This window comes from Blattabacterium cuenoti (assembly GCF_014252335.1).
Classification (GTDB): Bacteria; Bacteroidota; Bacteroidia; order Flavobacteriales; family Blattabacteriaceae; genus Blattabacterium; species Blattabacterium cuenoti_AL.
The window spans coordinates 227,507-285,177 of record NZ_CP059218.1; the positions used below are offsets into that span (position 1 = coordinate 227,507).

Here is a 57,671-nt window from a genome sequence, read left to right on the forward strand (position 1 = left end):
CACCTGGTGTAATAGCAGATGAAAAAATTAAAATAATTAAAAAAGCATGTTTTTTATATTTTGTTAAAAAAATATTAGAAAGTAATTTGAATTTCGTTAACAGATATATAAATAATGGAAAAAGAAACGTTATTCCCATAGATAACATTGTATTTATTACTAATGATATATAATCTGATAAATCAAATATATTTTTAGGGATAGAACTAATTTGAAAATTAGTTCCAAAAAAAATGATAAAAGGAAATAATATAAAATAACCAAAACATATACCACATAAAAATAATAATGATGCAATTATTAAAATATTTTTAGTATATTTTATTTCTTTTTTAGAAAGTGCAGGACATATAAATATCCAAAATTCATAAAATATGTAAGGAAATGATAATATAACTCCACCCCATAAACAAGCCCATATATAAATATTAAATTGTCCAAAAATTGATCTGTTTTGTATGTCTAAATGTTTATATGAAAATATTGAATAAATTGGAGTATGAAAAAAAAAATGATAATTTATAAATTATTCGATAAGTAAAAAAATTTTTTTTAACAGGACCAAAAAGTATATAATCAAATATAAATTCTTTATTCTTCATAAGAATAATTGTGGCAATAATAATTGCTATAATACTACGTATAAGATGTTTTCTTAATTCTTCAATATGTCTCCACACAGGAAGTATTTTTTCTTTCATATTAATAAAAAATAATAAATATGTTTTGTGTTGTATGTAGAAAGTTATATAAATTAAATAAACAAATACAAAATAAATTATATAATGAAATGTGGAATTGTTGGATTACCTAATGTAGGAAAATCAACTTTTTTTAATTTTATTTCTAATTCTAAAGCTAGATCAGACAATTTTCCTTTTTCCACAATTGAACCAAATTATGGATATACAATCGTTCCAGATAACAGATTAATAAAATTAAAAATGCTTATTAATTCTATTAAAATAATTCCATCTGAAATTAAAATAGTAGATATTGCAGGATTAATACAAGGATCACATGAAGGAAATGGATTAGGAAATAAATTTTTATCTAATATTAGAGAAACTAATGTGATTATTCATATAATTCGATGTTTTAAAGATATAAAAATTATTCATGTAGAAAATAATATTAATCCAATAAGAGATAAAGAAATTATAGACCTAGAATTACAATTAAAAGATTTAGAAACAATAGAAAATAAAATTAATAAATTAAAAAAACATCAAAAATTATATGTAAATAGACAAGATCTATTATATACTTTAAATAAAATTCATCTGTTTTTACAACAGGGAAAAAATATAAGAATGTTTCCATTTAAACAAAATGAAATTGATGACATTCAAGATTTGCATTTATTAACACTTAAACCTGTTATTTATGTAGCAAATGCAAATCAACATGAAGATGATGATCTTAAATATTTACAAAAAGTAACGGAAAAAGAACAAGCTCCATTTATTAGTTTATCTTTGCATGAAAAAAAACAATATTTATACCAATCAAAAATAAATGATCTTATTAAGATGGTATATAAATTATTTAACTTACAATGCTTTTTTACAATAGGTAAAAAAGAAATACGTTCTTGGTCAATTCCAAATAATTGGACTACTTATCAAGCTTCTTCTAAAATTCATACAGATTTAAAAAAAGGATTTATTTGTGCTGAAGTTATTCACTATAATGATTTTATTAAATATAAATCAGAAAATAAAGTAAAACAAGTTGGAAAAAAATTATTAGTTGGAAAAAATTATATCATTCAAGATGGAGATATTATTAAATTTATATTTAATAAATAAAAAAATTTTTTTCATTATGATTAATTTCTTTAATAGTTTCAAATATTAATTGTACTGTTTTTTCTACATCATTTTTATGTACCATTTCAACAGTAGTATGCATATATTTAAGGGGAATAGAAATTAAAGCTGATAAAACACCTTTATTAGAATATGCAAATGCATCTGTATCTGTTCCAGTATTTATAGATGTTACTAAATGTTGAAAAGATAATTTATTTTTATTAGCTGTATTTATTAATAATTCTCTCAAGTTTCTATGTATAGATGTAGAATAAACAATAACTGGACCACATCCACATTTAATATCACCATGAATTTTTTTATCAATCATAGGAGTTGAGGTATCATGAGTTACATCAGTAACAATTACAATATTGGGATTTAATATATTAGAAATGATTTTTGCTCCTTTTAATCCTACTTCTTCTTGAACAGAATTTACTACGTATAATCCAAATTTTAAATTTATTTTATCTTGTACTATTTTTTTCAATACTTGTGAAATTATAAAACCTCCTATTTTATTATCTAATGATCTACAAACAAAATAATTTTTATTAATAATAAAAAACTGATCAGGATAAGTAATTAAGCATCCAACATGGATACCCATCTTTTCTACTTCTTTTTTATTATGAGCTCCAACATCAATAAAAATATTATCTATATTTGGAGATTTTTCTTCTGATGAAGCTTTTCTAGTATGAATTGCAGGCCATCCAAAAACTCCATATATTAATCCTTGTTTGGTATGAATAACAATTTTTTTAGATGTAGCAATTTGATGATCTATTCCACCATTTCTAGACACATATATCATGCCATTATGAGAAATATAATTAACATACCAAGAAATTTCATCCACATGTGCTTCAATAATTAACTTATATGGAGAATTATTAGGATTTAGTATCCCAACAACAGTTCCATATAAATCTGTTGTTATTTTATTAACATAATTTTTTATATAATTTTTCCATATATTTTGACTTTCACTTTCATATCCAGATGGAGAAACACTATTTAAATATTTTTGTAAAAATTTAATATCTTCTGCGTTAATGTAATAATAAGTTTTATCCATATCCAAAATGTTTTAAATTTCAATGTAACCTTTAAAAATGAATGTAGTTGATCCTGTTAAAGAAATGTCTTTATATGTATTGTTAATTATCATAAATGATACCCACAATTTACCTCCATTAGTATAAGTTAAAATGTTTTTTGTAATATTTATTTTATTAGTTTGATATGAAGCAATAACAGATGCAACAACACCTGTGCCACATGAAAGAGTTTCATGCTCAATTCCTCGTTCATAAGTTCTTATTGCAAGTTCATTATTTTTTAATATTTTTACAAAATTAACATTTACTCCTTTTTCTAAATATTGAAATTGTATTTTTTTTCCACATTGATTAACATTTATGTTATTTATATCTTGTACAAAAATAATATGATGAGGTGAACCTGTATTTAAAAATATATATTTGGTATTTATTTTTATGGTATGTGAATCAATATTAAGCATTTGTATAGAGACTAAATTGTTAGTTAAAATTTTTCCATAATGTTGACCATCTATAGCTCTAAAACTTATCATATTATTTTTTGATATTTGCATTGTTTTTGCAAATAATATAGCACAACGACCTCCATTACCACACATAGTACTTTCTTTACCATCAGAATTATAATACTTCATATAAAAGTCATTATTTGCATTCTTTTTATCTTTTGTGATTAATATAATTCCATCTGCTCCAATACCAAAATGTCTATTACATAATTTTTTTAACAAATTTATATTATCGTATGGAATTATTTGATATCTACAATCTATAATAATAAAATCATTTCCAGTACCTTGATATTTCAAAAAAGTTATTTTCATCAAAATTTTTTATAAAAAAAATGCATATTTGCATGCATTACATTATAAATATATGAAGAAAATAATTTTTTATGTTATTATTAGTAGTATAATTAGTTCAATAATAACTATGACTACATATACAAAATATACACAACAACAAAATGAATCTAATTTTCTTTATAATACTACATATCCATTGAGATTTAAATGGACTAATCCAATGTTAATTAGCAGTAGTAATGATCATGGATTTCCAGATTTTACTAAAGCAGTAAGTAAAACTATTAATGCAGTAGTAAATATTCAAAATTTTTCTAAATCTTATAGTAATGAAAATGAAAAAATTGATTTTGATCCATTTGATTTATTTTTTGGATTTCCAGATAGTTATAGAAGAAATAGTATAGGATTAAAATTCAAAAATAAAGGAAAAGGAAAAGGAATAAAAAATCATTATAATAATAATATTGATGAAGATGAAGAAGAAATACAAGGGATTCATGGATCCGGTGTTATAATATCTTCTGATGGATACATAGTAACAAATTATCATGTAATTGAAAATGCTAATAAAATAGAAGTAACATTAAATAATCAAAGATCTTATAACGCTAAGTTAATAGGTAAAGATTCTAGTACAGATATTGCTTTGTTGAAAATAAATGAAAAAGGATTACCATTTATTTCTTTTTCAGATTCTAATAAAGTACAAGTTGGTGAATGGGTTTTAGCAATTGGTAACCCTTTTGATTTAAATTCAACCGTTACTGCAGGTATAATAAGTGCAAAAAATAGACATTTAGGAATTTTAAAAGGAGAAAATCAACATGTATCACCTATAGAATCTTTTTTTCAAACTGATGCAGCAGTAAATCCAGGTAATAGTGGTGGAGCATTAGTAAATACTAATGGCGAATTAATAGGTATTAATACTGCAATTTCGTCTAATTCTGGAAATTATATAGGATATAGTTTTGCAGCACCTTCAAATATAGTAATAAAAGTGGTACAAGATATTAAAAAATACGGTTTTGTTCAACGTGCGTGTCTAGGAATTAAAGGAATTGAATTAGCTAAAATAGAATGTAATATAAAATCTAAATCAGGATTATTAATTGAAAAAATATATAATCAAAGTGGGGCTTATGATGCTGGATTAAAAATAGGAGATATTATTAAAAATATCAATGGACATCCTATTCAAAATATATCTGATTTATCAATGATTATAGGAACCAAATCTCCTGGCGATAAATTACAAGTAACATTTTTAAGAAAACACAATATAATGGATTGTGATGTAGTTTTAAAAAATTCAGAAAAAGAAAATAAAGATGAAGAGGAAAATAATGATAAAAATCAAACAGAAATCACAAATAATAAACCAAATAGAAATATCACACAATCATATGTATTAGGAGGAACTTTTAAAAAATTAGAAATAAAAGATAAAAAAAATTATGGAATACATGATGGAATTAAAGTTGTAAATATAAATATAAATGGAAAGTTGAATGAAATTGGAATAAATGTAGGTGACATTATAATATCTATTAATGGAAAAAAAATAAAAAATCCTCAAGATGTAGATAATTTATTAAAAAAATATGATGGATATGTGACACTCAAAGCTATTAAATTAAATGGAGATATCTATATAGCTAGTTTTAATATTCATTAGTATTAGTAGTATTAGTATTTAGGTAGTAATTAGTAAGTATAAGTAGTATATAAGTAATTGAATGAATTATTTTATTTATTATAACCGATGCATTAATCTTGGAATAATGGATTGTTTCCAATGTAAAAAAGTATTGTTTAATATTTTTTCTCTTGCTGTTTTCATAAGATTAAAATAAAAAGCAAGATTATGTATAGTAGCTATTTGTTGAGCTAAATTTTCTTTAGAAGAAAAAAGATGTCTTACATAAGATTTACTATATATTTTATCTACATAAGAGCTACCAAATTCATCTAAACAGGAAAAGTCTTTTTTCCATTTACTATTTTTTATATTTAAAATACCTTGCCAAGTAAATAATAAACCATGTCTGCCATTTCTTGTAGGAATTACACAATCAAACATATCGATTCCCAGAGAAATAGCTTCTAAAATATTTGCAGGATTTCCAACACCCATTAAATATCTAGGTTTATTTTCAGGGAGTTGATCAGTTATTAGATTTGTAATATATTGCGTTTTTTCTTGGGGTTCTCCAAGACTTAATCCACCTATAGCATATCCATCATATTCTTTTAGTAAACTTACGGTTTCCACTGAAAATTGTCTTAAATCTGAATACACGCTACCATGAATAATAGGAAAAAAACTTTGTTTATGATTATATATTTCTGGATTATTATTTAAATAATTATCACATCTTTTTAACCATATATGTGTTCGTATTAAAGACTTTTTTGCTTCTATATAGCTACAAGGATATGGAGGACAATCATCAAAGGCCATGATTAAATCTCCACCTATTATACGTTGAATTTTCATAGATTTTTCTGGATAGAAAAAATGAATACTACCGTTGAAAATAGATCGAAATTTTACTCCATCTTCAGTTATTTCATTTAATTTTTTCATAGAAAAAATTTGATAACCTCCACTATCTGTTAGAATTGATTGATGCCAATTCATAAAAGTATGAAGTCCTTGAATTTTATATAAAACTTCAAGTCCAGGATAAAAATATAGATGATATGCATTTCCAAGAATCATTTGATAACCAATGTTTTCTAATTCATGTTTAGAAACACATTGAATAGCTCCTTTTGTTGCAACTGGCATAAAAATTGGAGTTACCATACTAGCATGATCAGTTATTAAAATTCCTACTCTACTTTTAGTAAATTTATCCTTTTTGATTAAATTGAATTTCATTATGATATTAAATGATAAATACTAATTTAGTTGTCTATTATTTAAAATTACAAATACAAGAATTGAACACAATGAATTGTAAAAAAAAAATCAGAATTTGTTTTATCATAACCCAGTTATGTTACAAGAAAGCGTAAAATTACTAATTACCAATAAAAAAGGTATTTATGTAGATGCTACATTTGGATGTGGAGGCCATTCATTAGAAATATTAAAACAATTAAATACACAAGCCATTTTAATTGCTGTAGATCAAGATAAGGAATCTATAAAAAATAATTGTATTAAAGATCAACGACTTCATTTATTTCATGATAATTTTATAAATATTAAACACATTTTAAAAAGAATCAATATCAAAAAAATATCAGGATTATTAGTAGATTTAGGATTTTCTTCTTTTCAAATCAATAATCCATGTAGAGGATTTTCACATCAAGTCAACGGCATTTTAGATATGAGAATGAATCAAAAAATTAATTATTCAGCTTTACATGTTATCAATCAATCTTCAGAAAAAAAATTATTTTATATATTTTCTAAATATGGTGAATTTAATAACCCTATGAAAATTGTGAAAAAAATATTAAATTTTCGTTTCAAACAACCTATTATAACTACATCGGATTTAATACATTTATTTTTATTAAAAAAATCTTCTTTTCATCAAAGAAAAAAATTTTTATCAAAATTGTTTCAGGCTATAAGGATCGAAGTCAATCAAGAAATTCAATGTTTAAAAACTCTTCTTATAGAATCTTCTAAAATTATATTGCCTGGAGGTAGAATTTCTTTTATATCATATCATTCTATAGAAGATCGAATTATTAAATATTTTATTAAACAAGGAAAATTAAATAATATAAAAATTAATAATATTATACCATTTAAAATGATTCATAATAAAGTAATCAGACCAAATATAGAAGAGATCAAATCTAATCCAAACTCTAGGAGTGCAAAGTTAAGAGTTGCAGAAAAAATATAATTTATATATGTATGATGAAAATTAAAGATATTTTAATGAACATTAAAGATATATTAAAAGGAAAGTTTTTAGTACAAAAACAATCTTATCATAATTGGAATTTTATTATTTTCATTACATTTTTATCTTTAATGAGTATTACTAGTTCTCATATAATGGATCAAGAAATCAGAAAAATAACTAAAATTAATGAAGAAATTAAAGAATTAAAATCTGAATATGCATCTATACAAAGTAGATATCTTAGGATAAAATTAGTATCTGTATTAAAACAATCAACAAAATTCAAGCATGTGGAAACCGCTCCATATGAGGTGATTATAGAAAAATAATGATAAATAAAATATAGATGAAACAAAAATATAGTAATAATAATATTAATAGTAGTTTCTCTACTAGAAAAAGATATTTTTTATTATATAAATCTTATACAATTAGTTTTTTTTTTCTTTCTCTTGCTATATTAATTATTTTTAATTTATGTCACATTCAACATTCTTCAGATCATTATAAACAATCTTTGATAAACAATATAATTAGAATTAATTTAATAAAAGCTAAACGTGGAAATATATATGCCACAGATAAAAGTATTTTAGCTATGTCGATTATACAATATAACGTACATATTGATTTTAAATCTATTTCAGATCAAGTTTTTGAACAAAATATTTTTGCATTATGCAATTCTTTAGCATCATTTTTTAAAAAACCAAAATCATTTTTTTATTATAAGTTTAAATATGAAAAAAAAATTGGTAACAGGTACTATTTGTTAGCAAAAAATTTAGATTATGCTAATTTAAAAATTTTGCAAACTTTTCCAATTTTTAACAAAGGTAAAATAAAAGGTGGGTTTATTGTAGAAAATAAAATATATAGAGTGCATCCACTAGAACATATTGGAAAAAGAACTTTAGGATATGATGATCATAGAGGAAAAGCTGGATTAGAAGGAGCATTTAGCAAATATTTAAAAGGAAAAGATGGTAAACGTTTGGAACAACGTATAAGTGCAAACATATGGAAACCATTATATTATCAACATTCAATAGAACCAGAAGATGGAAAAGATGTTTATTCTACTATAGATATATATTTACAAAATATAGCATATCATGCTTTACTTAAAGAATTATATAAATCCCGTGCAGATCATGGATGTGTGATTTTAATGGAAGTTAAAAGTGGAAAAATTCCCGCCATGATAAATTTAGAAAAAACTAAAAATAATACTTATGAAGATGTTAGAAATTTTTCTGTATGGGAAGGTAGTGAACCAGGTTCTACTTTTAAAACTATTTCTATATTAGTAGCTTTAGAAGATAACAAAATAGACACAAATGAAATGATAAAGATTAATAATGGAGTTTTTAAATTAAAAGGAAAAGAAATAAGAGATAATAATATACTTTATCAAAGTAAAGGAATGAAAACAATCAGTACACAACAAATTTTGGAACATTCATCAAATGTGGGAATTGCAAAAATTATTTATAATCATTATAAGCAACATCCTGAAAAATTTTTAAAATATTTGTTTGAATGGAATTTAAATAAAAAAATTGGCATAGATATTCCAGGAGAAAGTGCTCCCATTATCCCAAAACCTGGAGACAAAAATTGGAGTAGTATTACACTACCATGGATGACTTTTGGATATAATTTAAAATTAACTCCTTTACAAATTCTTACTTTTTATAATGCTATTGCCAATCAAGGTAAAATGATTAAACCTATTTTTATTAGAGAAATAAAGTATCGTGGTAAAAGTATTAAAAAATATACGAATCCTATAGTCATTAATCCTTCTATAGCAAAACAATCTTCTATAAAAAAACTGCAAAATATGTTGGAAGGAGTTGTCAAACATGGTACAGCAAAAAAATATTACAATCCAAAATATCCATATGCAGGAAAAACTGGAACTACACAATTAAACTATTGGATTAAAAACAAACCGTTAACTTACAATAGTTCTTTTGTTGGATATTTTCCATCAAAAAATCCAAAATATTCTTGTATTGTTGTTATTTCAAAACCAAAAACTGGATACTACGGAATCGAAATTGCTGTTCCAGTATTTGATAATATTGTAAAATCCATTTATCCAAATTGGAAAATGATGGATTAAAAGTATAATATTAAGGATTTGTAAAAGTGCTTTATCTTTTTTATCAATCTATCAAACCTGGAAGCAAATTGAAAAAAAATAAAAATATATTTTTGAAATTCTAATAATGAAAAAATCATTACAATTTATATTAAAAAATATTCCGGTATTAAAAATTATAGGAAATGATAATAAATTCATAGAAGGTATGTCTACATCTTCCAAATCTATTAAAAATAATATGATTTTTATAGCTTATAAAGGCCAAACAAAAAATGGACATAATTTTATAGAAGAAGCAATCAAAAAAGGAGCTACTGTTATAATTTGTGAAAAAATTCATAGATGTCTTATTAATCATGAAATTACTTATGTGTTAGTAAAAAAAGCCATAGATATTTTAGGAAATCTAGCTTCTAATTATTATGATAATCCAACAAAAAAAATCAAATTAATAGGAATTACAGGAACTAATGGTAAAACAACAGTATCATCTATTCTTTATCAATTGTTTTTTCATCTTGGAGAAAAACCATTACTCATTTCTACAACAGGTATTATAATATTGGATAAAAAATTGGAGACTATACATACTACTCCTAATATTATTGATATTAACAAATATTTACATTTATCCATTAAAAAAGGATGTAAATATGCATTTATGGAAGTTAGTTCACATGGCATTCATCAAAATAGAATTAATGGATTATCTTTTTTTGGTGGAATTTTTACTAATATTACACATGATCATTTAGATTATCATAAATCGTTTAATAATTATTTATATATTAAAAAAACTTTTTTTGAAAAATGTTTAACAAGACATTCTTTTGCATTAATTAATGCTGATGATCAATATTCACATATAATTACGCAAAATTTGTTAGCAAAATTATATTTTTATGGAATTATACATCAATATAATTGCAAAATTGAAATCATTAATCAAACTTTTTATGGAAATTTATTAATGATTAATGGATATAGATTCATGTTCCCTTTGATTGGAAAATTTAATGTGTATAATCTTTTAGCCAGTTATAGAACAGCTGCTATACTATTGGAGGATGAGGATAAAGAATCTATAATTTTAAAAAACTTGAAAAATATTATACCAATCCAAGGACGTTGTGAACAATTTATTACTTATTCTGGAATTCATATAATAGTAGATTATGCTCATAATCCAAATGGATTAAAAAATTTGTTAATATCTGTGAATAATTTAAAATCAAAAACATCAAAATTGTTATGTATAATAGGATGTGGAGGAAATAGAGATAAAACAAAACGTCCTTTAATGGGGAAAATAGTTTATAATATGTGTGATATATCAATTTTTACTTCAGATAATCCTAGAAATGAGGATCCAGAAGAAATACTACATGATATGAAAAAATTTATATTATTTACAATTAAACAAAAAGTATTATTCACAATAGTAGATAGAAAACAAGCTATTAAATATGCAATAAAAATTGCAAAAACAAAAGATATCATTCTTATTTTAGGAAAAGGGCATGAAAATTATCAGGAAATTAAAGGGAATCGTTATCCATTTAATGATATGATTGTAGCTAAACAATTGTTAACCAATAAATAAACTTAAATCTTATAAAGAGTTACTTTATTATTTATTATGTTATGTTATGTCTTTATACTGTTTATTAATCTCTTTTATGTTATCAATTATGATCTCATTATTATCTAATAAAGCCATCATTTATTGGAATATAAAGAAACATAATTTAATAGCAGACAAAATAAGAAATCTTGGTCTTGTTGGGCAAATAAAAAAAGAAGGAACTCCAACATTTGGTGGAATTAGTATTATAATTGCTACATTAATTCCAACATTGTTTTTTTCTCAATTGAATAATATATATGTACTTATGCTTATAAGTACAACATTATGGATGGGAACTATAGGTATTATTGATGATTATATAAAAATAACATATAATAAAAAAGGATTAAGTGGAATTTTGAAAATATTGGGGCAATTAATTTTAGGAATATTTATAGGTTGTACAATGTATTTTAATAGAAACATTACTATAATTGATGAAAAAGTTAATATTGTTAATAACTATTCTTATAATGATACTACTACAACAAGACATAGTTTAAAAACAACTTGTCCTATTTTTTTTCGTAATGATGAATTAGATTATACTTCTATTATGACTTATTACAATAAAAACTGGGAAAAATATACTTGGATGATGTTTGTGCCTATTATTATGTTCATAATTGTATTTATGTCGAATAGCACGAATTTATCTGATGGAATAGATGGATTAACATCTGGAGTTTCTTCTATAATTGTAATTACTTTATTTTTATTTACTTGTTTTTCAAGTCATCGATTTTATCAACCATCTACTCATTTTATGTGTATTCCAAATATAGAAAAAATTATGATATTTTCTATTTCTCTTTTAGGTGCGTTAATTGGATTTTATTGGTATAATGCATACCCAGCTCAAATATTTATGGGAGATACAGGAAGTTTGACTATAGGAAGTATAATAGCAGTAATATCAATTTTTTTAAGAAAAGAATTATTATTTCCTGTGATATTTGGAATTTTTTTTGTTGAAAATATTTCTGTAGTGATACAAGTATTGTTTTTCAAATTGTATAAAAACATATATGGAATTGAAAAACGAATTTTTTTGATGTCTCCTATTCATCATCATTTTCAAAAATTAGGTTATCACGAAAATAAAATAGTTTATCGTTTTTGTATAATACAAATTATACTATCTTCTTTAATAAGTTTTTATTTAATGCGCAATAAATAATGAACAAAACACAACAATTAATAGTTATATTAGGTGGTGGTGAAAGTGGAGTAGGAGCTGCATTGTTAGCTAAACAAATGGGATTGAAAATATTTGTATCTGATTCAGGTTGTATTTCTCATAAAAACAAAACAATTTTATTAAAAAATAACATTTGTTTTGAAGAAAACAAACACACAGAAAGTATAATTTTAAATAAATATAATAAAATTATAAAAAGTCCAGGAATTTCAACAAATGATACAATTATAAAAAAAATAAATCATTATGGAATTACTATGATTTCTGAATTAGAATTTGGTAAAAATTATACACAAGATTCTTATCTAATTAGTATTACTGGTACCAATGGTAAAACTACTACATCAATGATGATTTATAAAATACTTAAACGAGAAGGTATTAAAGTTGGACTAGCAGGAAATATAGGAAAAAGTTTTGCAAAAGAAGTTTTGAAAAAAAAAAAATATTATGTTTTAGAAGTAAGTAGTTTCCAATTAGATGACTGTCGCAAATTTCGTTCTAATATTTCAGTATTATTAAATATAACTAGAGATCATTTAAATATATATTCTAATATTAGAAATTATATAGTTTCTAAATTTAGAATAGCAACATTGCAACAAAGTCAAGATATATTTATTTATAATTATGATGATCCTATTATTAGAGAAGCAATGAAACATTTTAACATTAAATCTCACTGTATTCCTTTTTCTATACAAAAGGAATTATCTTTAGGAGCATATATAAAAAACAATTCTATTTTCATTAGAAAAAAAAATTATAAAGAGTCACATATATTAGAACTACGAAATATCCCTTTAATAGGAAATCATATTCTTTATAATATTTTAGCTAGTATATTAGCCACTAGTTTATTAAATGTTACTAAAAAATCTATAATTTCTACTATATTAGGACTGAAGCCTATAGAACATCGTATGGAACCTGTCATGAGCATAAATGGAATTTCATTCATTAATGATTCTAAAGCAACTAATGTAAGTTCTGTTTTTTATGCATTAAAAAGTTTAAGCTATCCTATAATATGGATAGCTGGAGGAAAAGATAAAGGAAATGATTATTTAGAATTATTAACATTAGTTAAAAAAAAAGTAAAATTTGTTATTTTATTAGGTAAAGAAAATAGTAATTTTAAAAATTATTTTCAAAATATTATTGATATTATTTTGGAGACCCAAAATGTTAGAAAAGCTGTTCGTATAGCATATTTTTTGTCTTTTAGTGGAGATAATATTCTTCTTTCTCCTGCTTGTTCTAGTATGGATATATTTAAAAATTATATAGAGAGAGGAATAACATTCAAAAAAGAAGTTAAAAAACTTTTTTGTTATGATGAAAACAATAAATGATTTTTTAGCAAAATATACAAAAGGAGATAAATATTTATGGGCTTTTATCAGTTTATTGTCCATATTTTCTTTTCTACCTGTTTATTCCGCATGTACTAATTTAGTGTATACATATGGTGGCGATACTACTGTTTTTAATTATTTATTTAAACATGCTTTTTTTTTACTAATTGGTTATTTAATTCTTTTTTTATCTCAATTTATTAATTATAAACATTGTTATCGTTTGTCGGTTTTTGCAATTCCTATAATTTTAATTTTATTGCTATTAACTCTTATACAAGGAAAAAAATTAGATGGAGTTAACGCTTCTAGATGGTTATATATTCCTATTATCAATATATCTTTTCAAACTTCAAGTATTGCTGGACTAGTAACTTTTATTTATTGTGCTAGATATTTATCCACAAAAAATAACATTAATATTTATCACTCTTTTGTTTTTTTATTATTTCCAATATTTTTAATTATTGGATTAATATTTCCTGCAAATGGATCTACAGCAATTATTGTGTTTGTTTCAGTTGTAATGATTCTTTTTATGGGTGGATATCCATTAAAAGGATTGATTATTTTTTTTATAATTGTAATATTATCAGCTGGTCTATATATTTACTCTGTCATAAGAGTAGTAGAAAAAAATTCAATGAATAGAGTAAATACTTGGATTAGTAGAATAGAAAATTTTTTTGATCCAAAATCTAATAATAGTTATCAAATGAAACAATCTAAAACAGCTATTTTTTTAGGTAAAAAATTTGGTAGAGGGCCTGGAAAAAGTATTATAAAAGCATTTCTTCCGCAATCTTATTCTGATTTTATTTATTCAATCATTATAGAAGAATATGGATTGTTTGGTGGAGTAATACTATTATTCATATATCTTATGATTTTATTTAGAATTATAGTGATTGCTACAAAAGTTGATAATTATTTTTGTACCTTATTAGTTCTTTCCGTAGGATTTCCTATTATTAATCAAGCATTAGTAAATATGGGTATAGCTGTTGGGTTATTCCCCGTAACAGGACAAACACTGCCACTTATTAGTGCAGGAGGAACTTCTATGTGGGTGACTTTTTTTAGTTTTGGCATTATATTGAGTGTTAGTAGAATGATTGAACAAAAACAAGAATAAATCTATAGCTTGTAATGCAATGAAAAAAAACAAAATCCCAAAAATAATTATTGGAAGTGGAGGAACATGTGGGCATATTTATCCTGGAATTGCTATAGCTGAAGAATTAAGCAAGAAAGTAGTACCAAAAAGTCATATTTTGTTTATTGGATCTAAAAATCATATGGAAATGCAGGAAATTCCTAAATTTGGATATTTATTTGAAGGAATTAGTATTTCAGGGGGTAAAGATAAATTTTGTTCTATAGTATCAGGAATGATTTTATCTATGGAATTAATTTGTAGTTTTTTTGTAATAAAAAAACTTTTTAATAAATTTTGCCCAGATATAGTCATTGGAACAGGTGGTTTTGTAAGTTTTCCTACACTATATGCAGCACAAAAATGCAAAATTCCTATTTTGCTACAAGAACAAAATTCATTTCCTGGATTTACTAATAGAATTTTTTCTAGATCTGCTAGAAAAATATGTGTTGCTTATAATGAAACAAAAAAAATTTTTTCACCAAAAATACAAACCAATATTATTACTACTGGTAATCCTATTAGATCTGAAATCATGCAAAAAATATTTTTAGATAAAAATCAAGCATGTTTGAATTTAGGATTAAATGTAAATAAACCAATTATTTTATCGATAGGTGGTAGTCAAGGTGCTCATAGCATTAATATGGCTTGGATAAATGGATTAAATAAGTTAATAAATTTAGATATACAGCTTATTTGGCAAGTTGGAAAAATAGATTTTATAAAAATAGCCAAAAATCAAAATTTTTATCATAAAAATATTATTATGATGGATTTTATTGAAAATATTACAATTTGTTATTCAGCAGCAGATATTGTAGTATCTAGAGCAGGTGGATTAACGATATCAGAAATATCTTTAATAGGAAAACCTTTTATACTCATTCCTTTTCCTTTCGCATCTGATGATCATCAAAATAAAAATGCTCAAATTTTGAAGGAGAAAGATGCAGCATTAATTATAAAAAATGAAGAAATAGAACAAAAATTAGTAGATGCTACTATAGATCTTTTAAACGACTCTATAAGACAAAATAGAATGATAAAAAATATTTTAAAATTAGGTAAACCTAAAGCAACATATAACATTGTCAAAGAAATTTCACATATTCTTGATTTATGAATTTGGATGATATTAAGGCTTTTTATTTTATAGGAATAGGTGGTATGGGAATGAGTTCTTTAGCTAGCTATTTAAATTATATAGGTAAAAAAGTTTATGGTTATGATAGATCTAGAAGTTTTTTAACTAAAAAATTAGAACGAGAAGGTATTTACATCATTTATCATGATAATATTAAATTATTACCATCATGGATACATTCTGAACAATGTTTAATTGTTTATACCCCAGCTATTCAAAATAATAATAAACAATGGATGTTTTTAAAACAAAATGTAAAAAATATTACAAAAAGATCTCATTTATTATCTTTGATTACTAAAAATAAAATATGTATAGCTATTGGAGGAACTCATGGAAAAACAACGACTGGTGTTTTATTAGGACATATATTGAAAATAACAGGACAAAATATAACTGCTTTTCTTGGAGGAATTTCTGAAAATTATCAATCAAATTTAATTTTAAATGGAAATGATATGTTTTTAGTAGAAGCAGATGAGTTTGATCATTCATTTTTGCATTTGAATCCAAATATAGCATGTATTACTTCTTTAGATCAAGATCATGTAGATACTTATCCAAAAAAAGATGATTTAGTTCAAGCATATATAAAATTTTCTCAAAAAATACGACATCCATATAAAAAAATCTTTCTTTGTAAAGAAGAATCTTCTATTTGGTCTACAACAACCAACATAATATATTATTCTATTATAAAAGAAGAAAAAGGAATTTATTATTCTAATCATATTTATATAAAAAAAAATAAATGGTATTTTGATTTTCATACTCCAAAAGAAACTTGGAAAGATCTTCCATTACCAATTCCAGGATATCATAATTTAAAAAATATAACAGCTGCATTAGCTATTTCAGATTATTTAAAACTTCAAGAAAAGGAAGTAAGAAAAGCATTGTGGTTATTTAAAGGAATTCATAGAAGATACTCTATTCATTTTCAATCTAAAGAAAAAATTTATATTGATGATTATGCTCATCACCCAACAGAAATTAATGCGTTAATTAATACTATTAGAAAGTGTTTTATAAATAAACAAATATTGGGAGTATTTCAACCTCATTTATTTAGTAGAACTAAATTTTTTGAAGAAGATTTTGCTAGAAGTTTAGAAAAATTAGATATTTTAATTTTGTTAGATATTTATCCCGCTAGAGAATTACCTTTATATGGAGTGAATTCTTATAAATTATTAGATAAAATCAAAATAAAAAATAAAGAAGTTTCTAATATGAGTAATTTATTATATAAAATAGAAAAAAAACAATTTGATATTTTGCTTACTATAGGAGCTGGAAGCATTGATTCATTGGTAGATACTATAAAAAAATGGTTTCACAAACGATATGGAGAAATATAGAACAAGAATGTGTATTACAATTTTATATTTTACTTTGATAAGTATATTATTTTTTTTTTCTCAAAAAACATATAAAAATAGAAATTTGACAAGATTAAATATTATTATTAATCCATCATATAGTGATCATGTTATTAATGAAAATATTGTAAAAAATATTTTATTTGATAAAGACAAAGGATATATAACAAAAAACATTGGTCAATTGTGTATATTAAGAATGGAACAAAAATTGAATCATTATCCTTTTATAAAAAAATCTGAAATATTTTTGAGTGTGGATGGGACCTTAAACATTAAAATTCAGGAAAAAACACCAATTTTGAGAATAAAAAATGGGAAGAAAAAACATTATCTAACTAATGATGCAGAATCTTTAGAATTTTTTTCTTCTTCTTTTCAACCAAGAGTTATATTAGCTCAAGGAGAATTTTCAAAAGAAGAAAAACGAGAATTAGTAAATTTAGTCAATGTCATAAATTCAGATGAATTATTAAAACATCAAATTATTAGCATAAAAAAAACAAAAGACAATATATTTAGTTTAATCCCAAAAATTGGGAATCATTATATAATATTAGGAAATATCACAAATTTTAGAAAAAAATTGAAAAAATTGAAAGCTTTTTACAAGCAGTATCTCAATAAAATAGATATTAATCAATATCGATTAATTGATTTACAATATAAAAATCAAGTAGTAGCAAAAAAAAGATAAATCTATGGAATATCAAGATATAGCTATTGGTCTAGATGTTGGTACTACGAAGATTGTAGCTATGGTAGGAAAAAAAAATGAATATAATAAAATTGAAATTTTAGGAATTGGAAGATCTAAAAGTATAGGAGTACATAGAGGAGTAGTTAACAATATTACTCAAACTATTGAATCAATTAGAGAAGCTGTAGATGAAGCGGAACATACTTCTGGATTAAAGATCAAAGAGGTTATTGTTGGTATTGCTGGTCAACATATTAGAAGTCTTCAACATAGTGATTATATCACTAGATTAGATTTTGAAAATGTTATTAATACAAAAGATATACAACAATTAATTGATCAGGTTCATAAACTCGTGATGCTTCCAGGAGAAGAAATAATTCATGTTCTTCCACAAGAATATAAAGTGGATAGTCAAGCAGAAATTGGGGAACCCATTGGAATGTATGGAAATAGATTAGAAGCTAATTTTCATGTAGTAGTAGGTCAGATTTCTTCTATTAGAAATATTGGTATATGTGTGAAAGCAGCTGGACTCAATTTAGCTGGTATGACTTTAGAACCTATAGCTTCTGCAGAAGCTGTTTTGAATACAGAAGAAAGAGAAGCAGGAGTTGCTTTAGTTGATATAGGTGGAGGGACTACTGATTTAGCTATATTTAAAGATAATATTATTCGTCATACTGCTGTAATTCCTTTTGGAGGAAATATGATAACTGAAAATATCAAAACAGATTGTTTCATTATTGAAAGACAAGCCGAATTATTAAAAGTAAAGTTTGGATCTGCTTGGCCAGGAGAAAATAAAGAAACAGAAATTGTTTGTATACCTGGATTAAGAGGAAGAGATCCTAAAGAAATTTCTTTAAAACGTCTTTCTAGAATTATTCATTCTAGAGTAAGTGAAATCTTGGAACAAGTTAATATAGAATTAAAAAATTATGGAAATGAAGAACACAAGAAAAGACTTATAGCAGGAATAGTTATGACAGGAGGGGGATCACAATTAAAACATCTTCGTCCTTTAACAGAATATATTACAGGAATGGATGTACGTATTGGATATGCTAATGAACATATTTATGGATTAGGAAATGGAATGATTAGTAATCCAGAATATGCTACATCTATAGGATTAGTAATTAGGGGATTGAAAAATAAAAATATTTTTAAATATTATACTACAGATACAGAAAGAGAAAAAACCCATCAGGTTTTAAAAAAAAATAAACATACTAAATTGTCTTCTTATAAATGGAATTTTAATAATAAAAATTCACAAAATCAAAATAAATCGAAATCTTTTTTCGAAATTTGGGCAGATAAGTTTCGTCAAATACTGAATGATACAGAATAAGATGAAAAAAGAACATTTTATCATACAAAAAACAGAAAATACAAATCAAAAAGACAATATTAATAAAACATTAGGGTTGAATAAAAATCGTTCTGCATCCATAAAGGTTATTGGAGTGGGAGGTGGTGGAAGTAATGCCTTGAGTTATATGTTTGAACAAGGAATTAACGGAGTTGATTTTATAGCGTGTAATACAGATTCTCAAGCTTTGCAAAATAATCCAGTACCTTTAAAAATTCAATTAGGTGCTTCTATTACAGAGGGATTAGGAGCTGGAGCAGATCCAGAAATTGGAGAAAAAGCTGCTCTAGAGAGTTTAGAAGAGATAAAAAATATTTTAGATTCTAATACCAAAATGACTTTTATAACAGCTGGAATGGGAGGAGGAACAGGAACAGGGGCCGCACCAATTATTGCAGGAATTTCCAAAGAAAAAGGGATACTCACTGTAGGTATAGTGACTATTCCGTTTCACTTTGAAGGACAAATGAGATTGCAACAAGCTCAAAAAGGAATAGAATCTTTAAGAAACAATGTAGATTCATTGATTGTTATAAATAATGATAAATTAAGAGAATTATATGGAAATCTTGGATTTAAAGCAGGATTTGCTAAAGCTGATGAAGTATTAACTACTGCAGCAAAAGGAATTGCAGAAGTTATTACACATCATTATAAACAAAATATTGATTTACGAGATACCAGAACAGTATTAAAAGAAAGTGGAACTGCAATTATGGGATCAGCTATTTCTATAGGAGAAAATAGAGCAAAAGAAGCAGTTATACAGGCATTGGATTCTCCTCTTTTAAATGATAATAAAATAACTGGAGCAAAAAATGTTCTTTTGCTAATAGTTTCAGGAAAAATTGAAATTACAATAGATGAAATAGGAATAATTAGTGATTATATTCAAGCAGAAGCTGGAAATAAAGCAAATATTATTATGGGGTTAGGAGAAGATGAAAAATTAGAAGAAAGTATTTCCGTAACTATAGTAGCTACTGGATTTCCTACAGAAGTGCAAAGAGTTATTAATCATGAAGAAAAGAAAATATTTCATAAGTTAGAGGATAATAAAAAATTAAAAAAAGATGGAATACATCCTTATTCGAGAATCGATACGGAGCCATATAAACCTGGATATTACAAACAAAGTACATCTGAAAATTTAGATACTTATTCTTTAGATAACAAAAAGGAATCTTTTTTTAATCATATGAATAATGTAACTAAGACTATGAATCCACATCAACAAAAAGAAATTAAGTCTTCTAAAACACAAAAACATAAAAAATACTTACTTGAAGATCATTTTGATCTTCCTATTGATATTCCTATTTATTCTAATTCTAACGAAGACTTAAATAATCATAATAATAAAAATAAGAAATAAAATTCGCATCATCAGAAATAAATAAGCAAGCATTATATGGAGAATTTTGGAATTCCAAAAGGAACTAGAGATTTGTCATCTATAGAGATTAAAAAAAGAAATTATTTAATTCAAATTATTCGAGACAAATTTGAGATGTTTGGGTTTTCTCCTATAGAAACTCCTTCTTTTGAAAATTTATCCACTCTGATGGAAAAATATGGAAAAGAAGGAGATTATTTAATATTTAAATTACTTCGTTCTGGCGAAATTTTAAAAAATAAACTTTTAAATTCTTTAAATAAGAACAATAAGTTGCATATCATTAATTCTATAATTGAAAAAATATCTAACAAGGGATTAAGATATGACTTAACAGTTCCCTTTGTTCGTTATGTATCTATGCATAGAAATGAAATAACTTTTCCTTTTAAACGATATCAAATACAACCTGTATGGAGAGCTGATAATCCACAACAAGGAAGGTTTAGAGAATTTTATCAATGTGATGCAGATATGATAGGATCTCAATCGGTTTCTTCATTATGGCAAGAAATTGATTTTTTCAAATTATGTGATGATATTTTTAATGCATTAAATTTTTCTGTGATTATTAATGTTAACCATATAGATATTTTAAAAGGATTGGCAGAAATATCTGGTATAGAAAATCATCTCTGGAAATATTTTATTGCTTCTTTAGATAAATGGAAAAAAATGGGGAAAGATGTAGTCAAACAAGAAATGATACAACAAGGAATTTCGTATAAGTCTTTTGACAAGATCTCTAGTTTTTTTGATATTCAAGAACATTTTGACAAAAAAATAGAGATTCTCATCAACGCTTTGAAATATTCCAAAACAGGAATCAAAGGAGTGAAAGATATTAGTTTTATATTTAAAAATATGAATAATTTTTCTTTAAAAAAGATAAAATTAAAATGGGATATTTCTTTATCCAGAGGAATGAATTATTATACAGGAACTATATTTGAAATCACAGCTAAAGATATTATAAAAAAACAAAATGATGTAGTAAAATATCAACAATCTATCGGAGGTGGAGGGAGATATGATAAATTATCTAGTTATTTTGGAATGAAAAATTTTTCTGGTATAGGAATTTCTTTTGGATTAGATAGAATATATATATATATGGAAAACAACAATTTATTTTATATAATGAATAATTGCCAATTTCCATCAAAAGTATTATTTATTAATTTTGGAGAAAGAGAAGTTATATATGCATATCGTATGATCAGTAGTTTAAGAGATCATGGAATATCTACTCAATTATATCCTAATGCAATCAGTATCAAAAAACAATTTTTGTATGCTGACAAAAATAATATACCATTTACCATTAGTATAGGAACAAAAGAGATAGAAAATAAAAAAATAAAAGTCAAAAATATAAACAATAGAATTGAAATAGAATATGATAATTTACAAAATGTAATTAAACATTTAACTTCTTATTTTAAATCAAATGCTAGTTTATTTGTTTAAGGTTGAAAATATTATAACATACTATCTATTTATTTAATCTACTACAAAAATTAATGATTAATTCTTATAGAGAGTATCGTAATAGTTAGTATATAATGATTTTATGTTGTCTACGTGATATTGATATCTATCTATTTATCTATAATATAAACTAAATAATGATCATCTATTTTTCTATAAAAAGCATAAAATTTTTTACTATAGGATTCCTTGATTACCCAACAAGATATAGAAGAAGTTTTATAATTTGTATCTATGCAAAAAGGAGATACTTTATAATGATCTAAAAAACTATAAAATTTTCCTCCCTCTAATTTATATAAACTTTCTTTAATTCCCCATATAATATGCAAATAATCTTCTTCATAATTAGGATTAATAAAAATTGATTCATCTTCTCTCAAAAACTTTTTCTTAATTTTAAATATTTTTTTGTCTTTTCTCAATTTTTCTATATCTATACCTATATGATATGAACTAACAGCTATAGCAATCTTCTCAAAAGAATGACTAAATGAAATATTTTTTTGTTCATTTTCAATAAATGGTTTTCTTTTATGATTATAAAAAATATTATTATTAATGCCTATATATTTTAGGGCATAACGTATACCTAAATATTCTTTTTTTCTTTTTTCAGATAAAGAAACAAAATGTTGTTTTTCTTTATCTGAAAGAATTACAGGTTCTAAATAATTGTGTTTTAAATATTCCCATTTAAAAACAATAATTTGTGTGTGTAATGTACGAATATTATCCATGTACATGAAAAAAATATGTCTGAATTTTTTATTTTTATTTAATTTTAAACTACTATTCATTACTATACTATTTTTTATAATAATAAAATGAGTGATTTTATTTCACAAAAACAACAAATTATAAAAGCATTAGAAACTGTTTTTATAGATAACAATAAACAAAATATTATTCAGTCTGGAATGGTTGAAAAAATAGATATTGATGAAAATGAAATTATTATTTTCATAAAACTATATCATCCAACAATGCATGTCAAACAAAAATTGAAAGAAAATATTTTTAAAACTATAGACATCTATAATAACAATATAAAACAAAAAGTGCGATTACAAATTGCAAAAAAATTAAATTATAATAGAAATAATAATAAAAAAATTCATGGTATCAAACATATTATAGCAATAGCTTCTGGAAAGGGTGGAGTTGGAAAATCTATGGTCTCTACTAATATTTCTGTCACGTTAGCAAACATGGGATTTAACGTAGGGTTATTGGATGCCGATATTTATGGCCCGTCTATTCCGATTTTGTTTAATATAAAAGAAAAAGATGTCTATTCTGGTAGAATTACAAAAAAAGAAGGTACTGAAAGTTATATACTGAAACCTATTGTAAAAAATAAAGTACATATTCAATCTATAGGATTTTTTTCTAAATCTGGACAGGCTATCGTTTGGAGAGGGCCAATGGCTAGTAAAGCATTACATCAATTAATTCATGAAACTGAATGGGGATATTTAGATTTTTTAATTATTGATCTTCCACCTGGAACAAGTGATATACACTTATCTATTTTACAATATTTATCTATGACTGGCGTGGTTATGGTCAGTACACCACAAAAATTATCATTATCAGATGTTCATAGATCTATTGGTATGTTTCGTATTAATACCATATATGTTCCTATAATAGGAATTATAGAAAATATGTCTTTGATTGACACAAGTAAAGATTTATGTGAAACAAATAAAAATACAGTAAAAGAATTTTCTATCAAATTCGATTTATTTTTTTTAGGAAAGATACCAATGCTTAAAGAAATTCAAGAATATTCTGATTTAGGCATTCCAGTTGTTTTAAAACATTACACAATTCAACAAATTTTTTTGAAAATTACAAAAAATATTATAAGTAAATTATCTTAATTATTTGCCACATCTTATATCACCAATAAATATAATGAAAATTTATTTATATAATTATTTTATTATATCTACTTCTAATGATAATGTGATATTAAATTTGGTTTTTATATTTTGTATTATTTCTTTTGAAAAACAGTATATTTCTTTTCCACTAGCGTTTCCATAATTGACTAAAATTATGGGTTGTTTTTCATATGATCCTACATTACCAATTTTTTTCCCTTTCCACCCAATTATTTCAATCAATGAACTTGCAGATACTTTTGTTTGTTGTTTCGAAAATGTAATACCTTTTATAGTTGGATATTGATCTTTTAATTTATTAAACTTTAATTTATCAATAATAGGATTTTTGAAAAAACTTCCTGCATTTCCTATTTCTTTTGGATTTGGAAGTTTTCTTGTTCTTATATTATAGATAGCTAGGCTTAAATCGTTAATAGTAGGTCGTTTAATTTTCATATTTTCTAATTCTTGTTGAACTTCAAGATAAGAAGTATTTATATTATGATATTTTGTTCTTAATAAAAAAGAAACAGATACTATAAGGAATTGATTTATAGAATATTTAGTATGCTGCTTAAAAAAAGAAGAACGGTATTTTAGTTTACATTCATTTTTTGAAAAAATTATAAATTTCTTTTGATTGATTTCATATACTTTAACTTCCAATAATACATCTTTTATTTCTGTTCCATATGCTCCAATATTTTGTATTGGAGCTGCTCCAACAGTTCCAGGAATATGAGATAAATTTTCTAAACCACTAAATCCTTTTTTTATTGTCCAACTAACCAAATCATTCCAATTTTCGCCACCGTAAGCTTTAACAATAACTTTATTGTTTTTTTCATATATTACTTTTTTTCCGGATATTCCCATTTTTACTAAAATGCCAGGATAATAATTATTTATAAATAATATGTTGCTCCCATTTCCTAAAAAAAGTTTTGGTATTTTTGGATATAAATTGCCTAATCTATGTAAATTATGTAGATCTTTTATATTTTGAATAGTTAAAAAGTAATGTGCATATACCATTATGCCAAATGTATTCAGTTTTTGAATACAAAAATTCTTTTTTAGAATAGACATACATAACATAGACAAACACAAAGATAATAAATACATGTACAATTTTGTGCATAAGTATTGTATGATTAAATTTATCATTTAAATATAATATAATATGAAAAAAAATGGAAATTTTATTTTTGGAGTCATTTTTGGTTCTTTAGCAGTACTAATATTAAGTAAATTTTTTTCATCAAAATCAAAAGAAGATAAAATGATAAATATGTTTGGAGAAACAACGGAAAAAATAAAAGAAAATTTTAAAGACTTGGTCAAAAATTTTGGAAAAATAGTTAAAGAAATGAAATCTAATTTGGAACATAATAAATGTAATAAAAATCAAACAGACAAAATAGATCAAGTAGAGGAGGAATTGGGAACATAGATCCATTTTATTATTGATTACATAATATGTTTTTTTTTATTAAAAATTTCTTAATAAAAAAAATTTCATCCTTTAAAAAGGAAATGGTTAGATGGATAATTAACATTATAACAGAAATTTTTATTAGTTGTTTTTTTATTATACTTTTTATAATTATTTTATTTATAGGTAGTATTTTACTGTCTTTTATTTTATCTTATTATTTTAATAACTATATTTTGGGTTTTGGTTTAGTTGTAATTGTTTATTTTTTTATTTTATTTTTTACATTTCTTGTTTTCAAAAATCTTATTCGATTCTTCATTAAGAATTCACTACAAAAAATGTTTGATAAATATAATTAAATTTTTATGAACAAATTTCACATTATTTATGGAATTCATCCATTAATAGAAGCTATTAAAGAAAAACAAATTATAAAAAAATTATTTATAAAAAAAGAAATGAATATAAAAATAGGAGATAATTATAAACAATTACTATCCTTGTCAAAAAAAATGAATATTCCTGTACATTTTGTTTCTAAACATCGATTTGATCATGATCAATTAAAATATAAAAACCATCAAGGAGTTTTTGCCTTTTTATCCCCTATAAAAACTTTTCATATAAAAAACTTACTACCAATATTTTATAAACAACAAAAAAATCCACTATTGCTAGTTTTAGATCGCATTACAGACGTAAAAAATTTTGGATCTATTATTCGTACTGCAGCTTGTGCAGGTGTACATTCTATTATTATTCCAAATAAATCTACAGCAAGGATTAATTCAGATTCTATCAAAACTTCTTCAGGGGCGTTATTCAAAATTCCAATATGTAAAGAAAATAACATTCAAACAACTATCAGATATTTAATTCAATCTGGATTAAAAATTATATCTGCAACAGAAAAATCTGATGTTTCTTGGTATAAAATAGACTTATCTGGTCCGACCGCTATCATACTTGGAAATGAAGAAAATGGTATTTCTAGCAAATATTTAAAGTTATCTTCATATAAAGTAAAAATTCCATTATCAAAACATGGTATATCTTCTTTGAATGTTTCCGTAGTTTGTGGAATTTTATTGTATGAAGTTTTTAGACAAAGACAATTAAAAATAATCCCTATTCCAAAAGCAAATCCTGAGTAAATTTCTGAATCAATATTTACGTTTTTTCATACTTATAAAAATCATATTTAATCTAAAACTCAGATTGAAAGTGCCGTAAAAAATTCATATCATTCTCAAAATAAATTCTTATATCATTAATTTTATAAATTAATATAGAAAGTCTTTCGATCCCTATTCCAAAAGCAAATCCTGAGTAAATTTCTGAATCAATATTTACGTTTTTTAATACTTTTGGATCTATCATACCACAACCCATAATTTCTATCCAACCCATTGTTTTTCCAAAATATATGTCCACTTCTGCACTTGGTTCTGTAAATGGAAAATATGAAGGGCGAAATCTGACTTTAGTTATATCACCAAAAATAGAATGTATTAAATATAGAATAGTTTGTTTTAAATCTAAAAAAGTTACTTTTTTATCGATATAAAATCCTTCCGCTTGGTGAAACATAAAATGAGAATGAGTAGAGATTGTCTCATTTCTATATACTTTTCCTAAAGATATTATTCTAAAAGGTGGAACATGTTTTTTCATATATCGTATTTGTACAGAAGATGTATGTGTTCTCAGTAAACTATCTGTATTGTTATATAGAAAAAAAGTGTCTTGCATTTCTCTAGATGGATGTTCTGGTGGAATATTTAAAGCAGTAAAATTATGCCAATCATCTTCTATTTCAGGACCTTCTACAACAGAAAATCCAATTTTAGAAAATAATTCTATAATTCTATGTATTAAAATAGAGATAGGATGCATCGATCCAATTTCTTTATATATACCTGGTAAAGTTGGATCAAAATGAGGTATATTTTTTTGTTGTTTTAATTTTTTTAATTGTATTTTTTCTGTTACCTGTTTTTTTAAATTATTAATAATTTTTCCAAAATACTTTTTGTCTTGAATAGAAAATTTTTTTAATTCTTTAAATAAAAAAGTTAAAATACCATTTTTTTTTCCTAAGAATTTAATTCTAAATGATTCTAATTCATAATCACTTGTGGCATCAAAGACTTTTATTTCTTCTTTTATTTTTTCTATTTTTTGTTGTATATCCATACATACATAAATATTATTTGATACAAATTGCGAAATATTATATTATATCAAAATTTTTGAATTTATATTTATTTATGATTTTTTTTAAAAATGTATAATATTACAGACATAATTATTGTATTAATATTTTTATATAGTGGATATTATGGATATCATAAAGGATTCATTGATCAAATATTTAAGTTTTTTATACTATTTATTATCCTATATAAAGGAATTATTGTTTTTAAGTTAGTTTCTAAATTGGTTTCAGAATGTGTTATTCATAATCATGAACTTGTAAATAAAAAACAATTATTATTTTATATTTTTTCTATATATTTTTTGATGATAATCTTGATAGCTTTTTCAATTAAAAAAATCATAGAAATTGTATTCAAAACGATTGGTGTTACTTTTATTAATAACATATTAGGAAGTTTACTAGGAGTTACAAAATATTTTATTTATCTATCTATATTAATTACTTTTTTTAAAGAAGTGAATAAACAAATTCATTTTCTTCCTTATAAATATTTCAAAAATTCTTTTGAAGAAGAATTTCAATATATATTCTTGATATTTAAAAATGTTTTGATCTTTTTGTTAAACAAAATGGAAGAATTGTATGATATATTTTTTTTTGCAAAAAATCATTTTACTAACTAAAAATATAGTATAGTATTGACATCATATTACAATCTTACAATCAAGTTTTTGTATATGTACAAAAAAATATTATTTAGTTTTTATGCTAAACTATAAAAGTTGCATACTTTTTTTTGTAAACATCAATCGATAAACCATTTAAATATAATAATAAAATTTTTTCTAAATTTTCTGTTATACTTTTTGATTGTATTAGAATATCTAACATTAATAATGTATTTTTTTTACCATATTTATGATTAATTATTCCTATTCCTTGCTGATTCATCTGTGATTCTATATGTTGAAAGATTTTTATTTTTATAGCATTATTTTTTTTATACGTTTTATAATTTATTTCATGTATAATAATCTTGAAATAATTTATAATTAAATGTTGTAATATTATTAAATTATTTTTTTGCCAAATTTTTATAGGTTTATGACTATTAATAACATGACATAAGGTTTGATTAGTTAGAATGTCAGAAGAATATACAAGTTCTTTTATTGTGTTATATATACGCATGTATAGTATTCCATAATAGGGTTTTGTAGAAGTTTCAATAACTCTTATTAAAGAATTTTGTATATGTTTCAAATTTTCTTGTAATTCTAAAAATTTTGTTCTATTATATCGAAGATTTTTTAAATTATTATTAATAATTCCTTCTATACTCGATTGATAAATAGTTTCTATAGAAGAAATCATGATTTCTAAAATGTCAGAATAATTTTTTAAAGTTGTTTCTAAAGTCAAATTACCATTTTTAAGAATGCTTGTTTTTTCCCTCACTTTTTGATATGATGTTTTTTGATAAGTTTTATAACTTCTATAAACAACAAATGTTATTAAACATAAAAAAAATATAATTGCCCATTCTTTGAAAAAATATAAAATAGTTGCCGTAATACCAGACATTGTAAATGCGATTAATCCAGTTACAAACCACCCTCTTATAACTTTTAAAACTCCTGAGACCCTGTATACTGCAGTTTCTCTATCCCAAGCTCTATCTGAAAACGAGGTGCCCATAGAAACCATGAAAGTAACAAAAGTAGTAGATAGTGGCAGTTTATGAACAGTAGCTATAGAAATAAGTATACTTGATATGGTTAAATTTGAAGAAGCTCTTACTAGATCAAAGGCAATACTTTCATCTTTTTGTATTTTTTGTTTAAAATTTTTTTCTATTTTCACTAAAAAACGTTTGGAAAATAAATTGAAAAATGTCTTTCCAACAAATAAAAAAAATCTAACAATTTCTCTAGACACAAAATTTGACAAACAAGTGTCATTGTAATGGTCATGTTCTTCATGTTTTCTGCTTAAATTAAGTTCTGTGCTAGAAATTTTTTTAGTTTTTTTAGAAAACCAAAGTGTTAATATCATAATAACTCCTGAAAAAATTAAAATTAAAGAAGGAACAGCAACTTTTCCAGATAAACTTGTCATATTGAATTTATCTGCTGGTGGGCAACCAGCTGATGTCCATATGTTGTAAGACTGAATACTAGCTATAGGTATGCCGATAAAATTTACTAGATCATTTCCTGAAAAAGCCATTGCTAAAGAAAAGGTTCCATATAATACAACAAATTTTAAAATGTTATATCCTAAAGAAACCAAGAGCTTTGATACCAATAACCATGTACAAAATAACAAGAATAAAACAATATAAAATTGATGATGTATACACATGATAAAAGGATGTATCAAAAAATCAATTTTTGTTAAATGCTCTTCCATAACTCTATGTATACCTTTAAAAATCAAAAAATAGGTCATACTACTCAATGACATAGCAGACCATATAACTCCTATACATGGTAATTTACTTTTATATTCAAAGCTGAATAACAAACGAATAAAATAGTGAATTAATGAACCAGAAGTAAAAGAAATTAAAATAGATAAAAAAATTCCTATTCCAATTGTAAGTGTTTGTTCTGCTTTAATATAATTACTTAAATGATGTAACGGTTCATTACATAATGGAGAAGACATTTTAATTATTGCTATACTGAATGCACCTCCTAATAAACAAAAAACCATTGATACTGTGGTAGATGTGGGTAATCCTAAAGTATTAAAAATATCCAATAATATGATATCTGAAATCATTACAGCTAAAAAAATAAAAATTAGATCAGACAAATAAAAATAAGAAGGATCAAAAACTCCTTTTCTTGCTACTTCCATCATTCCGCTAGATAAAAAAGAACCAAACAAGATTCCCAAACTAGCAAAGATCATAATAGTTTTTCTAGAAGCTACTTTAGATCCAATAGCAGAATTGAGAAAATTGACAGCATCATTAATTAAACCAACAATAAGATCAAAAATGGATAAAATAAAAATAATCACTATAATTAATGGATAAAAAAGTTTCATAATAAAAAGGAATAATTATACAAAACAAATTAGATATTTATTTATTTTGATCATAATGAAAAATTGTTACAATTTTTTTAAAGATTCCTTGATAATATTTTCTAAATCCAATTCTGGATTTTTATTTATAACATGAGCCAAAACTGTTTTAGATTCTTGATGAGAAAACCCAAGTGTTATTAAAGCTCTTAAAGCTTCTTGTTGTTTGTATTGATATTCATTTGGGGTTTTTGGAGTAATAATTACTGGTCCCAGTTTATCTTTCAGTTCTATAATTATTCTTTTTGCAGTTTTATTTCCAATTCCTTTAATTGTTCTAAATTTTTCTGTATCTTCTTGATATATAGACATTTCGATCTCATTGGTAGTTAAGGAAGATAATAAATTTATAGCTGAACTTGGACCAATTCCATTCACTGAAATTAGATGTGAGAACATTGTTCTTTCTATCTTATCAAAAAAACCATACAATAACTGTTTATGTTCTTTCGTAAAAAGATAAGTATATATGATAATTTCTTTACCATTTGTTTGTTCTGACAAAGAAGAATAAGTATATACAGATATATATATATAATATCCAACTCCGTTACAATCTATAATTAAATTAGATTGATTTTTTTCTATTAATTTTCCTCTTAAATGTGTTATCACTGTATTATTTTTAAAACATAAACAATGAAAAAATGTTATTTATTTTTTATGAATAAAATTGTTATTGGTACTCCTATAAAATCAAAATGATATCGTATTTTTTTTTCAGTAAATCTTTTGTAAGATTGTTTTATTAAATGTGGATAATTAGAGAAAAAAATAAATTTAGGAGTAGCAGACGTTGTGGATTGAGTACAATATTTAATGTAAATCCTTTTGTGTTTTATAGAAGGTGGCGGATATTTTTTTAGAATTGGTAACATAATATTATTTAACATATTGGTTTTTAATTTTTTTTTACGCATTTCTAAAATGCGTTGAGCTATAGGAAATATATTAGATAATCCATCTCTATTTTTTGCAGAAATAAATAAAATTGGAACATTATAAAATGGTGAAATTTTGTGTCTAATGAAAATTTCTAAATTTTTCATAAAAAAAGAATAATTATTTTGTTGTTTTAATAAATCACATTTATTAATAAGAATAATGATTCCTTTATTATTTTTTTCCGCAACCCTAAATAGGTAACTATCCTGTGATTCCCATCCTTGCATTGCATCTATCAAAAGAAAACATATATCTGTATATTCAATCGTTTTTATAGTCCTTATCATAGAATAAAAATCTAAACTATCAACAAGTTTAGATCTTTTTCTGACTCCTGGTGTATCTACTAACATACAATTATTTTTTGGATAAAAAACATCTAAACTATCCCTAGTAGTTCCATAAAAAGGAGTAACTATATTATGATATTTTTCTAAAAAAGAATTAATTAATGTAGATTTGCCCACATTTGGACGACCTATAATAGCAAAATTTGGAATGTTTAATTGATTTTCTTGAATTTTATTATTATATTTTTCTAAATATATTTCTATTAATTTTTCTAATAATTCTCCTATTCCACTTCCATTGATAGAAGATATACAATAATAAGAAACAAATCCTAAACGAAAAAAATCTGTATCAGAATACATATTGTTTCCTTTATCTACTTTATTTACTACTAATACAATTGATTTGTTACTTTTTCTTAACAATTGTGAAATTATAATATCAGTATCTAAAATGCCAATTGTGATATCAACTACAAATAAGACTACATCAGATTCTTGAATTGCTATTAATATTTGTTTTTTTATTTCTGTTTGCAGTAAAATTAAAAATTTTTTATCATGACTATCTTTATCTGGATAATGATAATCTGGATATCCACCAGTATCTATGATATTAAAATTAATTCCATTCCATTGCAAGTTACCATAAACTCTATCTCTTGTTACTCCACTATTTGCATGGACTACTGATTTTTTTCTTCCTACAAGACGATTGAATAATGTAGATTTTCCTACATTTGGACGTCCAACTATCGATACCACATAACTCATTGTATGATAATAATTCATTTACAATCTATAAAATTATATTTTTTTTATTAGTTTCAATGATTTTATTCATGTTTTATCTTTTGATCAAAGTGTATATATTTAAATAAAAAAATAATGCGTATAGATATTGTTAGTATTTTTCCTAGATTATTTAATGAATTTTTATACAATTTTCCTGTTAAAAAAGCAATTCATAAAGAACTTTTAGAAGTTCATGTTCATGACTTACGTCAATATGGCATAGGAAAAAAAAAAAAAGTGGATGATTATCCATATGGAGGAGGTGGAGGAATGGTATTAAAAATTGAACCTGTATATCAATGTTTTAATACACTTTTATCAGAACGATATTATGATGAAACCATTTTTATGACTCCATCTGGTAAGTCATTTACACAAAAATACGCAGAACAGTTAACTAAAAAAACTAACTTATTAATTCTTTGCGGTCGTTACAAAGGAGTTGATCAAAGAATTATAGATCATTTAATATCTAAAGAAATATCCATAGGGCCTTATATTTTATCTGGTGGAGAATTAGCAGCAGCTGTGATTGTTGAATCTATAACTAGGCTGTTACCTGGAGTATTGAATTATTCAAATTCTATTGGTGGTGGTGGGTGCACCTATACGTCGTATCCTATTTATACTCATCCATCTATTTATAATGGATGGCCAGTACCACAAATACTTTTGTCTGGAAATCATAGAAAAATTAAAGACTGGCGAATAATTAATTCAAAAAATAAAGATAATAATAAAGATAAATAATTAATATAATGATATTATTTATTGTCTGTCAATGTATCTATCCATAAATGAAAAATTACTTTTTCAAGTTTGTTAAACATGAATTGGTTTATGATTCTGATGGGGTGGGTAGGGTACATAATTAGTCTAATACTACTAATACTAACTAATAGTATAATATATAGTATAATATAATTTGAATTGATGAATTGCATAAATTACCTAATAAATCTTTATCAATTATTGAATTAATCTTTTTAAATCGTATTTTTTTGATAAACCAATTTTCGATAAATAAATATGCATGCATAATAATATGCGCAATAGTTACAACAACATCACATCATGTCATGTCATGCATGTGGAGTAAAAAGTAAGTAAATAGAATTATATTATGCATCATATTGTTTTTACAAAACAAAAATTGTTATAATTATTTATTTGCTTTATTATTATGATTGTTTATTTCCAAAATTGTCACTTGATAATATGTTTTATATCTATCTTTATTATAAAAATGTTTTGTGAAACTAAAATAATAAAACTTTATCATCAAATTCATATAATATGATCAAAAGGACAGATTATACGGCAGATAGTATACAATCATTAGAAGGTATTGAACATATCAGAATGAGACCTTCTATGTATATAGGAGATATAGGAACTAGAGGATTACATCATTTAGTGTACGAATTAATAGATAATTCTGTCGATGAGTCATTAGCCGGATTTTGCAATAAAATATGGGTTACTATTCATCAAAATGGATTTATTACAGTTTTAGATAATGGACGTGGAATTCCAATTGATATTCACAAAAAAGAAGGTAAATCTGCATTAGAAGTAGTTATGACTAAAATTGGAGCAGGAGGAAAATTTGATAAAAATTCTTACAAAGTATCTGGAGGATTACATGGAGTAGGAATATCTTGTGTAAATGCTTTATCCACCAATTTGATTGCTACCGTATATCGTCATGGTAAAATTTATCAACAAGAGTATTTTAAAGGCAATCCTACTGGTCAAGTAAAATGTATAGGAGAAACTAAGATGCAAGGAACGAAAATACATTATATAGCGGATAGATCAATTTTTACAACTTCAGTAACATATAATTATGATTATATATCTAATCGTTTACAAGAATTAGCTTTCTTAAATAAAGGATTACATTTATTCTTAAAAGATGAACGAAAAGTACAAGATAATAAACAACAAAATAGTAAATATTTTTTTTCTAAAAATGGATTAAAAGAATACTTAACTCTTTTAGAAAAAGATAAAATATCATTAAATAAAAACATTATTATAATTGAAGAAAAAAAAGATAATTCTATTATAGAAATTGCTATGCAATACAACAATTCTTTCAAAGAACGAATTTTTTCTTATGTAAATAATATAAATACTTATGAAGGTGGTACTCATATTACCGGGTTTAGAAGAGCTTTAACAAGAACTTTAAAAAAATTTTTAGATTCTACTATTACAAAAGAAAAAGATCAATTCGAATGGGTTGGAGAGGATTTTAGAGAAGGACTTACCGCAATTATTTCTATAAGAGTTGTAGAACCTCAATTTGAGGGACAAACCAAAACAAAATTAAGTAACCATGAAATTGGAGGAATTGTAGATAAGATTGTTGGAGAAAAGTTAAATAACTTTTTAGAAGAAAATCCGAATGATAGAAAAAGAATTATTGAGAAAATTTTGTTATCTGCTAAATCACGTCAAGCTGCAAAAAAAGCTCGTGAATTTATACAAAATAAGATACCAATACAACAAACTTGCATACTTCCAGGAAAATTAGCAGATTGTACTTTTAATGATCCAGATAACAGTGAAATTTATTTAGTAGAAGGAGATTCTGCTGGTGGTACTGCTAAACAAGGAAGAGATAGAAATTTTCAAGCTATTTTACCTTTGAGAGGAAAGATTATTAATGTTGAAAAATCTTCTGCATATAAAATTTTTGAAAATGAAGAAATTAAAAATATATTTATTTCTTTAGGAGTTACAATGATAACAGAAGACAACAAGAATATTTTAAATATTCAAAAATTGAGATATAAAAAAATCATTATTATGACAGATGCAGATATAGATGGTAGTCATATTTCTACTCTAATTTTGACGTTATTTTTTAGGTATATGAAACCTTTGATCGAAAAAGGATATATTTATATTGCAACACCTCCATTGTATTTAATCAGAAAAGGAAAATATATTAAATATGCTTGGAGTGAACAAGAACGTGTTAACATTATAAATAATTTAGGAGGATCAAAACGTGTTAATATTAATATACAAAGATATAAAGGATTAGGAGAAATGAATGCAGAACAACTTTGGCAAACTACAATGAATCCAGAAAAAAGAACTTTGCGAAAAGTTTGTATAAACAATATATTAGAAGCAAACAAAATTTTCTCTATTCTTATGGGAGAATCAGTTCCGCCAAGAAGACATTTTATAGAACATAATGCAAAATTTGCAAAAATTAACATATAATTGATGTTATACAGTATACAGTTAATAATTGATCATAATTGACATCCAGTTATCCAATTAATTTTAATGAATGAATTATATTCAATCCATACTTTTAGGCTTTATTGAAGGGCTAACTGAATTTTTACCAATTTCTTCTACAGGACATATGATTATTATTGCTGATATGATGGGCATTTTAGGACAAAAAATAACTAATTTATTTTTAATTTCTGTTCAATTTGGAGCTATTTTGTCTATTATTGTGTTTTATAAAAAAAAATTTTTATTGAAAAAATTCAATTTTTATATAAAAATTTTTATAGCATGTTTACCTATAGTATTGTTTGGATTGTTTGTGAATCATAAAAATATATTATTTTATAACAGTCCAATATTAGTATCAAGTTCTATGATGTTAGGAGGAATAATTATTTTACAAGTTGACAATTATTATAATAATCAAAAAATATTAAAACATCAAAATATTACTTATTTACAATCTTTTGTAATTGGATTAATCCAATGTTTTGCAATTATTCCAGGTATCTCTAGAAGTGCTACTACTATAATTACTTGTATGTTACAAAATATTCATAAAATACAGTCTATTGAATTTTCTCTATTTTTATCGATTCCTATCATTATCATTGCAACATGCAAAAAATTATTTGATTATTTGTTACAAATCAATTATTTGATTTATCCATTTGAATTACATATTTTTCCTTTAGGTTTGGATTACGAAGAAATAACATGTTTAATAATTGGGATCATAGTATCTTTTGTCACTGGACTTTGTGCCATAAAATGGGGTGTAGAATTTATGAAAAAACATAGTTTAAAATTTTTCGGATATTATAGAATTATTTTTGGTTTTATTTTTATATTGTATTTTATTTTTTAACCATACATTAAATTTTTTATTTGCTTCTTCATTAGTTAATCCTCCTCTCTTAACTCCCTCTAACAAATGTTTTTTAAACATCACTCCATTTTTTCTAAAAATTGATTTTACTGTATCTGTTGGTTGAGCTCCTTTGACTAACCAGGATATAGTTTTATTAATATTTAATATTGCATGGTTATGTTCTTCTTTATGTGGATTATAATTACCTAATTTTTCAATAAACTTTCCATCTCTTGGAGAACGAGAATTAGCTACCACTATATGATAAATTGGTTTGTGTTTTTTACCAATTCTTTTTAAACGAATTTTCAATGACATATAAATCAACATGTATGATGTATGATAAAATTATACATAATTATCATGTAAAAAAAATGATCTATATTTACATAGATATAGACCCGTTGTGTAAAGGAAGCACAGCAGATTTTGGTTCTGTTAGTTGGGGTTCGATTCCCTACGGGTCTGTTAATGTTATACTTGATTTTGTTAAATCATCCTGATTTTGAATTTTTTACAAAATGATTATTGGAATGAAAGTAAAAAAAGAAAAAATTTTGCTGATAGCATTTTTAAGTTTTTTAGCTGCTATTTTGATGCATTTGTCAAAATCTTTTTTCGGGGTCAATAAATTTACCCTTTGTTTATTAAGATATTGTGTTATCTCTCTTTTCATGTTTTATGCTTTTTTGAAAAAAGACTTAACCACTTGGATTTTGTTATCTATTATTATAGGAATAGAAATTGGATTAGATCAACCTAAAATAGCAGTAGAACTTAGATTTTTTTCTCAAATTTTTTTAAGATTAATTAAAACAATCATAGCACCTATTTTATTTTCAACTTTGGTAGTTGGAATTGCAAGTCATTCTAATATTAAACAATTAGGTAGTATGGGATGGAAATCTCTTTTATATTTTGAAATAGTGACAACGTTAGCTTTATTTGTTGGTCTTATAGCAATTAATGTATCTCAAGCTGGCGTTGGAATTGTTATGCCAGCAGGAATTACTGAACAACAATTACCTAAAGTAGAAAATAGATCTTGGCAAGAAACTATTATTCATGTATTTCCTGAAAATTTTGTGAAATCTATTTATCATGGTGATGTTTTACCAATTGTTGTATTTTCGGTAATTTTTGGAGTATCTATGGTGTTTTTGGAAGAAAAAAAAAGAAATCCTATACTGTTATTTGCAGAAAGTCTTTCAGAAATTATGTTTAAGTTTACGAAAATTATTATGTATTTTGCTCCTATTGGGGTTGGGTCAGCAATAGCTTATACTGTTGGGCACATGGGATTGGATATATTATATAATTTATTTCAATTATTATTGACTCTGTATATTGCTTTAATAATCTTTTTAGTAGTTATTTTATATCCTATTCTTTTATGGATAAAAGTACCTTTAAAAGCCTTTGTAAAGGCATTAACAGAACCTGTATCATTAGCTTTCGCTACTACAAGTTCAGAATCCGCTTTACCTCTTTTAATGGAAAATTTGGAAAAATTAGGAGTACCTCGTAAAATTATAGCTTTTGTAATTCCTACAGGTTATAGTTTTAATTTAGATGGAACTACACTTTATTTATCTTTAGCTACTGTATTTGTAGCGCAAGCTTCTGGAATACCACTTAGTTTTAGTCAGCAAATTATTATAGGATTAACTTTGATTTTAACTAGTAAAGGAGTTGCCGGAGTTCCTAGAGCATCTTTAGTAATACTTTTATCAACTGTAGCATCTTTTGGATTACCTACATGGCCAATATTAGCAATTATAGGAATAGATGAATTAATGGATATGGCTAGAACTACTGTAAACGTAATTGGCAATGGATTAGCAAGTTGTGTAATTGCTCGTTCAGAAGGAGAATTAAATGATAAAAAAATGTTGGAATACAATAAAAATTAAATCTGTCGAAGGAGAAATATTAAAAAAAAGTCCTTCCAATATAGCTATAATAAAATATTGGGGAAAACAAAAAAACCAAATTCAAATTCCATTAAATTCATCAATGAGTTATTCCCTAGGAAGTATTTATACCGTTACTAAACTAATTTTTTATCCTAGAAAAGGAAAACAACAATTAATTAGAGTTTTTTATTATGGAAAAGAAAAAATTAGTTTTCTTCCAAAAATATTAAAATTTTTTAAACGAATTTCATATTATTGTTCTTATTTAAAACATTTTAATTTTATAATTAATACTTATAATACTTTTCCACACAGTAGTGGATTAGCTTCTTCTGCATCATCTATGAGTGCATTAGCTTTATGTATCATGGAAATAGAAAAAAAATTACAAATTACTTTTAATAAAGAATTTTTTTTTCAAAAAGCATCTTTTTTAGCCCGTTTAGGTTCCGGTAGTGCATGCAGATCTATTTATTCTGGATTGGTAGTATGGGGATATCATAAATCGATAATAGGTAGCAATAATTTGTATGCTATTCCCTATCCTTATAAAATACATAGAATTTTTAAAAAGATAAGGAATACTATTTTAATTATAGATGACCAACCTAAATATGTTTCTAGTTCTGATGGACATAAATTTATGTTTAATAATCCTTATTATAAAGAACGAATAAAATGCGCAAATCAAAATATGGATAAAATGATTTATCTTCTTAAGACTGGAAATTTTCAAAAATTTGGAGAATTAATAGAATATGAAGCATTAAATATTCATGCTATGATGATGACTTCAAATCCTTATTTTTTATGTATGAAACCAAGTACTTTAAAAGTGCTTTATAAAGTATGGCAATTTCGAAAAATAAGCAACCATAATGTTTTTTTTACATTAGATGCAGGAGCAAATGTTCATTTGTTATATCCAAATCAAGAACAACAAGATATTATGAAATGGATTTATAGTAGTGATTTATTATATAATTGTAAAAAAATTATCAATAGTTATTGTAAATAAATTTTATATTTGTTATTTTATTCATTCATCACATCATAACATCATACCAACCCAACCATACCATTAGTTATGGTGGATGTAGCTCAGTTGGTTTAGAGCATCAGATTGTGGTTCTGAGGGTCGCCGGTTCGAATCCGGTCGTCCACCCCTACCGTATTATATATAACCGTATTTATGACCATTGTACCATTATAATACACTAACCTAATACTTGTTTGATTCTTTTAAAAGCTTCTATAATATTACTTTCTGTGGAAGCATACGAAATACGCAAACATTCTTTATCTCCAAAAGCATTTCCACTAACAGTAGCTACTTTCGCTTCATTAAGTAATAAATTTGATAAATCTTCCGAATTATTAATAATTTTGTCTCCATACTTTGTTCCAAACAAAGATGAAACATTTGGAAATAAATAAAAAGCCCCATCTGGTGTTATCACTTTAAATTCCGGTATTTCTTTAATTAAGTTTAAAATTAAGTTTCTTCTTTTCTTAAATTTTTGTATCATATATCCTAATTTGTCGGAAGATACTTTTAAGGCTGAAATAGCAGCACGTTGTGCTATAGAATTAGCGCAAGAAGTAATTTGTCCTTGTATTTTATCACAAGATTTTGCAATCCATTCTGGAGCACCTATATATCCTATTCTCCATCCAGTCATAGAAAAAGATTTGGATAATCCATTAATAGTTATCACTTGATGATATATCTCAGGAAAAGAAGCTATACTTATGTGTTTCTCTGAATAGCAAATATGTTCATAAATTTCATCAGAAAGAATAATAATTTTTGGATAATTTTTAAAAAATTTTGCTAATTCGTTTAATTCTTGATATGAGTAAACACTACCAGTAGGATTACATGGAGTACTGAAAATAAACAGCTTAGTTTTAGATGTAATATATTTTTTTAATTGTTGTGGATTAATCTTAAATTTGGTATCCATTTTTGTTGGAATAATCACTGGAGTTGCTTCACAAAATTTTACCATTTGATAATAACTTACCCAATATGGTGCTGGAATAATGACTTCATCATTTTTATTTAGTAAAGATAAAAGAATATTCATAATAGATTGTTTAGCTCCAGTAGAAACTACAATTTGAGATGGATGATACGTGAGTCCATTATCACGATAGAATTTTTTACAAATTATTTCTCGAAGTTCTATAAATCCAGATACTGGAGTATAATAATGATATCCTTCGTTAATCGCTTTTTTAGCTTCTTCTAGAACAAAATTTGGAGGATTAAAGTCAGGTTCTCCTAAACTTAAATTAATAACATTGTATCCTTTATTTTTTAGTTCTCTCGCTTTCTTAGACATAGCTAAAGTTTGGGAATAAGATAGATTTTTTAATCTGTTGGACAACCTATTGTTCATCATAAATAGATAATTTGAAATGTGTACAAATCTAAATAAATTTGATTATAATTTATTTGATTATGGATAACATAGAATTAATTAAAAAATATTTTCCTAATCTATTGGAATTTCAAATCAAACAATTTTCTTTTTTGAAAATATTATATGAATATTGGAATAATTATGTCAATCTTATATCTAGAAAAACCTTCAATCATTTTTATAAACAACATGTTTTATTTTGTTTGGGTCTCGCAAAAATTTTCTATTTTTATCCTGGATCTATTGTAATGGATTTAGGAACAGGTGGGGGATTTCCAGGAATTCCATTATCAATTTTTTTTCCTAATACAAAATTTATATTAGTTGATTCTATATACAAAAAAATTTGTATTGTCAATAAAATTATTTACAATTTACATTTGTACAATGTACATACTATGTGTAGTCGTGCAGAACAATTAGAAAATATAAAAATTGATTTTGTTGTTAGCAGAGCTGTAGCTAAAATAGATAAAATACAAAATTGGACAAAAAATAAATTCAGATTTAAATCAAATTATAACATCCAAAATGGATCATTTTATTTCAAAGGAGGTGATTTGACCGAAGAATTAAAAAATTATCCTCATGCAATAGAATATCCTTTAATTAATTTTTTTAGAGACAATTATTTTTGTACTAAAAAAATAATTTGGATATCAAATATCAATAATAAAACACATGAATCCTAAAGAAATTTTGATTACAAAAGTCAAAGAAAAAGGAGGATGGGTAAATGCACATGCTCATTTGGATAGAGCTTATACTCTTACAAAACAAAATTTTAAATATGCCTATTATTCTATAAAACAAAAATGGTATTTAGTAGATGACATGAAACGTTTAGCTACAATAGACGATATTTATATGCGTATGGAAAAAGCATTAGAATATTTTTTAATACAAGGGACACAAGCTCTGTGTACATTTATTGATGTAGATGAAATTATAGAAGATCGAGCATTAAAAGCAGCTGAACAATTGAGAAATAATTATGGTGATTATATTCATATTCGTTTTGCTAATCAAGTCCTTAAAGGTGTATTGGATAAAACAGCAAAATATTGGTTTGACAAGTCCATAGAATTTGTCGATATTATAGGTGGATTACCATCTAAAGATAGTGGTAAAGAACAAGAGCATTTAGATATTTTATTGGAAACGGCTAAAAATCATAAAAAATATGTGCATGTGCATGTAGATCAATTGAATATTAATAATGAAAAAGAAACTGAACAACTTGCAAAAAAAACCATTGAATATGGAATGCAAGGAAAAGTAGCAGCAATTCATAGTATTTCTTTAGCTGCACACGATAAAACATATCGTGATAAAACATATAACTTAATTAACAAAGCAGATTTAATGGTAATATCTTGTCCTATCGCGTGGATTGATCACAAAAGAAGTGAACAATTAACTCCAAGTCATAATTCTATAACTCCTGTCGATGAAATGATTACTAAAGGGATTGTAGTAGCTTTTGGAACAGATAATATTTGTGACATATATAAACCATTTTCTGATGGTAATCTATGGCTTGAATTGCGTGTTATGTTAGAAGCTTGTCATTATTATGATATAAATAATTTAGTGAAAATAGCTACAGAAAATGGATTAAAAGTTTTAGGAATCAAAATTGATTAATGCATACAATACCATCCATACATATCATATAACATAATATTATTTTTTAATTTCTGGACGCATTTGAGGAAATAATAATACTTCTTGAATAGAATTTTGTTTTGTCATTAACATAACTAGTCTATCTATTCCAATTCCAATTCCTGAAGTGGGTGGCATTCCAAATTCTAAAGACCGTATAAAATCTTGATCAAGAAACATTGATTCATCTTTTTCTTTGTCTGATAGTTTCATTTGTTTTCGAAATCGATTTAATTGATCAATAGGATCATTAAGTTCTGAATATGCATTAGCAATTTCTGTTCCATTAATAATCAGTTCAAAACGTTCTGATAAATTTGGATTTTGGCGATGTTGTTTTGATAAAGGACTCATTTCAATAGGATAATCAGTAATAAAAGTTGGATATTTATAATTTGTTTCACATTTTTCTTTAAAAATATTTTCAATTAATTTTGCTTTACTAATTTCTTGTTTTACCTCTATCTTCAATTGTTTACAAATTTCTATTAACTCATTTATATTCATATTTTGAATATTAAATCCAGTATGTTGTTGAATAGATTCTATAATTGGGATTCTAGGAAATGATGATTGTAATGTTACAAAATTGTTTTGAAAATTATATATTTCATTAGTTTCTAAAATTTTTTCATAAAGATATTTCATTAATTGTTCTGTAAAATTCATCATCCAATAATAATCTTTATACGCTACATACAGTTCTAAAACCGTAAATTCTGGATTATGCATACGATCCATACCTTCATTTCTAAAATTTTTAGAAAATTCATAGACTCCATGAAATCCTCCAATAATTAATCTTTTTAAATACAGTTCATTAGCAATTCTTAAATACAAAGGAATTCCAAGCGTATTATGATAGGTTTTAAAAGGACGTGCAATTGCACCTCCAGGAATAGATTGTAATATAGGTGTTTCGACTTCTAAATAACCTTTTTGGTCTAAAAAATTTCTAATTTCTTTAAAAATTCGTGTTCTTATTAAAAAAATATTTTTTACATGATCGTTCACAATAAGATCAACATAACGCATTCTATACCGTTGTTCTATATTTGAAAAAGCATCATATATTTTTTTATTTTTGTTATCTACTTTTACTTGTGGTAAAGGACGCAAAGATTTAGAAAGAAGAGTGAATTCTTGTACATAAATTGTGATTTCATTCATTTTAGTTTTAAATAAAAAACCTTCTACTCCAATAATATCTCCTATATCTATAAGTCTTTGTTTAAAAAAAATATTGTAAAAATTTGGTTTTTCTTTGTCTGTTATTGATGAATAAGATGAATAAGAAAAATTTTTAAAATAACTTTGTATACGTCCTGTATGATCCTGAATTTCTCCAAAAGACGCTTTTCCTAAAATACGTAAACGTATTAAACGTCCAGCAATACAAATTTTTTTTTTATCTATAAACTTTATAGTTCCAATTAAATGAGATATTTCATATTCTTTCGCTGGATAAGGATCTATTCCTAATGATTTTAATTTATATAATTTTTTTATGCGTATAATTTGCTGTTCTGAAGAATTGTCAAAATTAGACATTATATGAATATATTTGTAAGACGAAAATACATTTGTTTTTTTAAATAAAAATTTCAATAATCAAAAACTATGATAAATAAAATCCTATTTTTCGAGGATTTAGGAAAAAAAGAATATCAAGAAACTTGGCAATATCAAAAAACTTTATTCAATCAACTACTTAAACAAAAAAAATTAAAAAAAAAGTTATATGATTATAATTCAGTTGGATATTTATTGTTTGTAGAACATCCTCATGTATATACTATAGGAAAAAATGGAAATCATAAAAATTTATTAGTATCTTACGATTTTTTAAACAAAATAGGAATTCCTATTTATGAAACAGACAGAGGAGGAGATATTACTTATCATGGACCTGGACAATTAGTTATATATCCAATTTTGGATATGGATTATTTTTTCCCAGATATTCATAAATATTTACGTTGTTTGGAAATAATGATTATTCATTTTTTAAAATATTATGGAATAAAAGGACAAATATTACAAGGAAAAACTGGAGTTTGGTTATTAAATGAAAATAGTGGAAAAATTAAAAAGATATGTTCAATAGGAATTAGGATGAGTCGTTGGGTCACCATGCATGGTATTGCCATTAATATAAATACCAACCTGCGATATTTTGATCATATTATTCCCTGCGGAATTAAAAATAAAAAAATGACTTCTTTAAAAGAAGAATTAAAACAAGAACATATGTCTTTTTCTGAAGCAAAAAATATAGTAAAACAATCTTTTAAAAAAATTTTTCAAGTTATTTTATACCACCAATAAAACCAATAAAATTTATATTTAATTATTATGCAATTGATGTAGCTATCATCATTCCATCTTTTGGATCAATTTTCATTAAAATCACTTTTTGAAAAGTATTTTGAAATATTGGATTGTAAAGTATTTTCGTTCTAATATAGTTTTCTGTATATCCATATAAATATTTTCTTTTAAAATGATTGTTTTCAACTAATACAACTTTTTTCTTATTAATCTGTCTTTCACAAAAAGAAATATATTTTGTTTTTGATAAATGTCTTAATATTTTATTTCTTTGACTTTTTCTTTTTTTAGATAAATCATTATGAAAATTGATAGATTTTGTTTTTGGTCTATTAGAATAAGAAAATACATGCAAAGAAGAAATATTTAATTTTTCTAAAAACCAATATGTTTCCAAAAAATGTTGATGTGTTTCTCCTGGAAACCCTACAATAACATCAGAACCTATATAAGCATCAGGATCACAATGTAATATATATTTAATTTTATCTTTGTAAAGTTCTATGTTATAACGTCTTTGCATTTTTCCTAAAATATAGTTACTTCCAGATTGCAAAGGAATATGAAAATGAGGAACAAAATGATTACTTTTAGATAAAAATTCAATACATTCTGTTTTCAATAAATTAGGCTCAATGGATGATAAACGTATTCTACCTTTTTCTTTTATTTCATCTATTGCCTGTATTAAATCAAAAAAAGTATAGGAACGTCGATTATAGTTTCCATATATTTTCTTTCCATAATCTCCTATATTAACACCAGTTAATACAATTTCTTTAACGCCTTTATTGAAAATATATTTAATTTTATTTAAAATATTGTCTAAACTATCAGATCTAGATGGTCCTCTTGTTATAGGAATAATGCAATAACTACATCGGTAATCACAACCATCTTGAATTTTTAAAAAAGAACGAGTTCGTTCTCCAATAGAATAAGAAGAAAAAAAAGTATATGTTTTTCTAGATATTATTGTATATGGATATATTTTTGATAATGGATATGTTTTTCTAGATATTATTGTAGCTGGATATCTTTTTGATAATGGAAAAGATATATAATTTGTGATATTACATTTTGCTTCATAACCTAAAACCAGATCTACTCCTTTGATATAAGAAATTGCTTTTGGATTCAGTTGAGTATAACATCCTATTGCAATAACAAAAGCTTTTTCATTTTTATGCATTAAGGTACGAATAATATAATGAAATTCATTTTCAGCATTTTTTGTGACAGAACAATTATTAATCACATAAATATCTGCAACATCTTCGTGGCCAACATGTTGATATATTAAATTAGAAAATTGTCTGGATATTGTAGAGGTTTCTGCATAATTAAGTTTACAACCAATAGTATAAAATGCAATTTTGATTTTACTCATTTTATTGAATTGTTTATCATTCAGATAAATAATCCAAAAGTCCACTATAATTAGCTTTCATAGTTTTTTCTCCTTTTTTCCAATTAGCAGGACATACTTCTCCGTTTTGTTCATAAGATTGAAGTGCATCTACAATTCTAATTGCTTCATTAACATTTCTTCCTAAAGGAAAATCATTAATTAGAATATGTCTAATAATTCCTTTTATATCTATTATAAACAACCCTCTATAAGCTATTAACTCTCCCTGAGTTTTAACAAATAAAGACTCTTTATTATAAATCCATTCACCAGATAAAACTCCATAATTGTAAGATATAATTTTATTAATATCAGATACTAAAGGATATGTAATACCACATATACCACCTTGTTTTTTTGGAATTTGTAACCAACTCCAATGAGCTTGTTCTGAATCCGTAGAAATTGCAATAAGTTGTACATTTTTAGATTGAAAATTTTTCAAATTGTCTTGAAAAACATATAATTCTGTAGGGCAAACAAAAGTAAAATCCTTGGGATAAAATAAAAGAATGACATATTTTTTTCCGTGAAACTGTTCTAAAGTAAAATTTTGTACAATATTTTTACCATTCAATACTGCAGATGCTGAAAAATTAGGAGCTTGTTTTCCAATTAAGTTATTCATTATTCATCAATATTTTATACTAATTTACCCAAATTATTTATAAGAATCAAAAACTCAAACTCATTATCCAATCACATATCTATGAAGTTTTTTATGAATTTTATTTTTTAAATATGTTAAATGCATAATTTTTTTTATAATTATAGAATTATTATCCTTTTCTATATTGTTTTGAAAATTTGTAATTTCTTTATTAATTAATTTCGAAATACACTTAGACTTATATAATAATAAAATATCCATAAAATACTGACTAAATTGTTCTTCTTTGGAAGGGACTTCAATTCCTTTTTTATTCCATTTTGATAAAAAATAAGATTTATCTTGATTTTTTGCATTAAATTTTTTAAAAATATCTAATTTTTTCAATTGATCTATAGATCGTTTTTTTAAAACAATTTGAGAAAATAATTGTTGACGAGAATCAAAATCTATAAGTAAATAATCTTTATAAGATAAAAAACTATCTTGTATGACTTTTAAAAGTGTAATATGATTATTTTTTTCTCCTTTTTTTATTATTTTATCTCCATAATTTAAAATTAATTGTATCAATGTTTTTTCAATAGTATAAAAATTGGCATTTTTAATATTAGTTATTATATCTATATCTTTTTTTATTTTAGTGGTTTTTATTTTTTGTTTATTTATTATGTGTTCTAATTCAGAATCAATAATTTCTTTTTTGATGTCAAATAACTGAGAAGTTTCTTGAAGAAAGAATTCTTTTTGAAGAGAATGAGAAATTTTTGAAATGATTTTTAAAATATTTAAAACTAAGAACGATTTTTTAACTGGATCACCTTTATAAAATTTTTCAAAAATTTTTTTTTTGTAAGAAATAAAACTATAATTATTTTTATATATAAAATGTAATAATTGAGAATAAGAATATCGTTTGACCATAGAATCTGGATCTTCTCCGTTAGGAAGCAATAATATACGTACATTCATTTCTTGCTCAATAATCATAGTTATTACCCTCAATGCTGCTTTAATTCCAGAACGGTCTCCGTCATAAAATATAATAATGGTTTTTGCAAATTTTTTTATTAACAAAATTTGATCAATCGTAAGAGATGTTCCCGAAGAAGAAACAACATTTTTGATTCCAAATTGATGTAATGAAAGAACATCAATGTATCCTTCTACTAAATAACAAAATCCTTCTTTTAAAATACTTCTCTTAGCTTGAAATAATCCATATAGAATTTTACTTTTTTGAAAAATATCACTTTCAGACGAATTAATATATTTTGTAGGATAAATATTATTAAGTATTCTACCTCCAAAACCTACTACTTGACCATATAAATTATAAATTGGAAACATAACACGATTACGAAAACAATCAAAATAATTATTGTTGTTATATCGAGTCAACCCAGAATTTTTTAAATCATTTATATTATATCCCTTTTCCAAATAAATTTTAGTAAATTGATCACCATAAGTAGGTGCATATCCTAATCCAAATTTTGAAATTGTTGTCATATTCAACCCTCTATTTTGCATAAGATATCTCAATCCATTTTCTTTTCCTTCTTTAGAATATAATTGACGAATAAAAAAAGAAGTAGCATTTTTTTGGATTAAATATAATTTTTCATATTTTTTATCTTGTTTGATTGTATGACTACATTTAGGTATTTGTATATTATATCTTTTTGCTAAAAAATGCAAAGATTCTACATAAGTAAAATGTTCGTGTTCCATCAGAAACGTAATTACATTTCCACCTTTTCCAGAACTAAAATCTTTCCATATTTTTTTTATTGGAGAAACAACTAAAGATGGTGTTTTTTCATTCGAAAATGGACTAAGTCCTCTATAATTCATTCCACTTTTCTTTAAATTCACAAAATCCCCAATTACTTCTTCTATACAAGAAATAGAAAATATTTTTTCTATAATTTCTCTAGAAATCATAATAAATAGAAATGTAATTATTAATATACAGATTTCATTTTTTTAATAATTTTTGTCGGATGAGAAGCAGAAAAAATACTACTTCCTGATACTAAAATATCAGCTCCATTTTTAAATAATACTGAAGAATTATCTAAATTAATTCCACCATCTATTTCTATTAAAGCAGAAGATTGTTCTTTTGATATTAAATCTTTAGCATCTTTTAATTTTTTATAGGTTTGTATAATAAATTTTTGTCCACTAAAACCAGGATTGACACTCATTAATAAAACAAAATCTATATATTTTATGATGTCTTTTAAAAGAAGTATAGGAGTATGTGGATTCAATGCAACACCAACCTTCATCCCATTTTCTTTAATATAAGAAATCGTTCTATTTAAATGAATACATGCTTCATAATGAATATGTATATGATCTGCTCCATATTGTTTAAACTGTTTGATATATCGTTCAGGTTGAAAAATCATTAAATGGACGTCTATAGGTTTGGATGCATATTTTTTGACATATTGAATAAATAATCCACCAAACGAAATATTAGAAACAAAAGAATAATCCATAATATCAATATGAAACCAATCTGCATCACTGTTATTTAACATTTCGATATCTCTATATAGAAACGCTAAATCAGCAGATAATAAAGAAGGAGCTATAATTTTTTTTTTCATATTAAATTCAATAATTTATGATATAATAGTATCAAGAATTCCAATTTTAGAAAAACCTCCATCATGATATAAATTTTGCATAGTAACTTTCCTAGTTAAATCAGAAAAAAGTGTAATAATATAATCTGCACAATCTTTTGCAGAAGCATTTCCTAATGGTGATAATTTGTCAGAAAAAATAAAAAATTGTTTGAATCCTTTGATAGCATTTGCAGACGTAGTAATACTAGGAGATTGTGATACTGTATTAACTCTAACTTTGTTTTTAAGCCCCCAATAATAACCAAAATTTCGTGTAATACTTTCTAAATAAGATTTATAATCAGACATATCAACATAATTAGGAAAACATCGTTGAGATGCAACGTAAGTGATAGCTACTATAGATCCCCATTTATTCATAGCATTTTTTTCCCAAGCCGTTTTCATAATTTTGTGGTAAGATACTGCGGATATATCCCATCCTTTTTTTAAAAACTCATAATTAATAGTAGGATAAGATCTTTTCTTTCTAAGATTAATAGACATAGCTATAGAATGCAAAATAAAATCTATTTTTCCTCCAAAAAAATCTAAACTTTTATCAAATAAAATATCTAAATCATGCATTGAAGTAGCATCTGCTGGAATAATAATAGACTCTGTTTGATTAGATAATTTTTTAATATTTCCCATTCTTAATGCTGCTGGTGTATTTGTTAGAATGAAAGTAGCTTTTTCTTCATATGCCTTTTCTGCGACTTTCCATGCAATTGAAGATTCGTCTAAAGCTCCGAAAATGATTCCTTTTTTACCCTTCAATAAATTATAAGACATAATTTGTTTACATTAAAATTTTAATTAAATTAATTAAAAATGAAACATTTCTTTTATGCAAGAAACATAATCTAATTTTTCCCATGTAAAAAGTTCTACTTCTTTTTCCTTTTTATTTCCCATTATATCAACAAAAGACTTTTTAGTTTTCATTGGAATTTTTCCCATATGTCCATATGTCGATGTTTCTTCATAAATGGGATTACTCAATTTTAATCTATCTATTATAGCATAAGGGCTAAAATCAAAATTTTTCCGTAGTTTATAAACTATTTCTTCGTCATGAATTTTTGGTTTAGAAGTGCCATAAGTATTAACAAAGATTCCTATAGGATCTGATATTCCAATCGAATAAGAAATCTGAATTAATAATTCATCTGCAATTCCTGCAGCAACAAGATTTTTTGCAATATGCCGAGCCGCGTAAGATCCAGATCTATCTATTTTTGATGGATCTTTTCCAGAAAAAGCACCACCTCCGTGAGAACCTCTTCCACCATACGTATCAACTATAATTTTTCGACCTGTCAATCCAGTATCTCCATGAGGACCACCTATGACAAATCTTCCTAGAGGGTTGATATAATACTTTGTTTTGTTTGTAAATAGTCTGTTTATGTTTTTTGAAAACAGTTTTTGTACCCTTGGTATTAAAATATTTCTAATATCTTTTACTATTCTTTGATGCATTTTTGTTTCTGTATCAAATTCATCATGTTGAGTGGATATCACAATAGCATGAATATGAATAGGTACATGTTTATTAGAATATTCTAAAGTCACTTGTGATTTAGCATCTGGACGTAAATAAGTCATTTTTTCTCCTTCATATCTTATTGCCTGAAGTTCCCTTAACAAATGATTAGCCATTTCTAATGATAACGGCATATAATTATCTGTTTCTTTAGTTGCATATCCAAATACTATTCCCTGATCTCCAGCTCCTTGATAGTTTTTATGATATTTATATAAATCTAAAGATTGTTCTTGAATCGAAGATATAATTCCACAAGAATCTGCATTAAATTTGTATTCATTTTTAGTATATCCAATTCTTCTCAGAAGATCACGAGCTATTTTTGAAAAATTGACCAAAATTTTAGAATTCACTTCTCCAGCTAATATAATTTGACCTGTGGTCACTAATGTTTCTATAGCAACTCTAGATTCTGAATCATATGCCAAAAAATGATCTAATATAGCATCTGATATTTGATCAGATATTTTATCAGGATGTCCTTCTGAAACAGATTCGCTAGTAAATAAATAAGACATAAGATTATATTACATATTTTTTTGAATATTTATAGATTCTTCATGTAATAGTTTGAAAAAATTTTCTATAATACTTTCCGAAATACCTAGTTCTTGTCCTAACTTTAAAGATCTAGTCAATATATATTTCCATCTATCTGGCTGAACAAAAGATAAATATTTTGTTTTTTTCAAAATTCCTAATTGTTTAGATATTTTCATTCTTTCTGATAAAAGATAAATCATATTGTCATCTATTTCATCAATTAAAATTCTTAATGAATTCAAACTAGCCTGATCATCATTCTGTTTTTTATTTTTTGTATATTTTAAATTTCTCAACAAATCTGTAACTTCTTCTGGTGTCATTTGCTGTTTCACATCACTCCATGCATGCAATGGATCACAATGACTTTCAATCATAAAACCATCATATTTGAATAAATGATAAGCAATTTTTGCTATATCATAAATTCCAGTTTTATTTCCACAAATATGAGAAGGATCACAAATTAAAGGAATTCTAGAAAACATTTTACGAAATTTTAACAAAATATTCCAATTAGGTTGATTACGTAATCTTGAATTGTTATAGGTATAAAATCCACGATGTATTACTCCTAATTTTCGAATTCCTTTTGCAAATAAACGTTCTAGTGCTCCTATCCATAATTCTAAATCCGGATGAATAGGATTTTTGACTAAAATGATGATTTCTTTATTTCCTTCTAGAGAATCCGCTATTTCTTGAATAATAAATGGACTTGCAGTACTCCTAGCTCCTATCCAAAGGATATCTATATCAAAGGATAGTGCTAATTTTACGTGTTTTTCATTAGCAACTTCTGTTGCTACCATGTATCCTGTATCCTGTTTGACTTTTTGTAACCAATGCAACCCTTTTTCTCCTATTCCCTCAAAATTATTTGGTTTGGTTCTTGGTTTCCATATACCTGCCCTAAATATATTTATGTATTTATTATCTAACCTTTTAGCCGTTTCTAAAACTTGTGCTTCACTTTCTGCACTACAAGGACCAGAAATCGTAATAGGTTTATTAAATTTATCAATCCAAGACCTATCTATTTTATTATTAATAATATTTTTTTCCATCACAAAACATTAATTTATATATATTTTTGATTTTTTGATCATATCATTTGCTGTTTTTATATATTGATCAATACAATTTAATTTATTCTTTTTCAAAAGAATTTGAAATTTTTTTAAATAAGTCATATAAACTTCTATAGATTTAATTAAATTTTCTCTATTAGAAAGAAAAATTGGTACCCACGTTTCAGATCTACTTTTTGCCAAACGTGTAGTTGATTCCCAACCACTACCCATCATATCAAACATTTCCTTATTATCTTTTTTATCCAAAATAGAATTTGCTAAAGAAAAGGAAACTACATGAGGCAAATGAGATCCATAAGAAATATAAAAATCATGTTCTTTGGATGTTAAATAAATGATGCGCATTTTCATGATTGAGTATATTTTTTCTGTTATGGAAATCGCATCTGGATCACTATGTTCTGAATCACATAAAACACAATTTTTTTTATGAAATAGACTAGGATTGGCTGATCTTGGTCCAGAAGTTTCAATTCCAGCAATAGGATGTGTAGCTACAAAACGACTTCTTTTTGGGTGAAAAGAAACACTATTACAAATATTAAATTTTGTAGATCCAGTATCTAAAATCACAGTATTATTTTTAATATTAGTTAAAATATTTGGAAGAAGTTTTTCTATTCCATCTACTGGAATAGACAAAATAATAACTGATGATTGCATAATAAGCTCATCTATTGGAAGTACCTCATCTATAATTCCTAATTTTATAGCATTAAGAGCATTTTTTTCATTTTGATCTGTACCTATAAATCGAGTCCCAAAATTGGAGTTTTTTAATTTTAAACTGATAGATCCTCCAATTAATCCTAATCCTATAATTCCAATGATCATGAATAAATTCTATTTTTTGCCTTTTTTAAATTCGTAATAGAACTACACATAGATAATCTGACATAACCTTTACCATTATTACCAAACAAACTTCCAGGAGTAATAAAAATGTGATATTTTTGTAAAATTTTTTCCGACCACTTTATATCATTATGCTCTCCATTTTGTATTTTTGCCCAAACAAATATTCCGGAACTTTCTTTTCTATATTTTAAAGATAAACGATCACATATTTCCCATACTATTTTTTTTCTTTTATAATATTCTATATTCAATTTATCAAACCAAGAATTATGTTGATTCATTGCTTCAATAGCCCCGATTTGAATTGGATAATACATTCCAGAATCCATTTGACTTTTTACTTTTAAAATATTGTTCAAAAATTCTTGATTACCAATTAACATCCCAATACGCCATCCTGCCATATTATAACTTTTACTTAAAGAATTTAATTCTAGAGATATATCTTTAGATTCTGGAATATTAAAAATGCTTAAAGGATGTTCATTATTTAATATAAAACTATAAGGATTATCATGCACTAATAAAATATTATTTCTTTTTGCAAAACGTACTATTTCTGTTAACTGATCAAAAGTTGCAGTAGTACCTGTAGGCATATGAGGATAATTAATCCACATTATTTTCACATTAGTTAAATCTTGTTTTTCCATAGTTTTTATATTTGGAATCCAGTTTTCTTGTTCATGAAGATGATAATATATAATTTCTGATCCAACAAGTTGAGAAATAGATGAATAAACAGGATATCCAGGATTTGGAATCAATACTTTATTACCTTTTTCCAGATAAGCCATACTAATATGCATAATTCCTTCTTTAGATCCCATTAAAGGTAAAATTTCTTTATTTGGATCTAAATCAACTTGATAATTTTTTTTATACCAAACAGAAATAGTTTGTCTTAATTTTTCTATTCCAATATAACTTTGATAAGTATTTGCATCATATAATTCTGAAGCATTTTTCATTTTTTGTATTACTTCATTTGGAGGTAGTAAATCAGGATTTCCAATACCCAAATTAATAACACTTATTCCTTTTTTATTAAGATTATAAATTTCTTTCATTTTCTCGGAAAAAAAGTATTCTGATATATTATGCATTCTTTTTGCTACTACAATCATTATAATCTAATTATTCCTTTTTTATATTCTCCCATAATATAAAATTGATGAATACATGAGACATTTTTAATCTTATTTTTCATCAATTTATAATCTTTGATGTTATTGAAAATAATATCCACATAAAAAGAATATTCCCATGGTCTTTGTATTATTGGAATAGATTGTATTTTAGTCATATTAATTCCTAAATTAGATATTAAACTCAATATTTGAGCAAGACTACCTGTCGTATGCAATATTTTAAATATTAATGAAGCTTTATTAAAATTATCTTCCTCTTTTTGTTTTTTTGAAAAATTTTTTATTATGAAAAATCTAGTAAAATTTTTATTAATAGTTTGTATATTACTTGATATAATTTCCAATCCATATTCTATAGCTGCATCTGAAGATGCAATAGCTGCTAATCCTTTTTTTTTAAAATTAGAAATATATTTTGCTGCTGATGCTGTATCCGAATATTTATAGATTTGTATATCTGGATGTTCCTCTAGAAATAGTTCACATTGCAATAATGCCATTGGATGAGAATAAATTTTTTTAATATCCTCTATTGTTTGTCCAGGATAAGCCATTAAATGATGTTGAATTGGCATATACACTTCTCCAACTATTCTTAAATTATATTCATACAATAGACTATAATTAGTCAAAATAGTACCAGCAATAGTATTTTCTATTGCCATAACACCAAGATCCACATTTGATAGAAAAACAGAAATAGCCAACTCTCTAAAAGAAGAACATTCGATTAATGTATAACTACATCCTTTAAAATATTTTGAAACAGCTGCATGATGAAAACATCCCTTAACACCTTGTATAGCTATTTTTTTCATGAACAAAATATATCCATTTACTTTACTACTGACTCTACTACACTCATACTTTCTTTACTCCAACAATATGAAATTAACAGATATGATATATTAAATATAAAAAATAATTTTGTTTTATGCAATCTAAAATTAGCATTATACTACATTCATTATTGATTTTATTATATTCTATTGGAATATGTTGTAATATTAGGTGTTACTGTTATGCCTTACCTCATATATACTCATATATATTGACATTATAATTCAAAAATAAACAATAAATGATACAATTGAAGTTCAGCTGGTAAAAAAATGAAAATTCAGTACGTACTAAACAGCCATAATTAATTTATAAGAATTTACTTGATGTATCTATTTCGTTAGTTAGCTAGCTTTTTTGATTAATTATGCTACTATACTAATTATATATGATGCTTACAAAACAGTACATACATATATTTATTATGGCCATAATATGGCAATTTTGTGCCAATATTATATTGGACAATAACATTAAAAAATTGTTTGTTTTGATATAAAAATATTTTTAATTAATACGTAACTACTTCAAAATTAAAATCAATTTCTATTTCTTTATGCAAACGAATAATAGCATGTTGTTTCCCAATGGTTTTTATAATTTTATTTCCAGGAATTCTTATTAGTTTTCTTTCTATAGAAATTCCTTTTTTATTTAAAACTTCCATTAAATCTTTATTACTAACTGACCCAAATAATTTTCCCCCTTGTCCTACTTTAGCTTTTACTTGTAATGTTAATCCTTTTAATTTTTTTTCTATTTCTTTAGATTTTTCAATGATAGATTCTTCTTTTTTAGAACGATGTTTCATAATTTCACTAATATCTTTGACCATTCCAGGAAAAGATAAAATTGCATAACCTTTTGGTATTAAATAATTTCTAGCATAACCTGGTTTAACTTCTAATTCATCATATTTAAAACCTAAATTTTCTACATCTTTTGTTAGAATAATTTTCATAATAATTATTTTAAATCATCTGTAACGAAAGGTAATAAACCAATTTCTCTACATTTTTTAATAGAAGAATTTAATTTTTTTTGATTTTTTTGCAAAGTGCCCGTAATTCTACGAGGTAGAATTTTTCCTTGTGCATTTAAAAATTTAATTAGAAATGAAGAATCTTTATAATCTATATATTTAATATTATTTTTTTGAAAAAAACAATATTTTTTTTCTTTTTTGGTTTCTATCTTTAAGGGAGATAAATATCTAAAATTACTTTCTGTTGCTGTTTCTGATGAGACAGAATCGATTTCTACATTACCAGTTACTACTTTTTTCACTGCTTCTACATGACCACTTTCTACTTGTTTCACTTTTTCTACATTACCACTTGCTACTTGT

General features: G+C 24.7%; 51 protein-coding genes, 2 tRNA genes and 1 pseudogene (2 of these 54 running past the window's edge). 29 read left to right on the forward strand and 25 right to left on the reverse strand.

The features are described from left to right. Positions 1–707 (reverse strand): annotated as a pseudogene (tatC, locus tag H0H37_RS01085) (twin-arginine translocase subunit TatC) (it extends 92 nt beyond the left edge of the window). 78 nt (positions 708–785) lie between these two features. Between tatC and H0H37_RS01090 the strand changes: the two are divergent. Beyond that, complete coding sequence (locus H0H37_RS01090) at positions 786–1,811, forward strand: redox-regulated ATPase YchF (RefSeq protein WP_185882593.1); 1,026 nt, start codon at positions 786–788, stop codon at positions 1,809–1,811. On the opposite strand, the gene H0H37_RS01095 is transcribed toward H0H37_RS01090, so the two are convergent. Beyond that, positions 1,801–2,898 (reverse strand): M42 family metallopeptidase, encoded by a 1,098-nt coding sequence (locus H0H37_RS01095; protein WP_185882594.1) that lies wholly within the window; start codon positions 2,896–2,898, stop codon positions 1,801–1,803. The genes H0H37_RS01090 and H0H37_RS01095 overlap by 11 nt on opposite strands. Positions 2,899–2,910: 12 nt before the next feature. Continuing rightward, positions 2,911–3,708: a diaminopimelate epimerase gene (dapF, locus tag H0H37_RS01100; protein WP_185882595.1), complete on the reverse strand. Its 798-nt coding sequence runs from the start codon at positions 3,706–3,708 to the stop codon at positions 2,911–2,913. 52 nt (positions 3,709–3,760) lie between these two features. Between dapF and H0H37_RS01105 the strand changes: the two genes are divergently transcribed. Further along, the gene (locus H0H37_RS01105) at positions 3,761–5,371 is read left to right on the forward strand and encodes a trypsin-like peptidase domain-containing protein (protein WP_185882596.1); all 1,611 of its coding nucleotides are present in this window, start codon (positions 3,761–3,763) and stop codon (positions 5,369–5,371) included. A gap of 78 nt (positions 5,372–5,449) precedes the next feature. Here the strand turns inward: H0H37_RS01105 and tgt are convergent, their stop codons facing one another. Next, positions 5,450–6,580, reverse strand: coding sequence for a tRNA guanosine(34) transglycosylase Tgt (gene tgt, locus H0H37_RS01110; protein ID WP_185882597.1), 1,131 nt, complete (start codon positions 6,578–6,580; stop codon positions 5,450–5,452). 97 nt (positions 6,581–6,677) lie between these two features. On the opposite strand from tgt, the gene rsmH reads away from it, so the two are divergent. The 13 genes from rsmH (at position 6,678) to hisS (ending at position 22,502) form a co-directional block, all read left to right on the forward strand. Next, positions 6,678–7,568: a 16S rRNA (cytosine(1402)-N(4))-methyltransferase RsmH gene (rsmH, locus tag H0H37_RS01115; RefSeq protein ID WP_262887203.1), complete on the forward strand. Its 891-nt coding sequence runs from the start codon at positions 6,678–6,680 to the stop codon at positions 7,566–7,568. Positions 7,569–7,579: 11 nt separating this feature from the next. Next, positions 7,580–7,900, forward strand: coding sequence for an FtsL-like putative cell division protein (locus H0H37_RS01120; RefSeq protein WP_238785509.1), 321 nt, complete (start codon positions 7,580–7,582; stop codon positions 7,898–7,900). Positions 7,901–7,917: 17 nt separating this feature from the next. Further along, positions 7,918–9,702, forward strand: a complete 1,785-nt coding sequence (locus H0H37_RS01125; RefSeq protein WP_185882599.1) for a peptidoglycan D,D-transpeptidase FtsI family protein — start codon at positions 7,918–7,920, stop codon at positions 9,700–9,702. Between the two features lie 106 nt (positions 9,703–9,808). Then, positions 9,809–11,287, forward strand: a complete 1,479-nt coding sequence (locus H0H37_RS01130; protein ID WP_185882600.1) for a UDP-N-acetylmuramoyl-L-alanyl-D-glutamate--2,6-diaminopimelate ligase — start codon at positions 9,809–9,811, stop codon at positions 11,285–11,287. Between the two features lie 46 nt (positions 11,288–11,333). Then, the gene (locus H0H37_RS01135) at positions 11,334–12,491 is read left to right on the forward strand and encodes a phospho-N-acetylmuramoyl-pentapeptide-transferase (RefSeq protein ID WP_185882601.1); all 1,158 of its coding nucleotides are present in this window, start codon (positions 11,334–11,336) and stop codon (positions 12,489–12,491) included. Further along, positions 12,491–13,867 (forward strand): UDP-N-acetylmuramoyl-L-alanine--D-glutamate ligase, encoded by a 1,377-nt coding sequence (murD, locus tag H0H37_RS01140; protein WP_185882602.1) that lies wholly within the window; start codon positions 12,491–12,493, stop codon positions 13,865–13,867. The genes H0H37_RS01135 and murD overlap by 1 nt, the downstream gene beginning before the upstream one ends. Then, positions 13,851–15,005: an FtsW/RodA/SpoVE family cell cycle protein gene (locus H0H37_RS01145; protein ID WP_185882663.1), complete on the forward strand. Its 1,155-nt coding sequence runs from the start codon at positions 13,851–13,853 to the stop codon at positions 15,003–15,005. The genes murD and H0H37_RS01145 overlap by 17 nt, the downstream gene beginning before the upstream one ends. 19 nt (positions 15,006–15,024) lie before the next feature. Further along, the gene (gene murG / locus H0H37_RS01150; protein ID WP_185882603.1) at positions 15,025–16,155 is read left to right on the forward strand and encodes an undecaprenyldiphospho-muramoylpentapeptide beta-N-acetylglucosaminyltransferase; all 1,131 of its coding nucleotides are present in this window, start codon (positions 15,025–15,027) and stop codon (positions 16,153–16,155) included. Next, positions 16,152–17,537 (forward strand): UDP-N-acetylmuramate--L-alanine ligase, encoded by a 1,386-nt coding sequence (gene murC, locus H0H37_RS01155; RefSeq protein WP_185882604.1) that lies wholly within the window; start codon positions 16,152–16,154, stop codon positions 17,535–17,537. Before murG ends, murC begins: the two co-directional genes overlap by 4 nt. Continuing rightward, the gene (locus H0H37_RS01160) at positions 17,524–18,255 is read left to right on the forward strand and encodes a cell division protein FtsQ/DivIB (RefSeq protein ID WP_185882605.1); all 732 of its coding nucleotides are present in this window, start codon (positions 17,524–17,526) and stop codon (positions 18,253–18,255) included. Before murC ends, H0H37_RS01160 begins: the two co-directional genes overlap by 14 nt. A 4-nt stretch (positions 18,256–18,259) precedes the next feature. Beyond that, positions 18,260–19,615, forward strand: a complete 1,356-nt coding sequence (ftsA, locus tag H0H37_RS01165) for a cell division protein FtsA (RefSeq protein WP_185882606.1) — start codon at positions 18,260–18,262, stop codon at positions 19,613–19,615. A 1-nt stretch (position 19,616) separates the two neighbouring features. Beyond that, on the forward strand, positions 19,617–21,011 hold the full coding sequence (gene ftsZ, locus H0H37_RS01170) for a cell division protein FtsZ (protein WP_238785512.1): 1,395 nt from the start codon (positions 19,617–19,619) through the stop codon (positions 21,009–21,011). A 36-nt stretch (positions 21,012–21,047) separates the two neighbouring features. Beyond that, positions 21,048–22,502: a histidine--tRNA ligase gene (gene hisS / locus H0H37_RS01175; RefSeq protein WP_185882607.1), complete on the forward strand. Its 1,455-nt coding sequence runs from the start codon at positions 21,048–21,050 to the stop codon at positions 22,500–22,502. A gap of 131 nt (positions 22,503–22,633) precedes the next feature. Here the strand turns inward: hisS and H0H37_RS01180 are convergent, their stop codons facing one another. Further along, on the reverse strand, positions 22,634–23,263 hold the full coding sequence (locus H0H37_RS01180) for a 4'-phosphopantetheinyl transferase family protein (RefSeq protein WP_394798458.1): 630 nt from the start codon (positions 23,261–23,263) through the stop codon (positions 22,634–22,636). A gap of 87 nt (positions 23,264–23,350) precedes the next feature. Here H0H37_RS01180 and H0H37_RS01185 point away from each other — a divergent pair, with 87 nt between their 5' ends. After that, complete coding sequence (locus tag H0H37_RS01185) at positions 23,351–24,412, forward strand: Mrp/NBP35 family ATP-binding protein (protein WP_185882609.1); 1,062 nt, start codon at positions 23,351–23,353, stop codon at positions 24,410–24,412. A gap of 54 nt (positions 24,413–24,466) precedes the next feature. Here the strand turns inward: H0H37_RS01185 and murB are convergent, their stop codons facing one another. Further along, positions 24,467–25,507, reverse strand: coding sequence for a UDP-N-acetylmuramate dehydrogenase (gene murB / locus H0H37_RS01190; RefSeq protein WP_185882610.1), 1,041 nt, complete (start codon positions 25,505–25,507; stop codon positions 24,467–24,469). Positions 25,508–25,601: 94 nt separating this feature from the next. Between murB and H0H37_RS01195 the strand changes: the two genes are divergently transcribed. Then, positions 25,602–25,871 (forward strand): YtxH domain-containing protein, encoded by a 270-nt coding sequence (locus H0H37_RS01195; RefSeq protein WP_185882611.1) that lies wholly within the window; start codon positions 25,602–25,604, stop codon positions 25,869–25,871. Positions 25,872–26,221: 350 nt separating this feature from the next. After that, positions 26,222–27,010, forward strand: a complete 789-nt coding sequence (rlmB, locus tag H0H37_RS01200) for a 23S rRNA (guanosine(2251)-2'-O)-methyltransferase RlmB (RefSeq protein ID WP_185882612.1) — start codon at positions 26,222–26,224, stop codon at positions 27,008–27,010. A 52-nt stretch (positions 27,011–27,062) separates the two neighbouring features. On the opposite strand, the gene pheS is transcribed toward rlmB, so the two are convergent. Continuing rightward, the gene (gene pheS / locus H0H37_RS01205) at positions 27,063–28,052 is read right to left on the reverse strand and encodes a phenylalanine--tRNA ligase subunit alpha (protein ID WP_394798459.1); all 990 of its coding nucleotides are present in this window, start codon (positions 28,050–28,052) and stop codon (positions 27,063–27,065) included. 90 nt (positions 28,053–28,142) lie between these two features. On the opposite strand from pheS, the gene H0H37_RS01210 reads away from it, so the two are divergent. Then, positions 28,143–28,700, forward strand: coding sequence for a CvpA family protein (locus H0H37_RS01210; protein WP_185882613.1), 558 nt, complete (start codon positions 28,143–28,145; stop codon positions 28,698–28,700). A gap of 85 nt (positions 28,701–28,785) precedes the next feature. On the opposite strand, the gene H0H37_RS01215 is transcribed toward H0H37_RS01210, so the two are convergent. The 3 genes from H0H37_RS01215 to der form a co-directional block, all read right to left on the reverse strand. Continuing rightward, on the reverse strand, positions 28,786–31,074 hold the full coding sequence (locus H0H37_RS01215; protein WP_185882614.1) for an inorganic phosphate transporter: 2,289 nt from the start codon (positions 31,072–31,074) through the stop codon (positions 28,786–28,788). A 66-nt stretch (positions 31,075–31,140) separates the two neighbouring features. Then, positions 31,141–31,728, reverse strand: coding sequence for a Holliday junction branch migration protein RuvA (gene ruvA / locus H0H37_RS01220; protein WP_185882615.1), 588 nt, complete (start codon positions 31,726–31,728; stop codon positions 31,141–31,143). A gap of 35 nt (positions 31,729–31,763) precedes the next feature. Next, positions 31,764–33,122: a ribosome biogenesis GTPase Der gene (der, locus tag H0H37_RS01225; protein ID WP_185882616.1), complete on the reverse strand. Its 1,359-nt coding sequence runs from the start codon at positions 33,120–33,122 to the stop codon at positions 31,764–31,766. Positions 33,123–33,236: 114 nt separating this feature from the next. On the opposite strand from der, the gene trmD reads away from it, so the two are divergent. The 3 genes from trmD to H0H37_RS01240 all read left to right on the forward strand — a co-directional run bounded on the left by trmD (position 33,237) and on the right by H0H37_RS01240 (position 37,272). Next, positions 33,237–33,893, forward strand: coding sequence for a tRNA (guanosine(37)-N1)-methyltransferase TrmD (trmD, locus tag H0H37_RS01230; RefSeq protein WP_185882617.1), 657 nt, complete (start codon positions 33,237–33,239; stop codon positions 33,891–33,893). A gap of 546 nt (positions 33,894–34,439) precedes the next feature. Beyond that, positions 34,440–36,386 carry a DNA topoisomerase subunit B gene (locus H0H37_RS01235; protein WP_185882618.1) on the forward strand — a complete coding sequence of 649 codons (1,947 nt, stop codon included), beginning with the start codon at positions 34,440–34,442 and terminating at the stop codon, positions 36,384–36,386. A 70-nt stretch (positions 36,387–36,456) separates the two neighbouring features. Further along, complete coding sequence (locus H0H37_RS01240) at positions 36,457–37,272, forward strand: undecaprenyl-diphosphate phosphatase (protein ID WP_185882619.1); 816 nt, start codon at positions 36,457–36,459, stop codon at positions 37,270–37,272. On the opposite strand, the gene rpsP is transcribed toward H0H37_RS01240, so the two are convergent. Next, on the reverse strand, positions 37,207–37,593 hold the full coding sequence (gene rpsP / locus H0H37_RS01245) for a 30S ribosomal protein S16 (protein ID WP_185882620.1): 387 nt from the start codon (positions 37,591–37,593) through the stop codon (positions 37,207–37,209). The genes H0H37_RS01240 and rpsP overlap by 66 nt on opposite strands. A 79-nt stretch (positions 37,594–37,672) precedes the next feature. On the opposite strand from rpsP, the gene H0H37_RS01250 reads away from it, so the two are divergent. The 4 genes from H0H37_RS01250 to H0H37_RS01265 all read left to right on the forward strand — a co-directional run bounded on the left by H0H37_RS01250 (position 37,673) and on the right by H0H37_RS01265 (position 40,356). Continuing rightward, positions 37,673–37,743 (forward strand) — tRNA-Gln (locus H0H37_RS01250). A gap of 53 nt (positions 37,744–37,796) precedes the next feature. Then, positions 37,797–39,188, forward strand: coding sequence for a dicarboxylate/amino acid:cation symporter (locus tag H0H37_RS01255; RefSeq protein WP_185882621.1), 1,392 nt, complete (start codon positions 37,797–37,799; stop codon positions 39,186–39,188). Continuing rightward, positions 39,154–40,209 carry a diphosphomevalonate decarboxylase gene (mvaD, locus tag H0H37_RS01260; protein WP_185882622.1) on the forward strand — a complete coding sequence of 352 codons (1,056 nt, stop codon included), beginning with the start codon at positions 39,154–39,156 and terminating at the stop codon, positions 40,207–40,209. The genes H0H37_RS01255 and mvaD overlap by 35 nt, the downstream gene beginning before the upstream one ends. A gap of 72 nt (positions 40,210–40,281) precedes the next feature. Further along, positions 40,282–40,356, forward strand: a tRNA-His gene (locus tag H0H37_RS01265). Positions 40,357–40,408: 52 nt separating this feature from the next. On the opposite strand, the gene H0H37_RS01270 is transcribed toward H0H37_RS01265, so the two are convergent. Continuing rightward, the gene (locus H0H37_RS01270) at positions 40,409–41,596 is read right to left on the reverse strand and encodes a pyridoxal phosphate-dependent aminotransferase (protein WP_185882665.1); all 1,188 of its coding nucleotides are present in this window, start codon (positions 41,594–41,596) and stop codon (positions 40,409–40,411) included. A gap of 71 nt (positions 41,597–41,667) precedes the next feature. Here H0H37_RS01270 and rsmG point away from each other — a divergent pair, with 71 nt between their 5' ends. Continuing rightward, positions 41,668–42,312 (forward strand): 16S rRNA (guanine(527)-N(7))-methyltransferase RsmG, encoded by a 645-nt coding sequence (gene rsmG / locus H0H37_RS01275; RefSeq protein ID WP_185882666.1) that lies wholly within the window; start codon positions 41,668–41,670, stop codon positions 42,310–42,312. After that, positions 42,302–43,267 carry an amidohydrolase family protein gene (locus H0H37_RS01280; RefSeq protein WP_185882623.1) on the forward strand — a complete coding sequence of 322 codons (966 nt, stop codon included), beginning with the start codon at positions 42,302–42,304 and terminating at the stop codon, positions 43,265–43,267. Before rsmG ends, H0H37_RS01280 begins: the two co-directional genes overlap by 11 nt. A gap of 39 nt (positions 43,268–43,306) precedes the next feature. On the opposite strand, the gene lysS is transcribed toward H0H37_RS01280, so the two are convergent. Next, positions 43,307–44,839, reverse strand: coding sequence for a lysine--tRNA ligase (gene lysS, locus H0H37_RS01285; RefSeq protein WP_185882624.1), 1,533 nt, complete (start codon positions 44,837–44,839; stop codon positions 43,307–43,309). Positions 44,840–44,908: 69 nt separating this feature from the next. On the opposite strand from lysS, the gene lipB reads away from it, so the two are divergent. Next, positions 44,909–45,616 (forward strand): lipoyl(octanoyl) transferase LipB, encoded by a 708-nt coding sequence (gene lipB, locus H0H37_RS01290; RefSeq protein ID WP_185882625.1) that lies wholly within the window; start codon positions 44,909–44,911, stop codon positions 45,614–45,616. 25 nt (positions 45,617–45,641) lie between these two features. Here the strand turns inward: lipB and mtaB are convergent, their stop codons facing one another. The 12 genes from mtaB to rpsR all read right to left on the reverse strand — a co-directional run. Then, positions 45,642–47,009 (reverse strand): tRNA (N(6)-L-threonylcarbamoyladenosine(37)-C(2))-methylthiotransferase MtaB, encoded by a 1,368-nt coding sequence (gene mtaB, locus H0H37_RS01295; RefSeq protein WP_185882626.1) that lies wholly within the window; start codon positions 47,007–47,009, stop codon positions 45,642–45,644. A gap of 16 nt (positions 47,010–47,025) precedes the next feature. Next, entirely contained in the window at positions 47,026–47,658 is a 633-nt protein-coding gene (locus H0H37_RS01300) for a peroxiredoxin (RefSeq protein WP_185882627.1), read from the reverse strand. 63 nt (positions 47,659–47,721) lie between these two features. Beyond that, entirely contained in the window at positions 47,722–49,587 is a 1,866-nt protein-coding gene (gene dnaG, locus H0H37_RS01305; protein ID WP_185882628.1) for a DNA primase, read from the reverse strand. 20 nt (positions 49,588–49,607) lie between these two features. Continuing rightward, entirely contained in the window at positions 49,608–50,264 is a 657-nt protein-coding gene (gene rpe, locus H0H37_RS01310) for a ribulose-phosphate 3-epimerase (RefSeq protein ID WP_185882629.1), read from the reverse strand. A 15-nt stretch (positions 50,265–50,279) separates the two neighbouring features. Next, on the reverse strand, positions 50,280–51,080 hold the full coding sequence (locus tag H0H37_RS01315; protein WP_185882630.1) for an enoyl-ACP reductase FabI: 801 nt from the start codon (positions 51,078–51,080) through the stop codon (positions 50,280–50,282). A gap of 33 nt (positions 51,081–51,113) precedes the next feature. Further along, positions 51,114–52,355, reverse strand: coding sequence for a methionine adenosyltransferase (metK, locus tag H0H37_RS01320; protein WP_185882631.1), 1,242 nt, complete (start codon positions 52,353–52,355; stop codon positions 51,114–51,116). Between the two features lie 9 nt (positions 52,356–52,364). Further along, positions 52,365–53,447 (reverse strand): bifunctional 3-deoxy-7-phosphoheptulonate synthase/chorismate mutase type II, encoded by a 1,083-nt coding sequence (locus tag H0H37_RS01325; protein WP_185882632.1) that lies wholly within the window; start codon positions 53,445–53,447, stop codon positions 52,365–52,367. A gap of 9 nt (positions 53,448–53,456) precedes the next feature. Next, a complete protein-coding gene (locus H0H37_RS01330; RefSeq protein ID WP_185882633.1) occupies positions 53,457–54,308 on the reverse strand; it encodes a prephenate dehydrogenase in 852 nt (283 codons plus the stop codon). After that, positions 54,305–55,459 (reverse strand): pyridoxal phosphate-dependent aminotransferase, encoded by a 1,155-nt coding sequence (locus H0H37_RS01335; protein ID WP_185882634.1) that lies wholly within the window; start codon positions 55,457–55,459, stop codon positions 54,305–54,307. Before H0H37_RS01335 ends, H0H37_RS01330 begins: the two co-directional genes overlap by 4 nt. Beyond that, on the reverse strand, positions 55,459–56,301 hold the full coding sequence (locus H0H37_RS01340) for a prephenate dehydratase (RefSeq protein WP_185882635.1): 843 nt from the start codon (positions 56,299–56,301) through the stop codon (positions 55,459–55,461). Before H0H37_RS01340 ends, H0H37_RS01335 begins: the two co-directional genes overlap by 1 nt. Positions 56,302–56,834: 533 nt before the next feature. Next, complete coding sequence (rplI, locus tag H0H37_RS01345) at positions 56,835–57,284, reverse strand: 50S ribosomal protein L9 (RefSeq protein ID WP_185882194.1); 450 nt, start codon at positions 57,282–57,284, stop codon at positions 56,835–56,837. Positions 57,285–57,289: 5 nt separating this feature from the next. Continuing rightward, positions 57,290–57,671, reverse strand: partial view of a 30S ribosomal protein S18 gene (gene rpsR, locus H0H37_RS02800; protein ID WP_394798454.1) — the 3' portion only. 632 nt of this gene lie beyond the right edge of the window; the window shows 382 of its 1,014 coding nt (coding positions 633–1,014); its start codon lies beyond the right edge, outside the window — the gene reads right to left on this strand; its stop codon occupies positions 57,290–57,292.

What these genes read in the sequence shown, in the direction of transcription:
- H0H37_RS01125 (WP_185882599.1), top strand. Translation starts at nt 7,918, where the DNA reads ATGAAACAAAAATATAGTAATAATAATATTAATAGTAGTTTCTCTACT.
- H0H37_RS01335 (WP_185882634.1), bottom strand. Translation starts at nt 55,459, where the DNA reads ATGATTGTAGTAGCAAAAAGAATGCATAATATATCAGAATACTTTTTT.
- H0H37_RS01210 (WP_185882613.1), top strand. Translation starts at nt 28,143, where the DNA reads ATGTATAATATTACAGACATAATTATTGTATTAATATTTTTATATAGT.
- H0H37_RS01095 (WP_185882594.1), bottom strand. Translation starts at nt 2,898, where the DNA reads ATGGATAAAACTTATTATTACATTAACGCAGAAGATATTAAATTTTTA.
- rplI (WP_185882194.1), bottom strand. Translation starts at nt 57,284, where the DNA reads ATGAAAATTATTCTAACAAAAGATGTAGAAAATTTAGGTTTTAAATAT.
- metK (WP_185882631.1), bottom strand. Translation starts at nt 52,355, where the DNA reads ATGTCTTATTTATTTACTAGCGAATCTGTTTCAGAAGGACATCCTGAT.
- H0H37_RS01105 (WP_185882596.1), top strand. Translation starts at nt 3,761, where the DNA reads ATGAAGAAAATAATTTTTTATGTTATTATTAGTAGTATAATTAGTTCA.
- H0H37_RS01240 (WP_185882619.1), top strand. Translation starts at nt 36,457, where the DNA reads ATGAATTATATTCAATCCATACTTTTAGGCTTTATTGAAGGGCTAACT.
- rpsP (WP_185882620.1), bottom strand. Translation starts at nt 37,593, where the DNA reads ATGTCATTGAAAATTCGTTTAAAAAGAATTGGTAAAAAACACAAACCA.
- H0H37_RS01235 (WP_185882618.1), top strand. Translation starts at nt 34,440, where the DNA reads ATGATCAAAAGGACAGATTATACGGCAGATAGTATACAATCATTAGAA.
- murG (WP_185882603.1), top strand. Translation starts at nt 15,025, where the DNA reads ATGAAAAAAAACAAAATCCCAAAAATAATTATTGGAAGTGGAGGAACA.
- mvaD (WP_185882622.1), top strand. Translation starts at nt 39,154, where the DNA reads ATGATAAAAAAATGTTGGAATACAATAAAAATTAAATCTGTCGAAGGA.
- murC (WP_185882604.1), top strand. Translation starts at nt 16,152, where the DNA reads ATGAATTTGGATGATATTAAGGCTTTTTATTTTATAGGAATAGGTGGT.
- H0H37_RS01130 (WP_185882600.1), top strand. Translation starts at nt 9,809, where the DNA reads ATGAAAAAATCATTACAATTTATATTAAAAAATATTCCGGTATTAAAA.
- H0H37_RS01195 (WP_185882611.1), top strand. Translation starts at nt 25,602, where the DNA reads ATGAAAAAAAATGGAAATTTTATTTTTGGAGTCATTTTTGGTTCTTTA.
- trmD (WP_185882617.1), top strand. Translation starts at nt 33,237, where the DNA reads ATGCGTATAGATATTGTTAGTATTTTTCCTAGATTATTTAATGAATTT.
- H0H37_RS01280 (WP_185882623.1), top strand. Translation starts at nt 42,302, where the DNA reads ATGAATCCTAAAGAAATTTTGATTACAAAAGTCAAAGAAAAAGGAGGA.
- H0H37_RS01160 (WP_185882605.1), top strand. Translation starts at nt 17,524, where the DNA reads ATGGAGAAATATAGAACAAGAATGTGTATTACAATTTTATATTTTACT.
- H0H37_RS01090 (WP_185882593.1), top strand. Translation starts at nt 786, where the DNA reads ATGAAATGTGGAATTGTTGGATTACCTAATGTAGGAAAATCAACTTTT.
- H0H37_RS01330 (WP_185882633.1), bottom strand. Translation starts at nt 54,308, where the DNA reads ATGATCATTGGAATTATAGGATTAGGATTAATTGGAGGATCTATCAGT.
- mtaB (WP_185882626.1), bottom strand. Translation starts at nt 47,009, where the DNA reads ATGAGTAAAATCAAAATTGCATTTTATACTATTGGTTGTAAACTTAAT.
- murD (WP_185882602.1), top strand. Translation starts at nt 12,491, where the DNA reads ATGAACAAAACACAACAATTAATAGTTATATTAGGTGGTGGTGAAAGT.
- murB (WP_185882610.1), bottom strand. Translation starts at nt 25,507, where the DNA reads ATGTCTATTCTAAAAAAGAATTTTTGTATTCAAAAACTGAATACATTT.
- hisS (WP_185882607.1), top strand. Translation starts at nt 21,048, where the DNA reads ATGGAGAATTTTGGAATTCCAAAAGGAACTAGAGATTTGTCATCTATA.
- ftsZ (WP_238785512.1), top strand. Translation starts at nt 19,617, where the DNA reads ATGAAAAAAGAACATTTTATCATACAAAAAACAGAAAATACAAATCAA.
- tgt (WP_185882597.1), bottom strand. Translation starts at nt 6,580, where the DNA reads ATGAAATTCAATTTAATCAAAAAGGATAAATTTACTAAAAGTAGAGTA.
- H0H37_RS01255 (WP_185882621.1), top strand. Translation starts at nt 37,797, where the DNA reads ATGATTATTGGAATGAAAGTAAAAAAAGAAAAAATTTTGCTGATAGCA.
- H0H37_RS01215 (WP_185882614.1), bottom strand. Translation starts at nt 31,074, where the DNA reads ATGAAACTTTTTTATCCATTAATTATAGTGATTATTTTTATTTTATCC.
- H0H37_RS01120 (WP_238785509.1), top strand. Translation starts at nt 7,580, where the DNA reads ATGATGAAAATTAAAGATATTTTAATGAACATTAAAGATATATTAAAA.
- H0H37_RS01135 (WP_185882601.1), top strand. Translation starts at nt 11,334, where the DNA reads ATGTCTTTATACTGTTTATTAATCTCTTTTATGTTATCAATTATGATC.
- H0H37_RS01185 (WP_185882609.1), top strand. Translation starts at nt 23,351, where the DNA reads ATGAGTGATTTTATTTCACAAAAACAACAAATTATAAAAGCATTAGAA.
- ftsA (WP_185882606.1), top strand. Translation starts at nt 18,260, where the DNA reads ATGGAATATCAAGATATAGCTATTGGTCTAGATGTTGGTACTACGAAG.
- pheS (WP_394798459.1), bottom strand. Translation starts at nt 28,052, where the DNA reads ATGGATATACAACAAAAAATAGAAAAAATAAAAGAAGAAATAAAAGTC.
- dapF (WP_185882595.1), bottom strand. Translation starts at nt 3,708, where the DNA reads ATGAAAATAACTTTTTTGAAATATCAAGGTACTGGAAATGATTTTATT.
- H0H37_RS01180 (WP_394798458.1), bottom strand. Translation starts at nt 23,263, where the DNA reads ATGGATAATATTCGTACATTACACACACAAATTATTGTTTTTAAATGG.
- dnaG (WP_185882628.1), bottom strand. Translation starts at nt 49,587, where the DNA reads ATGATTTCTAGAGAAATTATAGAAAAAATATTTTCTATTTCTTGTATA.
- rlmB (WP_185882612.1), top strand. Translation starts at nt 26,222, where the DNA reads ATGAACAAATTTCACATTATTTATGGAATTCATCCATTAATAGAAGCT.
- H0H37_RS01315 (WP_185882630.1), bottom strand. Translation starts at nt 51,080, where the DNA reads ATGTCTTATAATTTATTGAAGGGTAAAAAAGGAATCATTTTCGGAGCT.
- H0H37_RS01300 (WP_185882627.1), bottom strand. Translation starts at nt 47,658, where the DNA reads ATGAATAACTTAATTGGAAAACAAGCTCCTAATTTTTCAGCATCTGCA.
- H0H37_RS01270 (WP_185882665.1), bottom strand. Translation starts at nt 41,596, where the DNA reads ATGAACAATAGGTTGTCCAACAGATTAAAAAATCTATCTTATTCCCAA.
- der (WP_185882616.1), bottom strand. Translation starts at nt 33,122, where the DNA reads ATGAGTTATGTGGTATCGATAGTTGGACGTCCAAATGTAGGAAAATCT.
- H0H37_RS01145 (WP_185882663.1), top strand. Translation starts at nt 13,851, where the DNA reads ATGAAAACAATAAATGATTTTTTAGCAAAATATACAAAAGGAGATAAA.
- lipB (WP_185882625.1), top strand. Translation starts at nt 44,909, where the DNA reads ATGATAAATAAAATCCTATTTTTCGAGGATTTAGGAAAAAAAGAATAT.
- H0H37_RS01325 (WP_185882632.1), bottom strand. Translation starts at nt 53,447, where the DNA reads ATGGAAAAAAATATTATTAATAATAAAATAGATAGGTCTTGGATTGAT.
- lysS (WP_185882624.1), bottom strand. Translation starts at nt 44,839, where the DNA reads ATGTCTAATTTTGACAATTCTTCAGAACAGCAAATTATACGCATAAAA.
- H0H37_RS01340 (WP_185882635.1), bottom strand. Translation starts at nt 56,301, where the DNA reads ATGAAAAAAATAGCTATACAAGGTGTTAAGGGATGTTTTCATCATGCA.
- rpe (WP_185882629.1), bottom strand. Translation starts at nt 50,264, where the DNA reads ATGAAAAAAAAAATTATAGCTCCTTCTTTATTATCTGCTGATTTAGCG.